At 44.8% G+C, this 57671-nt stretch carries 48 protein-coding genes and 1 other annotated feature; of the genes, 18 read left to right on the top strand and 30 right to left on the bottom strand.

Annotated features, from left to right (window positions below; translation table 11 throughout):
• Nucleotides 1–772: 772 nt before the first annotated feature.
• Nucleotides 773–1792 (bottom strand): DUF2955 domain-containing protein, encoded by a 1020-nt coding sequence (locus tag R7P69_RS11940; protein ID WP_238952029.1) that lies wholly within the window; start codon nucleotides 1790–1792, stop codon nucleotides 773–775.
• A 9-nt stretch (nucleotides 1793–1801) separates the two neighbouring features.
• The gene (locus tag R7P69_RS11935) at nucleotides 1802–2866 is read right to left on the bottom strand and encodes an HlyD family secretion protein (protein WP_054574775.1); all 1065 of its coding nucleotides are present in this window, start codon (nucleotides 2864–2866) and stop codon (nucleotides 1802–1804) included.
• A 99-nt stretch (nucleotides 2867–2965) separates the two neighbouring features.
• Between R7P69_RS11935 and R7P69_RS11930 the strand changes: the two genes are divergently transcribed.
• Both R7P69_RS11930 and R7P69_RS11925 read left to right on the top strand, forming a co-directional pair.
• Nucleotides 2966–3826, top strand: coding sequence for a LysR family transcriptional regulator (locus tag R7P69_RS11930; protein ID WP_054574774.1), 861 nt, complete (start codon nucleotides 2966–2968; stop codon nucleotides 3824–3826).
• 150 nt (nucleotides 3827–3976) lie between these two features.
• Nucleotides 3977–4519, top strand: coding sequence for a hydrolase (locus R7P69_RS11925; RefSeq protein WP_054574773.1), 543 nt, complete (start codon nucleotides 3977–3979; stop codon nucleotides 4517–4519).
• A gap of 48 nt (nucleotides 4520–4567) precedes the next feature.
• On the opposite strand, the gene R7P69_RS11920 is transcribed toward R7P69_RS11925, so the two are convergent.
• Nucleotides 4568–5464 (bottom strand): 1-aminocyclopropane-1-carboxylate deaminase/D-cysteine desulfhydrase, encoded by an 897-nt coding sequence (locus tag R7P69_RS11920; protein WP_031810409.1) that lies wholly within the window; start codon nucleotides 5462–5464, stop codon nucleotides 4568–4570.
• Between the two features lie 280 nt (nucleotides 5465–5744).
• Between R7P69_RS11920 and R7P69_RS11915 the strand changes: the two genes are divergently transcribed.
• Entirely contained in the window at nucleotides 5745–6983 is a 1239-nt protein-coding gene (locus R7P69_RS11915; RefSeq protein WP_054574772.1) for a leucine-rich repeat-containing protein kinase family protein, read from the top strand.
• A gap of 96 nt (nucleotides 6984–7079) precedes the next feature.
• Here R7P69_RS11915 and R7P69_RS11910 read toward each other — a convergent pair whose 3' ends face one another.
• Together R7P69_RS11910 and R7P69_RS11905 are read right to left on the bottom strand one after the other, a co-directional pair.
• Complete coding sequence (locus tag R7P69_RS11910) at nucleotides 7080–8378, bottom strand: sensor histidine kinase (protein ID WP_054574771.1); 1299 nt, start codon at nucleotides 8376–8378, stop codon at nucleotides 7080–7082.
• On the bottom strand, nucleotides 8375–9052 hold the full coding sequence (locus R7P69_RS11905; protein WP_054574770.1) for a response regulator transcription factor: 678 nt from the start codon (nucleotides 9050–9052) through the stop codon (nucleotides 8375–8377). Before R7P69_RS11905 ends, R7P69_RS11910 begins: the two co-directional genes overlap by 4 nt.
• A gap of 152 nt (nucleotides 9053–9204) precedes the next feature.
• Here R7P69_RS11905 and R7P69_RS11900 point away from each other — a divergent pair, with 152 nt between their 5' ends.
• The 3 genes from R7P69_RS11900 to R7P69_RS11890 are packed head-to-tail and all read left to right on the top strand — an operon-like array spanning nucleotide 9205 to nucleotide 12081.
• Nucleotides 9205–10245 (top strand): glycosyltransferase family 2 protein, encoded by a 1041-nt coding sequence (locus tag R7P69_RS11900; RefSeq protein ID WP_238952028.1) that lies wholly within the window; start codon nucleotides 9205–9207, stop codon nucleotides 10243–10245.
• A 2-nt stretch (nucleotides 10246–10247) separates the two neighbouring features.
• A complete protein-coding gene (locus R7P69_RS11895) occupies nucleotides 10248–11654 on the top strand; it encodes an ArnT family glycosyltransferase (RefSeq protein ID WP_033905700.1) in 1407 nt (468 codons plus the stop codon).
• A gap of 4 nt (nucleotides 11655–11658) precedes the next feature.
• Nucleotides 11659–12081: a GtrA family protein gene (locus tag R7P69_RS11890; RefSeq protein WP_033905699.1), complete on the top strand. Its 423-nt coding sequence runs from the start codon at nucleotides 11659–11661 to the stop codon at nucleotides 12079–12081.
• Between the two features lie 127 nt (nucleotides 12082–12208).
• Here the strand turns inward: R7P69_RS11890 and R7P69_RS11885 are convergent, their stop codons facing one another.
• The 4 genes from R7P69_RS11885 to R7P69_RS11870 form a co-directional block, all read right to left on the bottom strand.
• Entirely contained in the window at nucleotides 12209–13153 is a 945-nt protein-coding gene (locus R7P69_RS11885) for a hypothetical protein (RefSeq protein WP_206953372.1), read from the bottom strand.
• Between the two features lie 3 nt (nucleotides 13154–13156).
• Nucleotides 13157–14104, bottom strand: coding sequence for a hypothetical protein (locus R7P69_RS11880; protein WP_138940436.1), 948 nt, complete (start codon nucleotides 14102–14104; stop codon nucleotides 13157–13159).
• 3 nt (nucleotides 14105–14107) lie between these two features.
• A complete protein-coding gene (locus tag R7P69_RS11875; RefSeq protein ID WP_206970719.1) occupies nucleotides 14108–17614 on the bottom strand; it encodes a T6SS effector BTH_I2691 family protein in 3507 nt (1168 codons plus the stop codon).
• A 262-nt stretch (nucleotides 17615–17876) separates the two neighbouring features.
• Nucleotides 17877–20210 carry a YgiQ family radical SAM protein gene (locus tag R7P69_RS11870; RefSeq protein ID WP_064368606.1) on the bottom strand — a complete coding sequence of 778 codons (2334 nt, stop codon included), beginning with the start codon at nucleotides 20208–20210 and terminating at the stop codon, nucleotides 17877–17879.
• Between the two features lie 425 nt (nucleotides 20211–20635).
• Here R7P69_RS11870 and R7P69_RS11865 point away from each other — a divergent pair, with 425 nt between their 5' ends.
• The 3 genes from R7P69_RS11865 (at nucleotide 20636) to R7P69_RS11855 (ending at nucleotide 24242) form a co-directional block, all read left to right on the top strand.
• Nucleotides 20636–23092, top strand: a complete 2457-nt coding sequence (locus R7P69_RS11865; protein WP_206970718.1) for an EAL domain-containing protein — start codon at nucleotides 20636–20638, stop codon at nucleotides 23090–23092.
• 86 nt (nucleotides 23093–23178) lie between these two features.
• Entirely contained in the window at nucleotides 23179–23889 is a 711-nt protein-coding gene (locus tag R7P69_RS11860; RefSeq protein WP_206970717.1) for a hypothetical protein, read from the top strand.
• 152 nt (nucleotides 23890–24041) lie between these two features.
• On the top strand, nucleotides 24042–24242 hold the full coding sequence (locus tag R7P69_RS11855; protein WP_005376762.1) for a DUF4250 domain-containing protein: 201 nt from the start codon (nucleotides 24042–24044) through the stop codon (nucleotides 24240–24242).
• Nucleotides 24243–24263: 21 nt separating this feature from the next.
• Here R7P69_RS11855 and metR read toward each other — a convergent pair whose 3' ends face one another.
• The gene (metR, locus tag R7P69_RS11850) at nucleotides 24264–25175 is read right to left on the bottom strand and encodes an HTH-type transcriptional regulator MetR (protein WP_065274681.1); all 912 of its coding nucleotides are present in this window, start codon (nucleotides 25173–25175) and stop codon (nucleotides 24264–24266) included.
• Nucleotides 25176–25456: 281 nt separating this feature from the next.
• Here metR and metE point away from each other — a divergent pair, with 281 nt between their 5' ends.
• The gene (gene metE, locus R7P69_RS11845) at nucleotides 25457–27739 is read left to right on the top strand and encodes a 5-methyltetrahydropteroyltriglutamate--homocysteine S-methyltransferase (protein WP_213896695.1); all 2283 of its coding nucleotides are present in this window, start codon (nucleotides 25457–25459) and stop codon (nucleotides 27737–27739) included.
• A 133-nt stretch (nucleotides 27740–27872) separates the two neighbouring features.
• Here the strand turns inward: metE and R7P69_RS11840 are convergent, their stop codons facing one another.
• From R7P69_RS11840 to R7P69_RS11805, 8 genes are all read right to left on the bottom strand, one after another.
• Nucleotides 27873–28265 carry a GspS/AspS pilotin family protein gene (locus tag R7P69_RS11840; RefSeq protein WP_206970715.1) on the bottom strand — a complete coding sequence of 131 codons (393 nt, stop codon included), beginning with the start codon at nucleotides 28263–28265 and terminating at the stop codon, nucleotides 27873–27875.
• A 3-nt stretch (nucleotides 28266–28268) separates the two neighbouring features.
• Nucleotides 28269–28565 (bottom strand): YciI family protein, encoded by a 297-nt coding sequence (locus R7P69_RS11835; protein WP_017634695.1) that lies wholly within the window; start codon nucleotides 28563–28565, stop codon nucleotides 28269–28271.
• Nucleotides 28566–28680: 115 nt separating this feature from the next.
• Nucleotides 28681–29076 carry an acyl-CoA thioester hydrolase YciA gene (gene yciA, locus R7P69_RS11830; RefSeq protein ID WP_005376768.1) on the bottom strand — a complete coding sequence of 132 codons (396 nt, stop codon included), beginning with the start codon at nucleotides 29074–29076 and terminating at the stop codon, nucleotides 28681–28683.
• A gap of 226 nt (nucleotides 29077–29302) precedes the next feature.
• Entirely contained in the window at nucleotides 29303–29866 is a 564-nt protein-coding gene (locus R7P69_RS11825) for a septation protein A (RefSeq protein ID WP_149192439.1), read from the bottom strand.
• Between the two features lie 198 nt (nucleotides 29867–30064).
• A complete protein-coding gene (locus tag R7P69_RS11820) occupies nucleotides 30065–30307 on the bottom strand; it encodes a hypothetical protein (RefSeq protein WP_206970714.1) in 243 nt (80 codons plus the stop codon).
• A gap of 111 nt (nucleotides 30308–30418) precedes the next feature.
• A complete protein-coding gene (locus tag R7P69_RS11815) occupies nucleotides 30419–32959 on the bottom strand; it encodes a hybrid sensor histidine kinase/response regulator (RefSeq protein WP_206970713.1) in 2541 nt (846 codons plus the stop codon).
• The gene (locus R7P69_RS11810; RefSeq protein WP_213896693.1) at nucleotides 32952–34136 is read right to left on the bottom strand and encodes an acyl-homoserine-lactone synthase; all 1185 of its coding nucleotides are present in this window, start codon (nucleotides 34134–34136) and stop codon (nucleotides 32952–32954) included. Before R7P69_RS11810 ends, R7P69_RS11815 begins: the two co-directional genes overlap by 8 nt.
• Before the next feature lie 156 nt (nucleotides 34137–34292).
• On the bottom strand, nucleotides 34293–35552 hold the full coding sequence (locus R7P69_RS11805) for a dicarboxylate/amino acid:cation symporter (protein ID WP_005376774.1): 1260 nt from the start codon (nucleotides 35550–35552) through the stop codon (nucleotides 34293–34295).
• A gap of 543 nt (nucleotides 35553–36095) precedes the next feature.
• Here R7P69_RS11805 and R7P69_RS11800 point away from each other — a divergent pair.
• A complete protein-coding gene (locus R7P69_RS11800) occupies nucleotides 36096–37637 on the top strand; it encodes a long-chain-fatty-acid--CoA ligase (RefSeq protein ID WP_206970711.1) in 1542 nt (513 codons plus the stop codon).
• A 126-nt stretch (nucleotides 37638–37763) separates the two neighbouring features.
• Here R7P69_RS11800 and R7P69_RS11795 read toward each other — a convergent pair whose 3' ends face one another.
• The 8 genes from R7P69_RS11795 to R7P69_RS11760 all read right to left on the bottom strand — a co-directional run bounded on the left by R7P69_RS11795 (nucleotide 37764) and on the right by R7P69_RS11760 (nucleotide 45710).
• Entirely contained in the window at nucleotides 37764–38459 is a 696-nt protein-coding gene (locus R7P69_RS11795; protein ID WP_206970710.1) for a Crp/Fnr family transcriptional regulator, read from the bottom strand.
• A 196-nt stretch (nucleotides 38460–38655) separates the two neighbouring features.
• Nucleotides 38656–39462, bottom strand: coding sequence for a tryptophan synthase subunit alpha (gene trpA, locus R7P69_RS11790; RefSeq protein ID WP_130545111.1), 807 nt, complete (start codon nucleotides 39460–39462; stop codon nucleotides 38656–38658).
• A complete protein-coding gene (trpB, locus tag R7P69_RS11785; RefSeq protein ID WP_206970709.1) occupies nucleotides 39462–40652 on the bottom strand; it encodes a tryptophan synthase subunit beta in 1191 nt (396 codons plus the stop codon). Before trpB ends, trpA begins: the two co-directional genes overlap by 1 nt.
• A 64-nt stretch (nucleotides 40653–40716) precedes the next feature.
• Complete coding sequence (gene trpCF, locus R7P69_RS11780) at nucleotides 40717–42156, bottom strand: bifunctional indole-3-glycerol-phosphate synthase TrpC/phosphoribosylanthranilate isomerase TrpF (protein ID WP_171346203.1); 1440 nt, start codon at nucleotides 42154–42156, stop codon at nucleotides 40717–40719.
• Between the two features lie 13 nt (nucleotides 42157–42169).
• A complete protein-coding gene (gene trpD / locus R7P69_RS11775; RefSeq protein WP_206953364.1) occupies nucleotides 42170–43180 on the bottom strand; it encodes an anthranilate phosphoribosyltransferase in 1011 nt (336 codons plus the stop codon).
• Nucleotides 43181–43217: 37 nt separating this feature from the next.
• Nucleotides 43218–43826: an aminodeoxychorismate/anthranilate synthase component II gene (locus R7P69_RS11770; protein WP_005376785.1), complete on the bottom strand. Its 609-nt coding sequence runs from the start codon at nucleotides 43824–43826 to the stop codon at nucleotides 43218–43220.
• Between the two features lie 16 nt (nucleotides 43827–43842).
• The gene (locus tag R7P69_RS11765; RefSeq protein WP_065274672.1) at nucleotides 43843–45408 is read right to left on the bottom strand and encodes an anthranilate synthase component 1; all 1566 of its coding nucleotides are present in this window, start codon (nucleotides 45406–45408) and stop codon (nucleotides 43843–43845) included.
• Nucleotides 45409–45534: 126 nt separating this feature from the next.
• Nucleotides 45535–45638: a sequence feature (Trp leader region), on the bottom strand.
• Nucleotides 45585–45710 (bottom strand): trp operon leader peptide, encoded by a 126-nt coding sequence (locus tag R7P69_RS11760; RefSeq protein WP_005376787.1) that lies wholly within the window; start codon nucleotides 45708–45710, stop codon nucleotides 45585–45587. (Overlaps the previous feature by 54 nt.)
• 95 nt (nucleotides 45711–45805) lie before the next feature.
• Between R7P69_RS11760 and rnm the strand changes: the two genes are divergently transcribed.
• Both rnm and R7P69_RS11750 read left to right on the top strand, forming a co-directional pair.
• The gene (gene rnm, locus R7P69_RS11755; RefSeq protein ID WP_005386777.1) at nucleotides 45806–46663 is read left to right on the top strand and encodes an RNase RNM; all 858 of its coding nucleotides are present in this window, start codon (nucleotides 45806–45808) and stop codon (nucleotides 46661–46663) included.
• A 59-nt stretch (nucleotides 46664–46722) separates the two neighbouring features.
• The gene (locus R7P69_RS11750; protein WP_005376791.1) at nucleotides 46723–47343 is read left to right on the top strand and encodes an L-threonylcarbamoyladenylate synthase; all 621 of its coding nucleotides are present in this window, start codon (nucleotides 46723–46725) and stop codon (nucleotides 47341–47343) included.
• A 93-nt stretch (nucleotides 47344–47436) separates the two neighbouring features.
• Here R7P69_RS11750 and R7P69_RS11745 read toward each other — a convergent pair whose 3' ends face one another.
• Nucleotides 47437–48147: a calcium-binding protein gene (locus tag R7P69_RS11745; protein WP_005376796.1), complete on the bottom strand. Its 711-nt coding sequence runs from the start codon at nucleotides 48145–48147 to the stop codon at nucleotides 47437–47439.
• Between the two features lie 565 nt (nucleotides 48148–48712).
• Here R7P69_RS11745 and rluB point away from each other — a divergent pair.
• Entirely contained in the window at nucleotides 48713–49651 is a 939-nt protein-coding gene (gene rluB / locus R7P69_RS11740; protein WP_005376798.1) for a 23S rRNA pseudouridine(2605) synthase RluB, read from the top strand.
• A gap of 187 nt (nucleotides 49652–49838) precedes the next feature.
• On the opposite strand, the gene R7P69_RS11735 is transcribed toward rluB, so the two are convergent.
• Nucleotides 49839–50159, bottom strand: a complete 321-nt coding sequence (locus R7P69_RS11735; RefSeq protein WP_005376800.1) for an HI1450 family dsDNA-mimic protein — start codon at nucleotides 50157–50159, stop codon at nucleotides 49839–49841.
• Between the two features lie 2 nt (nucleotides 50160–50161).
• Nucleotides 50162–50728, bottom strand: coding sequence for an elongation factor P-like protein YeiP (gene yeiP, locus R7P69_RS11730; protein WP_005376801.1), 567 nt, complete (start codon nucleotides 50726–50728; stop codon nucleotides 50162–50164).
• A 194-nt stretch (nucleotides 50729–50922) separates the two neighbouring features.
• Here yeiP and R7P69_RS11725 point away from each other — a divergent pair, with 194 nt between their 5' ends.
• A complete protein-coding gene (locus R7P69_RS11725) occupies nucleotides 50923–51690 on the top strand; it encodes a nucleotidyltransferase domain-containing protein (protein ID WP_206946748.1) in 768 nt (255 codons plus the stop codon).
• Here the strand turns inward: R7P69_RS11725 and R7P69_RS11720 are convergent.
• Entirely contained in the window at nucleotides 51687–54050 is a 2364-nt protein-coding gene (locus R7P69_RS11720) for a DNA polymerase II (RefSeq protein WP_238952026.1), read from the bottom strand. The two genes, R7P69_RS11725 and R7P69_RS11720, sit on opposite strands and share 4 nt — an antisense overlap.
• A 427-nt stretch (nucleotides 54051–54477) precedes the next feature.
• Here R7P69_RS11720 and uvrY point away from each other — a divergent pair, with 427 nt between their 5' ends.
• From uvrY to pgsA, 3 genes are read left to right on the top strand one after another with little or no spacing between them, the layout of a single operon-like run.
• Entirely contained in the window at nucleotides 54478–55122 is a 645-nt protein-coding gene (gene uvrY / locus R7P69_RS11715; RefSeq protein WP_005386783.1) for a UvrY/SirA/GacA family response regulator transcription factor, read from the top strand.
• A gap of 1 nt (nucleotide 55123) precedes the next feature.
• Complete coding sequence (uvrC, locus tag R7P69_RS11710) at nucleotides 55124–56956, top strand: excinuclease ABC subunit UvrC (protein ID WP_017820475.1); 1833 nt, start codon at nucleotides 55124–55126, stop codon at nucleotides 56954–56956.
• Nucleotides 56957–57002: 46 nt separating this feature from the next.
• On the top strand, nucleotides 57003–57560 hold the full coding sequence (pgsA, locus tag R7P69_RS11705; protein ID WP_005394805.1) for a CDP-diacylglycerol--glycerol-3-phosphate 3-phosphatidyltransferase: 558 nt from the start codon (nucleotides 57003–57005) through the stop codon (nucleotides 57558–57560).
• Nucleotides 57561–57671 lie beyond the last annotated feature (111 nt).

The following is a 57671-nucleotide window of genomic DNA, read 5'->3' as shown; positions in this document are numbered from 1 at the left end:
TCCAGCGAGTCTAGACGAGACTAGGAATCTGATTACAGCTCGCTAGGAAATGACGATAACTTTCGCACTTCAAAGCACTCGGTGGGTAGCTCCTGAATCACCTCGTCCCTCGTTGTTCAGGATGACGGATGTTGGAAGATATATTGCTCGCCACAACCCTAGTTATTAGAGCAGTTTCAAGATAGCGTCATTCCAGCGAGTTTAAACGAGACTAGGAATCTGATAACAGCTCGCTGGTAAATGACGATAACTTTCGCACTTCAAAGCACGTGATTAGTAGATTCTGAATCACTTCGTCCCTCGCTGTTCAGGATGACGGATGTTGGAAGATATATTGCTCGCCACAACCCTAGGTATTAGAGCAGTTTCAAGATAGGGTCATTCCAGCGAGTTTAGACGAGACTAGGAATCTACTAACAACTCACTGGAAAATGGCGATAACCTTAGAACTTCAAAGCACTCGGTGGGTAGCTCCTGAATCACGCTCGTCCCTCGCTGTTCAGGATGATGGATGTTGGAAGATACATCGCTCGCCACAAAACCGATATGTGAGCAGCTCCAAGATAGGGTCATTCCAGCGAGTTTAAGTGAGACTAGGAATCGGGTTACAGCTCGCTAGGAAATGACGATAACCTTAGAACTTCACAGCACTCGGTGAGTCGATCCTGAACCACGCTCGTTCCTCGATGTTTAGGGTGACCGTTTTAAATAAAAATGCCGCTCACAGTAAAGTGAGCGACATACATTTCCCGTTTCCAGCCTCTGCCAAGGCTTAATTCAACTCCACGTTCTTCATCTCAGGATGCTTTAGCAATATCACACGAATCCAGTGATGCACCACCCACATCACCATCGCGGTGAGCAGAACAGCAACGAAAATCGAGCTGAAACGGTACAAGATCGAAAAGAACGCGTCTTTTTGTTCTGGCACCAATGAGGTCGTCAGCGGAACCGATAGGGCAGACATGGCAGAAAACGCGATAGCCGCTTTAATTTGCCCCTTGGTGAGCCACAAGCAGAATGGCCCCATCGCAATGGTAAAGGCGAGCCAAAAGAGTAGCCCATGCCCATACCAACTGCCCAATATGAGCTGAACAGCCATCCCTGCGATGCAGCCTAGTGCGGTGCCGATGATGCGAATTTTTGCCATGGCGAGCGAGCCCGCTAAAGTCATTGGGGTTAGGATGATCAAAATGGAAGCTTGTGCGGACAGCGAGTCATATAAGTCCGCTACTTGGAATACGATAAATGCCGCCATCGCCACTACCCAACCCATAGCAACTTGGCTGATGTAGTCAATATCGCTTTTTACTGGGGTCGACATCTCAATGTGCTCGGCGGGGGATTTTGGCTCCGGGAACAACCAATACGCGAATGCGCAAACAAAAATATTGCTGAACGCCATCACCCACATGTTGACGTTGAACTCTTCAATATCCATGAAGTTATAGCTGGCAAAATTCAACACAATTGAACCCACCAACAGCCCCATGTAACCAAACAAATAGGTTTTCTGGTTCATCATTGCAATGCACTTGAACAGCATCATGATTCCGACGGCAAAGGTCATTAATGTTGGATGAAACTGCAAGTATTCCAGCAAAAATGTGGCTTGTATGGTTGTCCACACCGCAGAGAAAAACACGATCAATAAAGCCGAAAGATTAAAGTTGTCCATTCTGCCCAATATAAACAGCGGCATCATGATGGCAAAAAATCCGTAAGACCAACCGAAGATCATGCTTAGCGCGAGCCCTAAAGAGCAGCCGAACCAAATTCGTAAGGTTTTCATTGTCGCCGCCTAGTAAATGAAGTGGAACCAGCTTGCGAGGTGAATCTGTGCTTGCGCCATCAACTGCCAGAAAATGCTGTTGTCTGGGTACAAAACAATGGTAGCGCGAGAGCCGACAAACAGTGCTGGTGGTAACTCTTCGCTGCTGGTTAGGTTCACTCGTGTACGCTGCGCATCACGTACCCAGCGGTTGTTCACTTCCACTTTGGTTAGTGCGCCATTAGGCGTTTGTTGTGCGGCTGCTACACCGTAATCGCGGCTAGCTAAATCAAAGTCGTACACCGAACCTGGGTTGGCATCAAATGTGACCAAGGCGTGGAAAGTCTTGTCTACGTTCGCGACGGACTTTTCACGAAAATCAGCGGCTACCCAGAGTGATCCTGTTGGTACAAATGTCAGCAATGGCATGTTGGTGTTTGCCATCGTGCCAACTTCTAGTTGCAGGTTGGTCACGACACCATCACTGGGAGCGAGTACTGCGGTATTTGCCAAATCAAGTTGCGCCTTTTCGATCCCGTTTTTGGCAATTCGAACGGCGGTGCTTTGACCTTTTTGATCGCCTAATTGCGCCTCAATGACTTTTAAGTTTTGTCGTTCCGCTTTAAGCGCTGCGCGTGATACCTGATTTTGGGCAAAGGCATTATCAAGTGTCGATTGAGAGATGACTTTCTGCTTCGATAACGTCAGTAAGCGGTTGTATTCGCGGTGTGCATTATCAAATGTTGCTTGTGCGCGGGCAATATTGGCAAGAGCGGCTTCGCGTTGAGAATACAGCGTTGCTTCTTTTTCATAAGCGGATTGCAGAGACAGCTCCGCCTGGTCAAGCGCTATCTTGTATTTACGATCATCAATCGTAAACAACACATCGCCTTTTTGAACGGACTGGTTATTTTCGATGAGAACGTCGTTCACTTTGCCAGATACCTCGGGTGCGACTTGGACAACGTATCCTTGCACTCGTCCTTCGGTCGTTAAGGGGGCGTGGCGGTCAGCAATGATAATGTACAAAAATAGTACGATGAACAGGACAATCAAAGTTCGCATCCAGTGTTTGAATTTTTGGTCAGCCGTCATTACAAGTTCCGTTAAACATATTGGATAGCGGATTATAGAGAAGTCACTCACAATTCAGTAGAATGATAATACGAACATAAATGACCTAAAAATAGGACAATGAACGTTAGTTTTGATGATATTTACCTATTCACTCAGACGGTGGTTCACGGCGGTATAAGTGCAGCGGCAGAGGCGAATCAACTACAACGCTCAAAAGTGAGCCGTCGCCTGCAAGAATTAGAGAAATCGCTCGGGGTACAGCTTTTGATCCGCACAACACGCAGCATTGAGTTGACGGAGCACGGGAAACGCTTGTTTGAGTTGGTGGGGCAGCCTATTGACTATATTCAGCAAGGTTTAAATGCCATGCATGAATATCAACAAGAACTGACGGGCAAGGTGCGTTTAGCCATTCCTTCCGCATTGATGAGCTCTGCCGCGTTTAACGCGATCATCACCGAGTACACAACGCGGTATCCGGAGATTTCGGTCGAGATTGAAAACCATCAAGAGAGTGTCGATCTCAAGCGTCAATCGTTTGATTTACAGCTTCTTCCGAGCGTGGTCAGAGTCACCGATGACAGCTATGTGCAGTTCAGTCTTTTGCCTTATCGTAGTCACTTTGTTGCGTCAAAAGCCTATCTAGAATCGCATCCGCCAGTAAAAACGGTGGAAGATCTTAAGCAGCATCGCCTTTTAACTAATCGTTACAATGCCGATTTGCTCGATTCAGATCTGCATGTGGCGTTGCGCTCGGACGACCTCAACTTGCTGCGCTCGATGGCGATAGCAGGAAACGGCATCGCGTTTATTCCTCAAATTCATTCCAAGCCTGCACTGAGAGACGGTTTGTTGGTCGAGGTGCAGCCTCAATTTGCGCATCCGAAGCAGCATCTTACTCTGATTTATCCCTCGGCCTTATTTCTGCCCAATAAAGTCAAAGCCTTGATTGAGCTAATTCGAGAGAAATTTAAATAGTCAGTTCAAACCACTCTTAACTAAGAGCAAATGTGTGAGCGAAGGTCATCTTTCTAGGTTTTATTGCTCTAACATGAAAGGATTCTGATACATTAACTATTGCTCAACTTGTTGAGTATGGTTTGTGGTCGCACAAGATAGGAGATGGAAATGTTATCGAAAGGAAACACGGGCCTGATTGTGGTGGATGTTCAGGGCAAACTCGCTACATTAATGCATGAAAGTGACGCTCTGATTGAAAATATCACGAAACTGGTAAAGGGCGCCAAAGCACTAGATTTGCCTATTCTGTGGCTAGAACAGAATCCAGAAAAATTGGGCCCAACCGCGGAGCCGATTCGTGAAGTGCTTGAAAGCACGCATTTACCTATTACCAAGTACACGTTTGATGGTTGCAAAGAGGCGACGTTTAACGTCGCGGTGGAGAACGCGAAAGTTGATACCTGGTTGGTTTGCGGTATTGAATCCCACATTTGCGTCTATCAAACCGCGGTTTCTCTGCGCCAGTCCGGTTATCGCGTTGAATTAGTCACGGATTGTGTATCTTCCCGAACCGCTGCCAATAAGGCGCTCGCTCTTGCGAAGTTAACCGCTAACGGTGTGGTGCTCACTGGGCTAGAAATGTGTTTGTATGAAATGGTCGAAGATTGCCGAGCACCTGAATTCAAAGAAATTCTGGCGCTCATCAAATAGTGGAATCACTGTAATCACTGTAATCAGCAACAACTTTATTTGAACACGCTATTCAAATTCTCGTTGATATCTTGGCAACATCGACTCGTTGCCAAGTAACCCGCCTTGGTGAATATAAATCACCGTTTTATCTGTGTTCTCTTCCAACCAAGGGGTGAGGCATTGCCACATATACGGGTCGTATAACAGGTCAAATTCGAGGTCGGTTTGCTCAAAGAGTGCTTTCCATGTGATGTAATCTTCTTCGTACAAGCGACCAAAATGGTGTTTGTTGCGCACGGTTAAAATGGTTGGGTGGCTGTTTTCACCGAGCTGGTTGAACTGTTCAGTTAAGTAATCTGCATCGCCTACGCAAGGGCAAGTTAGCACTTCTATGCCGTGTGGGCTTAAATGTTTATGAAGATATAAAGCGGTCGTGCCAGTGCCTGATGGCAGGGCGACCGTAAACTGCTCTTTACCTCTCAATCGCGTCCAATCAAGAATTTCTCGTGCTAACTGTTTGATGCCCGCTTCAGCGAGGTGGGAACGTCCACCCTCTGGAATAAGCAATGTCGACTCATCTACTCTTCGTACCTGGTGGATGTATTCACTAGGGTGGAGTTCGCTACCGATGTCTTGCATGGCGGTGATTTTCATACCTAAATCGAGAGCGCCGCGATAGTTTCCGATGGGGGAGCTTTTTAGCCAAGATGGAATGTGATGAACATAAAACTCAAATGCCCAACCTTTAATCTGGGCGAGAGCCGCTAGCGAGTACATGGCATTAGATTGAGCGGAGCCAAAGCTTATTAACGTGGTGATGTCGGGATTTTGCTCTTCCATTAACGTCATAAACTTACGTGCTTTGTTCCCAGAAAAGTGGGAGTGGAGCATGTCGTCACGTTTAAGGAAAAATTTGCGCCCATTAAAGCTATGTTGGGTGATAGGACTTTCTGAGAGTTTCATGTCGATGCTGACGGAATAAACCGTGTCACCTTTGCCATTTATAAAGGGCGCGTAGTGTAACGCCATTAAACCCAGATAAAAAGTCTGGGTTTCAGGACTTCCATTTCGGTTATTCCTGATGTTTTGACTCGCACTCACCGGTGCTGTAATACCATTGCAATGGTTTCACTTCTATCCTTTGGTTGCTTTGATTCCATGCTATTCCACCCCATGTCTCGCCTTTCTCCCTCAAGCCACGTACACTACTCCGCTTATTTCCATTCAATCAGAAGGCTTGGTTTTGCAAACTCTAGAACAATTAAAAACAGGACAATTAGTAGGAACGAAACAACTGAAGTTGGCGGAAGGGCTAACTGAGTTTCCTATGGAAATTTTAGAGCTTGCAGAAACGCTTGAAGTGTTAGATTTATCTGGCAACGCACTGTCAGATTTACCACCAGAACTGGAACAGCTGACCAAGCTAAAAATCATCTTTGCTTCCAACAACCTGTTCACCCATCTGCCAGAGGTGTTGGGCAAGCTGCCAAACCTTGAGATGGTTGGGTTTAAAACCAACAAGATCAAAGTAGTCAGTGAAGCCTCACTACCAACTCAGTTACGTTGGTTGATTCTGACCAACAACGAGATTGAAGTTCTGCCAAACAGCCTGGGTGAAAGACCGCGCCTAAGAAAGCTTGCTTTGGCGGGCAATCGCATCAAACAACTGCCAAACAGCATGGAAAACTTGGTCAATTTAGAATTGATTCGTTTATCTGCAAACCAGTTAGAGCATTTCCCGGATGTGTTGATGAAGCTGCCTAAATTGGCATGGTTTGCATTCGCAGGTAACCCATTCTGTAAACATCCATCTTCGCTAGACAGCGTACCTAAAGTGACCACAAACAGTTACTCACTTAACCATGTTCTTGGCCAAGGTGCGAGTGGCGTGATTTCTCATGCTAACTGGACTGACGCTCAATACGACTTTCCGAGTGAAGTTGCGGTGAAAGTGTTCAAGGGCGAAGTGACCAGTGACGGCTACCCACATGATGAACTGGAAGCATGTTTGCAAGCCGGGCATCACAACAACTTGGTGAAATCCATCGCGCAGGTGGATGACGGTAATGAGCTTGCCTTGGTGATGGAGCTGATCCCAAACAGTTACTACAACTTAGGCTTGCCGCCAACGCTGGAAACTTGCACCCGAGATACATTCCCACAAGGGTTTACGCTGACGGTCGAGCAAGTGTATTACATTGTTGAGCAAATGGTGGACGTATTTAATCACCTGCACGATAACAAGGTGTGCCATGGCGATTTGTATGCGCACAATACTTTGGTGAATGACCAAGGTGAGATGATCTTCGGCGATTTTGGTGCGGCGAGCATTTACGGCTATTTATCGGACGAGCAGCAAGCGGCAATCCGAACCATTGAATCGAGAGCGTTGAAGTGCTTTATCGAAGATATGTTTTCAGTGTGTGAAGCGTCGGAATCGGCATCGCAAGCATTCAATCGACTAGCAGCGCTTGCCGCATAAGATTTCATACAATTGAAATTAGAAAGAGGTATCGAATTGCTCGTTTTAATACTGAGCAAAGTCGATACCTCTCAATTGAATTAGGCGCTGGGGAAGTTACTCTGAGCAAGCCTCTTGATGCTCTGACGTAAGATCAATCACCGCCTCACAACCACCTTCTGGATGTGTACCAATCTTAAATTGCCAGCCATAGCGTTGGCACAAATCGTCCACAATCATCAAACCTAATCCGTGCCCATCAGAATGTGGAATGGTCGAAAAGCCTTCACCTTCATCGCGCACCGAGATGGTGTTTTCATCCATATTGATATGAATTGATCCCGATGGTGTCGCGGCGATGCCGTTTCGAATCAGGTTGCCAAGAATGATGGTCAACACGGCATTGGTCGCGCGCGTTCTTGGGTTGCCGTCTATCTGTACATTAAAGCTGAGTGCTTTCTCATCCGCCTGAGCTTGGCTTTGGAAGATGATTTGGTTGAGTTCTTCTTCGGTGATGCTGCGTACTGGTGAATCATCTGCATTACGCTCGTAACGCACTAAGCCGAGTAGGGCATCCACCATGGTCGACATCTGCTGCGTTGCATCCTGAATTCGGTTCACTTGGCGGTTTTGGAAATCCGTGTTCGCACTTCTCGCCAGTAAGCTGCTTGAGCCTTTCATCACGGTTAACGGTGTACGCAGTTCATGGCTTGCGTATCGTGCAAAGGCTTGCTCGCGCTTGATGACTTGGTTGATTTTGTGGCGGTACTCATTCAACTCATCCGCAAGGGTTTGGAACTCTTTGGCCGAGCCCTCAGGCACACTAAAGGTCTGCGTGGCATCGCCTTGGTGATGATCGAGTTGGGTTTTAAGCGCATTGACGGGTTCAATTAAGCGCTGCGATAAGCGCAGCAGCAGGCTACCAAACAGGAACACCAATACGGCGACAATGGAGAGCACCATAGCGACGACGAGAATGAATTCCTCTGAGGTGATCTCGATTTCATCAATCAAGGAAACCAGAATCACGGGATGTTCAACGCCTTTGTAGGTGTAAGTACTCATGTAAACCATGCGCGAGTATTCACCGTCTTCTACTTCATCAAGAAAGTGCTTTTGACCTATTAGGTATTTTTGGTAGCGCTCGGCAACCAATGAGATGTCGTTGTATGCGGTAGTGAGCAGGTCAAGCTGAATACTGCCTTGCTCTGGATGAGACTGGAAATGTTCAATCGCTTCTTTTTTGTCGACCATAATACGACGCTCGCCCACGCGGTCTTCAGACCAAAGCAGGGAGCCAGTAATCAACAAAAAGCAGAAGATGCCAATCACGACCGACACAAAAGAGAAAAACAGAGCGAGTCGCCCTGTCATACTTTGTGTGCTTTGCGTGCTAGCAAGTAAGCGATTGATCATGCACTTGTCTCCAAGCGGAAGCCAACTTTCGGTACGGTGATCAGCACATGTTGTTCAAATGGCTTATCAAGTTGGTTACGCAGTTGGTAAATGTGGCTTCGCAGAACGTCGTTGTTCGGCTCGTTCTCTTGCCACAGTTGGAAGGCGATTTCTTCACGTGTCACCACGTCTGGCGCGCTTTTCACAAGCATTTCCAGAATGGTGTAAGTGGTAGGGTTTAGCGCCAACAGTTTATCTTGGCGGTAAGCTTTACGCGTTTTTTGGTCGATAGAGACTTCGCCATATTCCAACTTACTCGATGCGACAGTGCCACGGTAACGTCGGATCAGCGCCATCATACGCGCTTCTAGAATATCCAAGTCGAAAGGTTTGGTCAGATAGTCATCGGCGCCGTGTTGGAAGCCTTTGAGCATATCGTCACGGCTATCGAGCGCCGTCAGCATAAGTACCGGTGTGTTGTTGCCCTCGTCGCGAAGTTTATTACACATGGTCAGGCCATCCATGCGTGGCAGCATGAGGTCGAGCAAGATGATGTCGAAGGTGTTTTCCATCGCCAGTTTCAGGCCGAGCTCGCCGTTGTCTGCATAATCGAGTTCCATACCTGCACACTCAAAATAATCGAACAGCATGCCTGCGATTTCTCGATTATCTTCGACTAAAAGTACGCGTTTCATGTATTTCTCTCCAAGTGGGCAGGTGTTCGAAAATAACATTTCGTATTAACCGAACATTATTCACTAAGGACGTGAAAAAGATGTCAATAACATCTCTTTCACATTGATGTTTGTAGACTGGATTCATTCATCGGATTTAGTGGAAGAGTAGCATGTCAACCTTCAACATTCACGCTGTAACCTTTTCAAAGGTGAGCCAACACACTGAGCCTAAAACAGTTTTGTCTGTTGTGGTGCCATTCTTTAACGAGCAAGAAGTCTTGCCTGAATTTCATCGTCGTTTAGCCGCCGTTTTGGATGAAATGCCAGAACGCTGTGAAATCGTCTATGTCGACGACGGCAGCAAAGACGACAGCCTAATGATCGCGCAAAACTTTTCTCAATCTTCTAGCGACGTTCGTTGTATTGCACTAAGCCGTAACTTCGGCAAAGAGTCCGCCATGAGTGCGGGGCTGGAACACTGCCAAGGTGAAGCGGTGATCGTGATTGATGCTGACTTGCAAGACCCGCCGGAGTTAATCCCGCAAATGGTATCAAAATGGCGTGAAGGGTATGACGTGGTGAACATGCAGCGCAGTGAACGCCACGGCGAAACTTGGTTCAAACGCTTCTCGGCCGCTTGCTTTTACAAAGTGCTGAATAGCATGGCGAAATTGGATGTGCCTGAGAATGTGGGCGATTTCCGTCTACTGAGCGCAAAAGTGGTCAAACACATCAATGCGCTGCCAGAACGTAACCGATACATGAAAGGTATTTTTTCTTGGCCGGGTTTCAAGCAAGTGACGGTTCAGTTTGAGCGTGACGCTCGTTTCTGTGGTGAAACCAAATGGAACTACCTCAAGCTGATTGGCCTTGCAATGGACGGCATTACCTCGTTTTCCATTCGTCCTTTGCGTTTAGCGACACTTGCCGGTGCATTGGTGGCGTTCAGTGCCTTTATCTATGGCGCATTCATAGTGATGAAAACTGTTGTATTTGGTGAGCCTGTCACTGGCTACCCATCCATGATGGTCGTCCAACTTGCATTGGGCGGTGTGCAACTGCTGTCGATTGGCCTTTTGGGCGAATACATTGGCCGCATTTTTATCGAGACCAAGCAACGTCCTCTTTATCTTGTTCAGTCTGTTTACGAGCAGCCTGCAAAACATCAATCCATCCAAACCATGAAGTTTAAACTGGGAGAAACCGCGTAATCATGAGTATTAATAAAACCCATCTGTGGTTGTTGTTGGCGTTTGCTCTTTTACTCCGTCTTATTTCACTTGCCGCTTACCCTTTGATGGACACCACCGAAGCCCGCTACGGCGAAATGGCGCGCTTAATGGTGGAAACAGGCAATTGGCTTACCCCACAGTTTGATTATGGCGTGCCTTTTTGGGGGAAGCCACCCCTGTTCACGTGGATGAGTGCTTACGGCATTGAGTTGTTTGGATTGAATGAATTCGCAGTGCGCGCGCCTCATTGGTTGGCGGGTGTCGCGACTATTATTTTTGTTGCAGCCATGGCGCATCGCGCTGGCTTTAACGCAGTCATCGCAGCGTTGGTATTGGCGACGTGTGGCATCTTTTCAATTGCGGCGGGTGCAGTGATGACAGACATGGCACTGACATTGGCAATGACCATGGCGATGGTCGGCTTTTACTACTGCTGGCTTGGCAAAGACAAACACAGCCGATTGTGGGGTTATCTCGGTTTCTTTGGCTTGGCTTGCGGGCTGTTAGCAAAAGGTCCGGTGGCGATCGTGATCATGGGCATCGCAGTGTTTCCTTGGCTTGTGATTCAGCATGGTTTCTTCGGTGCCTTCAAAGCCTTGTGGCAGCGTTTTCCAATTGTGTTGGGGGTGGCGCTCATGCTGGCGATTGCTCTACCTTGGTACATCATGGCTGAAATGGCGACGCCTGGATTTATTGATTACTTTATTGTTGGCGAGCACTTTAAGCGTTTTGTTGTCAGCGGTTGGGAAGGGGACCTGTATGGCTCTGCTCATGATCAACCACGTGGGATGATCTGGGTATTCTGGCTGCAATCGGCTGCGCCTTGGTCAATTGTATTGCCTATCTTGGCATGGAAACGTCGTAAGGTACTCAAAGCCATTGAAACGGATCATCAAGGTCTATTTAGCTTCCTGATGTGTTGGCTGATTTCACCAATGATCTTGTTCACCATGGCTGGGAATATTTTGCCTGCTTACGTGCTACCGGGTGTGCCTGCATTGGGTATCTTGATTGCAATGCTGGTGGATAAACACGATTTCAAATGGCTGACCGGAACGGCAGCGGTGTTGCCAGCCCTGCTTATGATTGCGATGTTGGTTTTGAATATGGGCAAAGCAGATAGCCGCAGCGATCGCATCATCTTCGCGCAAATTAATGACAACGCTCCGGTCTTCTACATTGGTAAGCGCCCGTTCTCAGGTCAGTTCTATAGTCATGGTCAGGCGAAAAAGCTTGAAGATAAGAATGACTTAAACAATCTGAAGAAATTCCACCTGATTGGTAAATCGCAGCAAGTGGATAGCATGATTCATGAAAATGCGTTGAGTTGTACCAATGAGTTCACAGCAAAATCGAAACGCTCACTCTACACTTGTGTGGTTGGGTAACGGAATGCGCAAATTACCAAAATTTGCTTCGCTGGAAAGGTTTGCTTCGTTAACAAGGTTTGCTCTAGTAGGTGGTGTCGGCTTTATGGTCGACACCCTTATCTTTTCTGTGTTGTTCCATTGGTTTGGTCTGGATCTGATGCTGGCTCGTGGGATAGCATTTTTGTTTGCAGCAACCACGACTTGGCTTGGCAATCGCTGGCTGACTTTCTCTCAAGCAGAAAAAACCAACCCTTTCGCTCAATGGCAAAAATTTATGGCGAGTGCCTGTATCAGTGCTTTGCCGAACTTTATTGTGTTCAAAGGCGTAACGCTCGCCCTAGGAACGCAAGGGTTGATGGTCTATTTGGCTTTGAGCTTAGGCATATTGGCAGGCATGGTGAGCAATTATTTGCTCAGTGCAAAATGGGTGTTTAGTAGAGGATAGAAAGGTTCGGGCTTACTCTCCTATCCTCGAGTTAAAAATTCGTTATTTGAACCAATTTTTCTTTTTGTACATCAGAGTAAACCTAAAGCTTTTCATGGGGGATGTAAAAAGGTAAATAAGCCAAGGTTTATACCTTGGCTGCCGTTAGTTCAGATTTTGATTGTTCGATTTCAGATTCCGTTTGCCACTTGCCGTTGTAAAGGTATTCACGCTCAGGAAGTGGGGCATTTGACGCCCTTAAATCAAATACCTCTTCGGTTTGATATTCTCTACTACAAACTGGAATACTAAAGAGCCTTGATTCTGGCTTTGCTTCAAACAGCTTTTTATGATCATCGACCTCTTTACAATCCAGTTTGTAGACCTCTGACAGTTGTGTGACCATGGATTCTAAATCCGCTTCAGTTTTAAAGAAAACATAACAATCTGATCTATCTTGTGAGCGAAAGATAGTCTTATGAGCAGTATCTCGATATCTGCATATGTCATGCTTAAAATAGAACTGGATCACTTTCCTTTTTTTATTGTAGTCCGCAAACAGCCAATCCTCACGCTCTCCGATTCTCACTTCTGTTGGTTCATCTGGTTGGCGTTTAAGCATTTTAAAGGAGACTAATATAAAAGCACCTGCACCTACTAACGCCATCGGGCCAACCATCGCTACCATCACCACACATACCACTGCACCTATCCAGCCAACGGCTTGCGTGGCGGTATTCACCCACTTAGGCATGTTGCGACGTTTCTTCATCACAAAGCCTTTGTCAGAAAAAATATAGTCATAGCGATAGTCGAGGCCAATCGTAAGGTAAAAGGCACCAGACACCATCACCGATAAAATAAAAGAAAAAATAGTTACGCCAACCGTGTCACTCGTGTGTATAAACAAAGTTAATAGGAATGGGGCGATCACAAAGGGAAGCGCAAAAAGTTTAAAGTAATAGCGAAATGGTTCCTCTACATCATACTTGTGCCATGTTCTGACATTATCGCCTGCGAGTATTTCTTGCTCTTGCGCTTCTTGATAAACTGCTAATTCTTCTGGGGTGACGTAAAATGGTGAATATGCCAAGGGTTACTCCTTGGTTGTATTCAGTTCTGCTTTGCGCTGGTCGATTTCCGCTTCGCTTAGCCATAAGTCACCACGCAAGTATTTTAGTTCGGGTAATGTGGCATTCTTATTTCTCAGGCTATCTACTTCGCTTAGTAGATATTTAGTTCCTCTTACTGGAACATCTTGAAGTTTTTCGTACATTAGGTCTGTATTGAAAAGCTGTTTAATATTGTTTTCTTCAGAGCATTCGATGTTCCACTTGTTAACTAACAACTTCAACAAGTAATTCACTTCTGATTCAGTTTTGCAAAATATATAACTTCGACCACGAGTTTGGTTTCGACTGACTTCTTTATGCTCAATGTCAAAGAAATAGCAGTCGTCAAATTTGTGATAAATCACAATGAGTTTTCGCTGTTTGTTGTATTGAGCAAACAATGAATCTTTGCGAAGCCCCACTCGTACTTCAGTTTCTTCTTCAGGTTGGCGCTTCAGCATGCGAAATGAAACTAAAATAAATCCACCAGCACCGACTAGAGCCATTGGTCCTACTGCGATTACCATAAATACGCAGACTACTGCTCCAAACCAACCCATCACTTGCGCTGCTGAGTTCACCCAAGTAGGGAGATCACGTCTCTTTCTCAAGACCATGCCTTGCTCGGATATGGTGTAGTCATAACGATTGTCTAAACCAAATGTAAGATAAGAAACACCGGACATGATTATCGTTAAGCCTGATAATATGTAGGTCAAGAGCATCTGACTACTATCGTGGAGAAAGTAGGTCAGGAAAAATAACGGGCTGACTGCGGCTATAGCAATTGATAAGTATAAGTATCGAAAAGGCTCTTCAATATCGTGCTTGTGCCAGGTTGTGAGCTCTTTCCCTTTTAGAATTTGTTGCTCTTGTTCTTCTTGATAAGCCGAAAACTCGTCTGGCGTGATGTAAAAAGGTAAATAAGCCAAGGGTTACTCCTGTAAGCTAAGTTCACTAGTATCTGAAGTTAATGAACTTCTGATCGTTGCTTGTTTAGTATTGTCTGAAATCGCCGTATAAGTTGCACGCTGTTTTGCATTATTTTGGAACCAGTACTTACGGCTTAATTCGTTTTCATCATCGAGGATGTATTCTATCTCAAATGCTAGATAGTCAGCTGAGTCTTTCATAGGTAAACTCAATTTATACACGCTTTGAGAGTTTGCGGAGTTCATCGGGCTATTCAAGGTTTCTAGATCTACTCCGGTGTACCAAGTTCCTGATATCAATTCTCCCTTAGTTACAGAAGTATTTGTCCGAAGTTTAATTCCATCTCTTGCTATTTTGGTAGGAACTTGGATATGCAACTCAATACCAAACAGCTCCTGCATTGCTGATGGGTATTGCGTTGATGAATTGGGAACAACCCGCATCATTGGCACTTGGTAGATTGATGGTTTATCTATGATGGTTTGTAAATCAAATAGTGCCTTTTGTACTAATGAAGAGTTGTGTTTTTCTCGTTCTAACAGATCTGGAGACTGACTCCATTGTGCTCTGGCGGAATTATATCCCCACGGTAATTTATCTAACCATTTTTGAAAATCGTCTTGTTTGAACTTGCTCATTACATAGTTGCTCAAAAGGTAAATTGCAGTTAGCCCCATAATGACAAACATGATTGGCCCACCGAAAAGAACGTTTGCTGACCATACGCCAGTTATTCCTCCTACAGCTTGAAAGGTCCCTACTGCTGTAAGTCCAACTAAAGAAGAAAAGTTGAAGTATCCCGCAATTTTTGCAGTGCCATTCAAACTATCAAGTTGTTGTAACGACCGGTAAGCTTCTATCCCTGAAGCTAAAGCACCTATTATTCCTGTTACCGCAAGCCATTTGTTGAAAATTTTAAGATCACTCAAAGAAGAAATAGGTATTGTGGTATCACGTTTCGCCATTTCTTTTAGGGCAGATAAAGAACGTGCTCGTAGCGTTTTATCTACTCTTACGTTGTCCCAAAGTTTACCGGTGCGAATACCCGTCCAAGCGTTGACTGTATAAAAAAGCTTTTGTTGGATATCCAAAAATTCATCTGAGGACATTAATCCAGTGTCTTGGATACTGCTCATGGCATCACCAAGCGCGATGCAGTTAAATACTAATGCCAGAAAGCCTAGACCACCGGCATTCTCGAACAGTTTATTCAAATCATTGAGCTTATTCATCACGATCCGCGTTCTAAGCTCGATGGTTCTTTGAGGTAGATCATCAGGTAACTCAATGTACTGCGGGTACTCCAATGTAGCTACAGCGAGAGCCTTCTTAATAGTCTTTTTATTTTTTAAAGCTGTTGTGTATTTAGAGTCAGCTTTGCGGTTATTTTTCTGGAAGTCAGCAATGATTGCATCGTTTTTTTCGAGCTTAATCAGATAATCACTTACGCGTGTTTTCCATTTTTTAAAATCGTGAGCGTAACCTTCTTTTATTGTTACGGGCATATTGTGTGCCATATGTTCTGCAATAACGGCAAATAAATAATAGCTATGACGGTTCAGAGGTTTAGCGAAAACAGGCATCAGCGAAATTGATACTTGTGAGGTCATGCTAACACCAAACTCTACAACGCCTTTTGCAAGCGCACCTATTGCAGATTTAAAAATAATATCCAGCTCTTGGAAACCTTTGGCGATATCTTTGAGAAAGGCTGTTTCCGCAGTGTTTGGGTTGGAAACAAAGTCCATGATCTTAGAGTACATATTCACGCGGTTGCTGGTATCAGATATCTGGTCCATCAACTGATTATCAGGTTCAGGATTGTCTGAGACGATCGACTGTTCATTCTGCGCCTCAGTAATATTCTTCTCCATCACTTTAAATAAACTACGACTAAACCCAGAGGCATAGAGAGCTAGTAAACTGGTTGGTTTCTCCCATTGGCTTTCTGCCCATTGGCGGTCTTCTTCTTGCATCACCAAAGTAAATGACTCAACCGCTTGCTTGTGCAGTTGATACAAGCTGTACTGCGTGTCTTCGCTGTATAGGTCGAAGGTTCTCTCAAGATGATGAGGTGTTAAGGACTCCATTACTGCGATAAAGTCGCGTTTGACCGAAACCACTTGGGCTAGCATGGTTTCTTTTTGTTCTGACAGCTCTTGCATCTCGCTCAGCATTTGCTTCCAGTTGAGCTGCTGACGCCAGCGTTCAGTCGCTATCCATTGTTCGTATTTACCAAAACGGCTCGCAGAAATTCGATATTTGTCCTGTATCGCTTTAGCAATGTCACTTTGGGTATGTTGGTGTGATTCAATCGCTCCAGCGGAAAATTTAGCAGGATAGCCGGACTGAACTGAGCTTTTGTTCTGCTCTGCCAAATCAAGTTGGTGAGAAGAGTCATAATAGTCAGCCATGTCGGTATAAAACGACAGCTCTTCGCCGTTACGCTTAACGCTAGCTGGCATGTCTATCTCGTCACTTGCACCAAACATACACAGTTGCATGGCGGTCTGCATCAAGTTCCACTGGTTTGAAAACTGGTCAGTGAAAAGGCGGTAAGGGCTTGCGGCACCAACAAAATGCAGTGACATATCTTGAATGTCTGCGGCGTAATCTTTTATCGCGACGAAGTAGCCTGATTCTTCTTCTGGAATCGCAGAGGTTAAATCGCTTTTGACTGCGACAGGTTTAAAGACAGAACCATCTTCATCTGCTTTGGTGGCGATGCCAGAATCCGCAAAGCGACCATCATCGACGGCAGAAGATTCAATATCAGCGACTTGGGTTAACTTATCTATTGGTGCAATGTTGTGCTGATTCTCGTTTGAGGACAGAACAATGGTTTGCATGCGATCGATATGATTACTCGGATTGTTAAGTACGCGCATGAACGTGTGCCATGTCCACCGGTGCTCAGAGAAGCAAATCGATAGTACGCTTCCGTTGATGTAAGTAAGGAAGGGTTTTGCATCTTGTGGTGTCCCACGCTGCTCTGATTTTGGGCTTTCTGATTCTCCCAACTTATAGAGCGTGAATTGCGTTCCTTTGATTTCGTATTCGTCTAAGCTTTTGTTGATTGCATCATAGACATACAGCCAACCGTCGCGCAGTTGACGCAGGGTGTAACCAACGGTATTGAGTTTGGCTGGGCCTTGGCCTTTCCATTCTTCAGGCAAACCAAAAGGTTGTGTCTCTTCTGTTTCTAGCTGATCGATGGCATAGCGGACTGGGATAAAGTGCGCAGGTGATGCTTCCGTTGCTTCTTTCTCAGTTTTTAAATTGAGAGGTTCTGGTTCAGACGGCGGTGGCGGATCGATTTTTTTTGTTTCTCCCTCCCAAAACATACTGCGCTCTGGGGGGGAGCCAGCAAGATCATCGGATTCCGTGGTTGGAACGATATTCAGCGATTTCAGTGTACCATCGCTTTCAAATGCCTGAACGGCCTCCTCATAGGTATAGCTGTTGTCATACCAGAACATAGAAGTTTTTGGGGGAAGTGGATTATTCATCGTTAGCCCATGTTTAAGAGTTTTACTCTGTTACGCAAATATCGCACCAAAATAAAGTGATTAAAAATCAATGAGTTAGATTTTTATGGTTTTGCGTCAATCAAATAATTGTTTGTTTTTCCAATAAGTTGGTTGGTGTTTACCATTTTTTGTATTGATTGAATCAAAGTTTGAGTTGTGAGTGATGCCTCAATGAGCCGACAAAACAAAAGGGCTCCAGAGTTACCTCTGGAGCCCTTTCTAGTATTTAAGTGCTAAAGAGTTAGCGACGCTTTGGTTTACGTTGACCAGCTGGTTTGCCTTGTCCTTGTGGGCGACCTTGGCCTTGCGGCTTGCTACCTGCAGGGCGGTTTGCACCGTTGCCGCTAGGACGTTGGCCGTTGCTTGCAGGGCGTTGACCACCTGTAGCTTTACCCGAACCGTTACGGTTGCCAGATGGTTTACCATCTTTTGAACCGCCTTCAGAACGTTTGTTCAAATGACCACCGAAGCCTGGTTGGTTTTTGGTATGTTTGGTTGCAAAGCGGTTTGCCCCGTGACGACCAGATTTACGACGTTGCGCTGGTGTTTGTGCTTCAATGTCTTCTGCAGGAACGAGACAGCCTTGTTTGTCACCGATCAAATGTTTTTTACCCATACTGACTAGGGCTTCACGGATCATTGGCCAGTTTGCTGGATCGTGATAACGCAACAGCGCTTTATGCAGGCGACGTTGACGTTCACCTTTTGCTACAGGTACATCTTCACGTTTTTTGTACTTCACGCGTTTCAGAGGGTTTGTCTCTGAGTAGTACATCGACGTTGCGTTACACATTGGCGAAGGGTAGAAGTTTTGTACTTGGTCACATTCGAAGTTGTTCTTTTTCAGCCACAGAGCAAGGTTCAGCATGTCTTCGTCTTCTGTGCCTGGGTGCGCAGAGATAAAATAAGGGATTAAGTACTGCTTCTTGCCTGCTTCTGCACTGTATTTCTCGAACATCTCTTTAAAGCGATCGTACGTACCCATGCCTGGCTTCATCATCAGATCAAGAGGACCTTTCTCAGTATGTTCCGGTGCAATCTTTAAGTAACCGCCTACGTGGTGAGTCACGAGCTCTTTCACGTATTCTGGTGATTCAATCGCAAGGTCGTAACGTACGCCAGATGCAACCATCACTTTCTTCACGCCTTCAACTTTACGCGCTTCGCGGTATAAATCGATCGTGTGTTTGTGGTCTGTGTTTAGCTTGTTACAGATGCCCGGGAATACACAAGAAGGACGACGACAGTTCGCTTCCGCTTTTGGATCTTTACAGCCCAGGCGGTACATGTTTGCAGTCGGGCCACCAAGATCGGAAATTGTGCCGGTAAAGCCCGGAACTTTGTCGCGAATTTCTTCAATCTCGTTGATGATAGACTCTTTCGAACGGTTTTGAATGATTCGACCTTCATGCTCGGTAATCGAACAGAAAGAACAGCCACCAAAGCAACCACGCATGATGTTCACAGACGTCTTGATCATGTCGTACGCAGGAATTTTTGCTTTGCCGTACATAGGATGAGGAACACGCGCGTAAGGCAGGCCAAACACAAAGTCCATCTCTTCGGTCGTCAATGGAATTGGAGCTTGGTTTACCCAAAGTTCACGATCACCATGGCTTTGAAGTAACGCTCGACCAGAGTACGGGTTCGTTTCTAAATGCAGTACACGGCTTGCATGCGCATAAAGAATGCGATCGTTTCTTAGCTTTTCAAACGAAGGTAAACGGACCGCAGTCGTCGCAGCATCGTGGCGTGATGGGCGAATTGTGATTGGTTGTGCAACTGGCTCGTCTTTTTTAGTTTCACACTGAGTTTCTACTTCGTATGGGTTCTTTGGTACGAACGCTTCTTTACGAGGTTTTTCAATGCGAGAAGAATCAATAACCGTGTAGCCTTCTGGCGCCGCTGGCAAGTTCACGGCAGTACCACGAATATTGGTCATGGTGCTGATGTCTTCGCCGTTTGCGATGCGATGTGCTACTTCGACAAGTGCGCGCTCTGCGTTACCAAAAAGTAGGATGTCTGCTTTTGCATCAAACAGTACAGAACGGCGAACTTTATCTGACCAGTAATCGTAGTGTGCCACACGGCGTAGGCTAGCTTCGATACCACCTAAAACAATAGGTACTTCTTTGTATGCCTCACGACAACGTTGAGAGTAAACCAACGTTGCTCGGTCTGGGCGTTTACCACCTTCGTTATTCGGTGTGTACGCGTCATCGTGACGAAGCTTTTTATCCGCGGTGTAACGGTTGATCATGGAGTCCATGTTACCCGCAGTGATCCCGAAGAACAGATTTGGCTTACCAAGTTGCATGAACGCATCTTTATTTTGCCATTCTGGTTGAGCAATGATACCGACACGGAAACCTTGTGCTTCTAGCAGGCGGCCAATGATAGCCATACCAAAGCTTGGGTGATCCACATAAGCGTCACCGGTTACAATGATAATGTCACAGCTATCCCATCCTAGGGCATCCATTTCTTTGCGACTGGTCGGCAAGAAAGGTGCCGTACCAAAACACTCTGCCCAGTATTTTTTGTACTCATGAATAGGAGTGATGTTATTGGTCATATTTTGCTCTCTGTTCCAGGGAGCGCGAATTATAGCGATTTGATTATCAGGTATCTATAACAAACTCATCTATTCAAGCTTAGTTCATCGAGTTTTATTTGGTTTGTAAAAATATCAATGCTCTATCGGCGATTTTCTGTCTAATTTCACCTTGAAAGCCTCATGGTTATAGATCGGTTCATGAAAAATGTCGCAATCTTAATACAAAGCATAAGCAATGGTGTGCTTATATGGGGTAAAGCCTATAATCAAATTAGTGCATATTAAATGCAAAAGGCTGAGCTGCTCTGGAAATAGTTCTAAGTCGATAGGCTTATCGTTGACACAATCCATCTATAAAGAGGATCGGCAGGTCCCAACTGGAATGTCGCGAATTGACTGTGAATTTTGAGCCTTGGGCTAATTACAAAAAAAGGGGCTAGGGTATGAGTGAATCTACGACAACAGTGCATCCAAAAATGCAAACGACTTCCAGTCTAACTCCTGTTATAGAGTGGTCTTACGATATTGATACTCGCGAGTTCGAATGTGATCAGCAAGGAATGGCAAAGGCATTTGGGATAAGTACGCCAGTAACCAGCCTAAATAACTTGTTTGATCATATGCTGATGGGGCAACAAGAAACGCTAAAACAACGAATTCTAGAAGTGGAACTCTTTGGCGGACGGGGGCGGTTTTCTTGTTGCATGATGCTAAAAAACGTTAACTTAGTGCACGTTACTATTAGTTTTGAAAGGCTCAATAAGCGCATTATCCAAGGCACTATCATTCCGCAATTAACAATCACTGGTTGCGAGGAGTTAGCGAAAATTCTCGAAACGATTTTTGATTTGCCAAATGTAGGCGTTTTAGTTGCCGATGAAGATACGCGCATCTTAGGTTGTAACCGTGCCTTTGAGTTACAAATGGGCTATCAAAACCGAGATCTGGTTGGGCTTAAAACTCATATTTTCAGTACCTCTCACCATAGCCAAGCGTTTTATGATCAGCTGTGGCAGCAAATTAATGATGAAGGATGTTGGTGTGGTAACTTGCTGAGCAAAACAGCAAACGGTAGCAACCAAGCTCATCATCTTTGTATTTACCGACTTACGTTTCATTCTGGACGAATTCTCTATCTCGGATTTTCTACGGATATTTCTGCTTCGTTGTTGTGGATGAAAAATCGTTGTGAACAACAGCATGATTGGGCTGCCTTTTTACCAACGAGGAAAGAATTTGAACTCCAATTAGCGAACTTAGCGAATGAAAGCAGAAATAAAGAACTCAACATTGTTATGACACTCAGACCCAAGTTTTCGGAGAGATACTTGCTTGAACAGCAATTAGGTTTTGCAGATTTTATTATGCGAAGTCGCTACACCAGTATTGCGGGGCAGTTATCTCGGGATGTGTTTGTCGTATGCTTGCAGACCCCTCATTGTCAATGGTTGAGCCCGGTTCGTTTGATCCAAATTGCCATGAAAGGGTTCTTTAATGAGCTTAGAAATGAAATGGGCACAAAAATGCATGCCACTATCGTTAAAGGCCAAACTGGTGTGTCAATCCTTGGCTATGATACGAACCGACCAAGACAAGCGCTAGCACATGCAGCGCAAGCGATGTTGTCCTCTATTTCCGGTGAAGGCAGCTATTTCAACTTTTACGACAGTGAACTTCACTCTGAATTAGTGAAGCGCCAACATCTCGAGGCGTTTTTGGAGGCGCAAATAGAGAGTGGGCTAGTGGACGTTTACTTTCAACCGATTATCGACGTTCAAACCGGAAGAGTGGTTAAGTTCGAGGCTCTCGCACGCTTCTATGATGAAAATGATGCGTATTGTACGCAAAAGATGATCGCTATTATTGAAGATCTAGAACTCATAGCGGCACTTGATGATGTGGTCTGCCAAGCTGCGTTGAAGCACTTTCCGCGCTTACAAGAAATTTATGGCGAGGAAGTGGGCGTGACCATCAATCGCTCCCTCAATACGAAATTGGATTCTCTTCAGATCCTTCAGCGGTCGCATGATTTGATTAAAGCCAGTGGTGTAGACCCTAAGCGAGTAACTATCGAGCTAACAGAAACCGCGTATTTTGAACAAGATGAGGAGCATACTCGAGCTCTAGAGGAAGTGCGGAAAGAGGGCATTGAGATCGCGATTGATGACTTCGGTACTGGGTATTCTTCTTTTTCTTATCTAGAAAAAGGGCAGTTTGATTTACTGAAAATAGACCGAAAATTCATCAAGAACATTCATAAAGGGAGCACCAGCTATAACATTGTGAAAATGGTCACCGAGCTTGCACAGCAAATGAATGTAAAAGTGGTTGCTGAAGGCGTGGAATCTAAGCAAGAACTTCAAGTATTGGCAGAAATCGGTGTCGATTACATGCAGGGCTTTCTATTTTCTGCTGCCGTGCCTGTCGATTTGATGGATAAAGCGGACAGTTATGAGCATCTGTTCTCTGACATCGCGATTGAGCCTAAGCAAAGTGATGTGTTGCAATCTTTGAGCCATGAACAAGTCAGGTCTATGGACCCTGGAGAACCGCTCTCCTTGGCAGTGGAGTACATGAATTTGAATCCAAGCTCGCCTTTAGTTGTTCTCAATGAAAATCGTTGTGTTGGGTTAATTACGAAAGAGACGGTGAATTTACACCTAACACCTTCGATGGGCACAGAGCGAGAAACTGAACGAGAAAGCCGAATTTGGAAACGTCCTGTTAATCAGATAATGAGCACCGAATTTGTGTTGGTTGATGAGGATTTACCTGTCTCTGTTATTCGAGAGTTGGTTAAAACCGGCATTCGTTTCCCTTGGGTATTGTGTAATACCAAAGAAGAGTACCGTGGAGTTTTAACGCAGGAAGACGCGTTGAAGTATCTTGCTTCTCTGTGAATAAAATTGTCTTACCGTTTTAGCTCATTTGGGGGCCGACTTTCGGTGGTTTGGCGATAGTTGATTTGATATTATCGCCCCCCAAAATGACTTTTGAGCGTGCATTCAACATGATTCAACAATTGCTGGTTACTTTCCCTCCGATGCTATTTGGCGCACAAGCGCTACTGACTTTGCTTCTAATCAAGGGCGATATTTGTCCTGGTCAGCGAGGACGTCTTCATAAAATGTTGCCAGCAGTAGCTGTATTGTGGCTCGCTGTTGCGTCACTTCGCATTGAAGCATTTATGATCGTGTTTGCTAGTTTCTACTTCTATTCTCAGGTTCAAACCAAGAAAACGCGTGAAAAAGGGCCACTATGGGCGATGCATTTAGCGAATGGTTTGGCCTTTGCGTATGTAAGTATTCAGGTATTTGAGCAATCAAGCTGGCCAGCATCGATAGCGATGGCGCTAATGATATTTTTCCTTGGGGCGTCATTTTCTCAATTGCTACTTACGATAGCTCGCAGCAGATTACAGGCATTTCACCGCATTTTACCAGTTACTGGCATTGTGTCTGGAATGCTATTAGTCATCGCAACGTTGTTTGCTTCTTACCAGTTAAATGAAGCTGCACTGAACGCTGCAACACAGCCAATCTTGCTGTCTTTAGCTATGCTAATTTCTTCAATTATCGTGTGGTGTTGGCATATTTTTACGCATAAGAAACCAGAAAAGGTGCAACTGAGCGTAGCTTTGTTGCTAGCACTCGCGTCGATGACGAGCCTGCAAGGTTTATTCTCTCTCGCGGCTTGACCTCTACTCTAAAGACAAAGTTAGACGGCTTATATCCAAGTGCTTTCTTGATGCTTGGGTATAAGGTGATCACGTTTTAGATCTCACTCACTTTAAATTCGCGTGATTACTACTACGCTTGTTTATATACCTTGTCGAAGAGGAGAGTCGCGATGGATTTAAGCAATGTAGGTAATCTGGACAGCACTATTTTGCTAGGTATCGTCAACGAAAAGCTACGTTTAGAGTGCGACAGTTTTGACGAGTTAGTATCAGTGTATGAGATGGATGTAGAGTCTGTAGTCGGCAAGCTTGATATGCTCGGTTATCAGTACGATCCATTGACTAACCAATTTAAAGCATATCAACGCTAAGCCTTTCATAACCCAAATCTTTTAAGCCACCTTGATTCCGTCAAGGTGGCTTTTACATTGTAGCCTCGCGGTTGCGAAAAAAGCTTGTAAGTAACGCTTTTCTTTCTCTGAGTGACGCGTTGCAGCAAACAAGCGACGCCATAAGCCTTGGCCGAAAGGTTTACTGGTAATAAGACCTTGGCGAGAAAATTCAGAAATCGCCCAATTGGGTAGTGCCGCCACCCCTAATCCAGCAGAGACCATCTGAACTAACATGAGAGTGTTGTCGGCTTGCTTCCATTTCGCAGGTTCTATTCCTGCTGGCTGAAGAAAGTGTTTTACGACGTCTAGCCTTTGTTTTTGAACCGGATAAGAGAGCATGGTTTGATCTGCGAGATCTTGCGGATCAATAATGTCTTTTTCCGCCAATGGGTGGTTGGTTGCGGTAATTAAACGCATTTCAAAGTCGAATAGAGGCTCGTAGTGGACTTCAGATCGAGGTTGGATATCGGAAGTAATAACGAGATCGAGTTCGCCTGCCAATAGAGCTGGGAGTGGTTCAAAGCCAAAACCAGAGGAAAAGTCCAATGTTACGCTAGGCCAAGCAAGTTGGTACTCCCTAAGTGCAGGCATTAGCCATTGGAAGCAAGAGTGACATTCAATGGCCATATGTAATCGGCCATTGACGTCCTCTTTCAAGCTCGCTAAATCATTTTCTGCTCTTGCGAGTTTCGGAAGGATATCTTCTGCAAGACGCAATAGGATTTCTCCCTCTGAAGTGAACTTCACCGGACGAGTCTTTCTCAGGAACAGTTGCCCTCCAATTCGCGCCTCCAAATCTTTGATCTGATGAGACAGTGCCGACTGAGTGAGATGCAAAGCGGTCGCTGTCGCCGTTAGAGAGCCAGTGTCTCGAAGCGAAGTGAGTGTCCGCAAATGTTTTAGCTCTATCATGAATTCCTTTCATCCTTTGTTGCTCGCTATGAACAGAATAGCAATCGTGTAAATAACTTAACGACAAAAAATGGATATGTAAACGTCTAGACGTCTATTTGTTGTTTTTATTTGCGAATCATGTCGCTTCATGATGAATTTTTTTAATAAACAAGTTGAATAAATGGACGTTGTTCTAATATCAGATGAGAGCGATAGTTTAGCCATCCAGACATCTTATTCTTTACCGAGAGATGCTCTGATCCAAACAAATTGAACAAAATTGAGAAAGGAATAGGGACATGGCGACAACGACTCACATATTAGGTTATCCACGCATTGGTGAAAAAAGAGAATTAAAATTCGCTCAGGAGAAATACTGGCGAGGAGAAATTGATCAAGCTGAGCTTAAAAAGGTTGGGGCAGATCTACGCGCCAAAAACTGGCAAACACAAACGGATGCTGGTCTGAGTTTTGCCACCGCTGGCGACTTCGCTTGGTACGATCATGTACTGACGACCACGTTGCTATTAGGTCATGTGCCAAAGCGTCACGCTGATGGTTTCCCTAACCTGGATACGTTGTTTAAAGTGGGTCGCGGTCAATCTCAGGCGGGTTGCAGCTGTGCGGGCGATGCGGCATCGGATATGACCAAATGGTTCAACACAAACTACCATTACATTGTCCCTGAGTTCAGCAAGGACGATACGTTTGAAGTGAGCTGGCCGCAACTGTTTGAAGAAGTCAACGAAGCGCTTCAAGCTGGCCACCAAGTGAAGCCTGTTTTGCTTGGTCCAGTCAGTTACCTTTACTTGGGCAAAGAGGTCGAAGAAGGGTTTGACCGCTTAACCCTGCTACCACGCTTACTTACTGCTTACCAAGCTATTTTGGCAAAGCTAGCAAGTCAAGGTGTTGAGTGGGTTCAGATTGATGAGCCAATTTTGTCTCTGGAGCTAGAAAGCAAATGGGCTGATGCGTTCAAGCTAGCGTACCAAGTGATTCGAAGCGATGTAAAAGTGCTGCTAACGACGTACTTTGACTCTATAAGCGATACGCTAGACAAAATTGTAAAGCTACCAGTGGATGGTTTACATATCGATTTATCTGCCGCGCCTCAGCAGCTTGACGACGTGGTTGCCAAACTACCGGAGGGGTGGGTGCTGTCTGCTGGCGTGGTCAACGGTCGTAACGTGTGGCGTTCGGATTTAAGTGCCCAACTTGAACGTCTACAGCCAGTAAAAGAAAAACTGGGCGACAACCTTTGGGTTGCGAGCTCATGCTCTTTGCTACATAGCCCGGTTGATCTGGAACAGGAAACAGAACTCAGTGAGGAAGTGAAAAGCTGGTTTGCGTTCGCAAAACAAAAAGTAACAGAAGTCGCCTTGCTTGGCCGCGCACTCGATGGTGATCAAGATGCGATTCTCGCTTGTGATACCTACAGCCAGCCAATCAAAGCACGTAAAACGGCAACGCATGTGAATAAGCCACAAGTTCAAGCACGTTTAAACAGTATTACTGCGTCACTTGCCGAGCGCAGCGCACCTTACGCGGAGCGTGCTGCGCATCAAGCTGAAGTATTGGGCTTGCCTCTGTTGCCAACCACGACAATCGGTTCTTTCCCTCAAACGGGTGAAATTCGTGTTCAGCGCAGTGCTTATCGTACAGGTCAATTATCTGAGTCTGAATATATCCAAGCACTTAAAGGACATATTGCTGACGCAGTAAAACGTCAAGAGGCGCTCGACCTAGATGTGCTTGTTCATGGTGAAGCAGAGCGTAACGACATGGTGGAATACTTCGCTGAGAACTTGGCGGGTTTTCAAACGACCAAATTTGGTTGGGTACAGAGTTATGGCTCTCGCTGTGTGAAACCTGCCATTGTAGTTGCTGACATTGAACGTGAAAAACCGATCACGGTTGAATGGTCGACGTACGCCCAGTCGCTAACCAGCAAACAGATGAAAGGCATGTTGACTGGACCAGTTACGATTTTGTGTTGGACGTTCCCACGTGAAGACATCACACGTCAAGAAATTGCGCAGCAACTTGCTTTGGCACTGCGTGATGAGGTGTCTGACCTGCAAGATGCAGGCATCAATATCATTCAAATTGATGAGCCAGCCATTCGAGAAGGTTTACCACTCAAAAAACGCGATCACAAAGCGTACTTAGAATGGGCCGTAAATGCCTTTAAGGTCTCTGCGGCAAGTGCAAAACCAGAAACTCAGATTCACACTCATATGTGTTACAGCGAGTTCAATGAAATCATTGATTCGGTTGCGGCACTCGATGCGGACGTCATTACCATTGAAACATCTCGCTCAAATATGGAGCTGCTGAAAGCATTTGAAGAGTTCAATTACCCGAACGAAATTGGCCCTGGTGTTTATGACATTCACTCACCAAACATTCCTACGGAAGAATGGATTGAAGGTTTAATCAAGAAAGCGGCAGAAAAAATTCCGGCTCAACGTTTGTGGGTAAACCCAGATTGTGGTCTGAAAACACGAAACTGGAAGGAGACAGAAGCCGCATTGGCAAATCTGGTTTCAGCGGCGAAGAAGCTCCGTGCTGAGCTGGCGTAACACATCGTTACAGCAAATAAAAACGGAGACTGTGGTCTCCGTTTTTCTATTCTTAATTGTTAACTTTCGTTTTCAGATTATCCAATAATAGCGAATCATCGTCTCATGCCGAAAGCAACAAAAATTACTGTAGCTACTTCACCTGAGTACAAGTCTGTGCGGAAACCAACTCATCTGCCATCAACTGACCGCGAGAATTACGTACCTTAATACGATACATCAAGCCCATATCAATTTGCTTGCGAACTTCTGGGTTGCTGCAGTAGGTATAGATACTGGTATTCAGTACTTGATTTAACGGCTTTGCACCGAGTGCGCTATCGTTATAAATCATCATCATCTCTACAACATTTTTGTTGGATGAGACACGCATTATTTGCAGTGGACCGTACTCTAAAGGGAGGCCCGCAGACAAGACTCCTGCTCGGTTTGATGCCATAAGCTCAAGTTGGCGCTGATTATCATCGGTTGATGAACAGCCAGCCAGAGCACCAACTACCAAGAAAAGACACAGTAATTTTTTCATAAATTAAAACACTTTTTTGAACGGTTTCACGATTACATGATCGTAAACACCAGCCGCTACATAAGGATCGGCTTCTGCCCACGCTTTAGCATCCTCTAGAGAGGCGAATTCAGCGATGACAGTTGAGCCCGTAAATCCAGCTTCACCAGGATTGTCAGAATCTATCGCAGGCATCGGACCAGCTGTAAGAAGGCGACCTTCGTCTTGTAGCTTTTGTAAGCGACCCAAGTGTTGTGGGCGAACGCTCATGCGTTTTTCCAACGAGTTCTCAACGTCCTGTGAAAAGATGACATACCACATAGCATAGTTCCTTAATTGGTAGGGTAAAGTGTTAATTTAACGCCTTTTTTGTGTCTCTCACAAGTGAACAACAGAAAATGTGAGGTCCTTTCTAACTGTTAGCGTTGTAGGTTGACTAATTCTGAACCGGACGTGGTTTACCTTCACTGTCAATGGCTACGTAGTTGAAGGTCGCATCACAAACCATGAAGCGTTCGCCAACACCGTGAGCTTTGACGGGTTTGACCCATACTTCCAAATCGACACTCATGGATGTGCGGCCGATCTTAGTGCATTCGCCGTAGCAGCATACGACATCGCCCACACCAACAGGTTTTTTGAACGTAATGCTTGATACCGAAACGGTGACAACGCGACCACAAGAGATCTCTTTTGCCAGAATCGCGCCCGCTAAGTCGAGCTGAGACATTATCCAACCGCCAAAAATATCGCCATTGGCGTTTGTATCTGCAGGCATTGCAAGGGTACGAAGCAGCATTTGACCTTTCGGAGAGCTAATTTCTTGACTCATTGTGACATCCTAAATCTTAAAGACGCTCAAACTAAGCGCCAACATAGTAAATACCTAGAACCAAAGGTCCTTAAAAAAACCGCAGATACCGGACCAGAGAAAGTTGGTTTACAGCAGCAAGAATGGTCTGAAAACGGTACATTGTTTGAGCGGTTTACTGATACATGGAGCAAAACAGCGACCCTAAGGTCGCTGTGAAGTCGCGGATTATAGCAAAACTGAGTTTTTAATCATCAGTGGACACATCGGATGAGTTATTTTTTTGTTCTTTTGGCATGTGTTTATAAATGTAAAAGCCAGTCACAATCATGTAGGCAAATGTCGCGATCAACATTCCAAATACTTTGAAGTTAACCCAAACATCCAACGGCAATTCGTAAGCAATATAAATATTTAGGCCAGCGAAGAATGAGAAGAAGCCAACCCAAGCCCAGTTAATCTTTGCCCAAACAGCGTCAGGTAACGTAATTTCCTTGCCTAGCATACCTTTGATGGCTGATTTTCCCAATGCGTGGCTCACTGCTAAGCCAATCGCCAGAATCGCGTAAATGATGGTGACTTTCCACTTTATAAAATTGTCGTCGTGGAAGAAAAGGGTCATGCCACCGAAGATAGTGACGATAACAAATGTTATTAGTTGCATCTTTTCGACTTTCTTATACAGCGCGTAGGTGACGACAAGCTGAATGGCTGTTGCTACGATCAGTGCACCTGTCGCCACGTAGATGTCGTACAGCTTGTATAAAGCGAAGAAAATGATGAGTGGTATAAAGTCTAGGATCTGCTTCATGATGGCAAAATCTACCTAATTATTGAATTGAAGACAGTCTAACGGAATCTGACAAGATGTGAATACTGAGGAAGTTAAGGTAAGAATAGTAACGCTTAGTATATCGTATAGACCGCAAGCTTCTTCCACGTCGAAACAGCAAATGGAAGGAATAAAAATTGCCGCGTGAAGCGGCAATAGAGTTGAGAGTTTTAAACCTTAAGCCACACGTTGATATTGGGAAATAAGCGTTTTTACATCTTCTAAATAGCCTTCCCGCAGTAAGTTATCGACCGTTGCTTCTAGCTCTTCGAGAGACATCGTGAAGCAAGTGGATTTACCAGTCATCAGGGTCAGATATTGATGATACTCTTCTTCTGTATAGTGGCCTAAGCGATCAATTAACAGTGTTTTGATTCCATGATGAATCAAGCCGTAGTATGTATGTCGATGAAGTAACATGGCGATCTCCTTATCAAGCTCATACGCTACTCATTTGCAGCCTGCTTGACCTTCTGGATAATTCGATTTACTCCAATAATGCACATCTAGTGCCAATTCTATATTTGCAAATTAAAAAGTGTTGGAAGGTGCAAAATTCTCGTTCTGTAACCATCTTTGGATGACGACTTGAAGTGCATTTAACGTGGTGGGCTTTTCGAGCCTGTCATCCATGAGTGTCGAAATTAGCTCCAACTCTCTAGCTCCAGACTCACCAGATAAGGCAATGATTGGAACGGAGGATGTGATTTGCTTAATCCGTTGGCTTGCGTCAAATCCATTCATTACCGGCATTTGGACATCCATAAGAACGAGATCAATCTTGTGAGAGTGGAATAGTTCTACCGCAGAGGCTCCATTATTTGCTTGTAAGCTGTTGACTCCCAATCTTTTTAAATACATCTGTACCAAGGTGCGTTGCACCTCTTTGTCATCTACAATGAGCACTGTTGGTGCATCTTTACATACTTGTACGTGTTGAGCTGAATGATTTTCAGAATGTGATGCAGTTGCTTTCCAGCTATCAAAGTCCGGTGCTCTTAATGTCTCTGGTTTTGGTGCGTTTGGTACGACTGGGAAATACAAGTAGAATTCTGTGAACTCGTTCAATTCAGACTGGCACTCTATTCGTCCTCCGAAGGAGCGCATAACACGTTGGCAATAGCCCAAACCTAAGCCACTGCCTCCGCTTTTTTGATACGAGAAAAAGTCATCAAATATCTTGTGTAAGATACTGCTATCTATACCTGGCCCACTATCTCGGAAGATCAGAATGTTTTCGTAAGCCCCCGTCTGGGTACGAATCTCAATTTGACTGTCGGGATAAGAATCAAAATAGTAGATAGCGTTACGAATCAAATTGAAAATGACAAAGTTAAACAGGGTCTCATTTAACTTCGCGACAAAATCGTGTGCCTGTGGCGGGTTAATTCTCTCTATTATTTGATCGTTTTCAAAACCATAACGGCTTACTGCTTGGTCGATGGCTTTATGTATGGAAGTGAGAGCTAAAGGCTCATGCTCTGGTGAACTGTCGCTAACTTCTCGTAAAATAATATCGATAAGTTGTCGACCGCGTTGTATAGCGGCTTCACCTTTATCAATTTCTCTTTTTAGCGTATCCAGTGAGGCGTTTGACTCTATATGCTGTTTTAAAGCTTCAAATTGTAATTGTACTTGAGCGAGAGGGTTACGCATTTCATGTGCAATGGAGTTAGCCAGCGCACGGCTTTGGCGTACCTTTCTATCGGCTTCAATGGTGCTCTGGATGCGAACTAATAACGTTTGCAGAGCTGAGATTTCTTCATTAGAAAACAGCTTATTATCTATTTTATGTGAAGAAATCAGCAAGTGAGTAACAGATTTTCCACGACCGAAGAGAGGCATAACGAGCGCAGTATTGCTTGAGCGCATACGCTCGTAGAGCTTTCTCATCGACCCTTTAGAAGAGGAGGCATAATCAATTTCTTCAGACAACTCATCAAGCACGAGAACTGACTTGCTTGACGGCAGGTACTCTTCGTAAAACGTTTCTGTGTAATTGCTAGTGACTAGCTGTAGCTTGTTGTTTGGTATGTTAAGTAACGATGCCAACTGACGCATAGCATCATCTATTGAGCGTTTAAACTCTTCCTCTAACCCAAGGATTTGCTGAACGGGAGTGTGTCGTTTCCCATAAATAAAATACGAAGCGTAACGACTGACTCGCTTAAAAAGCAAGTGCCAAGTGATACCGATAAGCGCACATAAAGGTACCGCAACAAGCCATTGGTTATCTTCAGAGATAGGAATAAATATCGCCCCTAGCGGTAGAACAAAAATGGCGCAGACTAAGAGCGCGCTTACCGTTAAGTACGTGAGATATTTAGCGCTGTAGAAGCGAGAGGTAAGTAGGGCATAGCCCACAAACAACATTTCGCTGATTGAAAGTGCTGGTGGTAACCAAGTTAGGGAGAAGTCGCCAAGGAAATACGTCATTCCAAGGTGTATCACTGCCGTAGATAACATGAATACCAAAATGCCAGCGATCATATAGTTGCTTTTTGCTAGCGTGAGCTTGCTGCTGTTAGCGCGCATGGCAATCAAGTTAAGCAGCGTTAGTACCACGAAAGCTAGCAAACTAATGAAAAAATATGAGGTATGTGGGCCAAATTCAATGACGAACTGGCTTGGACCACTAATGGTGACATTTTCGACAGTAAGATTCGGCACTAAGTTGATGTACAGTGAATACGTTGCTAGTGCGACAAAGACGACTTTTTGCCAGACTTTGACCGCTGTTTTTTTAACATCTGCGGTTAACTGGCAAGAAAAATAGAATGCAAACGCAAAGGCGAAAAAAGACGCTAAGTTCGCTAACTTAGCCATAAAAATGCCACCAACAGAGCCTAATTCTGGCAATAAATCGGTATGGAAATAGGCGTTGCTGCTTATCCAAACAATGATACAGCTGGAATAAGCGATGTAAGGCGCGTGATGCGAGCCTAAGATTGATTCACTCTTCTGTTTTAGGCGATAGCAGTAATACAGTAGCCAAGCGAATACTATTAGTACAGTCGCGTACAATGCCATTGCTTTTGGGTAAAAGAGACCGTGCAAATGAACATCAAGCATGCTCATTCACCTTTTTATCCATTCTTTTTGTTCGTACGCAATGTTTGTAGTCGCGAAATTGTATGTCTTGAAATGCTTCAACCATCATACCTAAATTCCAGAAACCGCGGTATGTCTTGGTACCGTCACCGTTAATGTCGCGGTATCCTGAGTGAAAGTAGGCACTTAAATCAATAGATTGATAGAAATTTAACATAAATACTTGCTCAATAATGGTAAAGCCGAGCTTATAGCCTGCTTTATAGAGCTCGCTCATCATAGTTTTTTGCGCCAGATACAAAAAATACAGCTTTTGTTGAATGTTGCCTCCCACCGTAAGACGCAGTACTTCGCAAACCGCTTCACTGTTCTTTACACGAGATTGAAACTGAGCATCAAACTCAATAAGAGTGTGCTCATGAGTTAGAGCACGACACTTCAAAATACCCAGTTGATTGAGAACACTGTACCCATGATTAGGAAAGCAAAACTGCCATTGTTCGTTACTAAACTGTGGTGAGTAACTGAGCCAGTTATTTCGTTGATGCCAGCTTTGCACTAAAGCGGAGGAGACCATGATTGGTGAAGATGACGATTTGAGCAAGAGGGCAAAGTGCTGCCCTTTTTGCGAGAGTGATAAAAGAGGCAAGATTTCAAACCATTGTTCAGTTTGGACGAAAAGCTCAAGATTACTCAGTGTGATCGCTTCGGAAATCGGCATTAACGCTGCATGATTTGGCAGCATTACCTCAAGATCGCAATCTGCGATATCTTCAATTAACACGCTAGTATAGCTGTGGTCGTCAAACGGAAGCGGAGTAGGAATCGCAGCTTCGTTTGAAGGATATTTTTGCTTGATTGCTTCGATCTCGCATTGACACCAGAAAACCATCCAATGCGGGTAACAATCTGCGGCAAGTTGTTCAAGTAAACGAATCTCTTTGGAGAAACCTGTCGGATACTGTTGCACTAAATCTCGATAATCCATTAACTCAAATAGTGCAGAAAGACTTTTTGATGCGTGTTTAGGAAAGAGAGATTTAAGCAGTTTTATTCGATACAGAGCAACCTGTTGAAAAAGAGCATCTCGTTTTTGTTTCGTTAGGGTAAGAATAACTGAGTCAACCAGGGCCTGCTGCTTTGATTCGATCGGCAAATTTATTTTGGTGAGATATTCCAAAGATTGCTCAAGACTCATGATATAACCTAGCTCTAACGTTTTGTTATATTTTGTAATGGTTTATATCATTTTGAAAAATTTATGCCATCGGTTTCTATTTGTATAGTTACGTAATGCAAGAAAAGACAAAAAAACCGCTCATTATGAGCGGTTTTTGGTCTATTCAAGAAAGGGTTAGGCTTCTTGCTTTTTTAGCTCAGCTTCTGCCGTTTCTTCTTCAATTAGCGCATCAACGATAACTGCACATGCAGCATCACCTGTGATGTTCAGTGCTGTACGAATCATATCGAAAATACGGTCAAGAGCGAATAGCAGCGGTAGACCTTCAATTGGAATGCCAGCGGCAAGAAGCACGGCAACCACTAGGAAAGAAGGGCCAGGAACACCCGCTTGACCAACCGCACCCAATGTAGACGTTACGATAATTGCAATGTAAGCGCCCATGCCTAGATCGATATTGAACAGTTGAGCAAAGAAGATAGCAACCAAGCCATAGTAAATCGCATTACCTGACATGTTGATCGTTGCGCCTAGAGGCAGAACAAATGATGCAGTTGAATTTTTTACGCCCAGCTCTTTTTCACAGGTGTCCATTGTAACAGGCAGTGTTGCCATAGAAGACGCTGTTGAAAGCGCAACTGCTTGCGGTTTCTTCATTGAAGACAGGAATTTCTTCGCAGATGTCTTCGTGAAAACATGCACCATTGCTGGGTAAACAACGAAACCGAAGATTAGGATGGCGGCAACGTAAACAACGAACAGTTTAAACACCACCATTAGCGCACCAAAACCGAACGTACCGACGGCTTCTGCCATCAGACCAAATACACCGATAGGTGCAATGATCATTACTTTGTTGATCATCCAAACCATTGCGTCAACGATGCAGTTAACACCATTGATGATTGGTTCACGACGCTCTTTTGCTTGCTTAGAAATCGCAATACCAAAGAACATACAGAAAACGAGGATCTGTAGGATGTTTGCTTCATTTAGTGATTGGAAAACGTTGGTTGGGATCATACCAGTGATGGTTGCCCAGAAAGTCGGTAGTTCACCTTTTGAAGCGTATTCTGCTGAGAACATGCCTTCAACGCCAGAGACGTCGATACCCATGCCTGGTTGGAATACTTCACCCATAAATAGTGCAAGCGCAACGGCTAGGGCGGATGTTAAACCAAAATAACCTAGAGTGACGATACCAACTTTACCTGCTGACTGGCTGTTCCCAAGACCAGCGGCGCCAGAAATCAAGGCTACAGCAACCAAAGGAATAACCAACATTTTGATTAAGTTGATAAAGATAGCACCTAAAGGAGCGAACACTGTCGCATCATGACCCATCATGGCACCAACGGCTGTGCCCACGATCATGGCGATTACGACTTGTACGCCAATGTTGTTTAGCAAACTCTTTTCTTTTAACACTTCCATAACCTCTGTGCTAATAAAATGTAAAATCCTAAAATTACCCACTAACCATAAATGGATTTACGGATAATTATCTCGCCTTGCTTTTTACACTTATCGTTTACAATTGGCAATATGCAGCAAGGTATTATTGATGGATTAATCGATATTTTATTGACGAACGATAAAGTTTTGTTCAATAGCAAACGTTTGCTATTGATTTTTCTTATAAGGGTTACGCTTGGGATTGTTCAAGTTTATTTTTCTTTATTTGTTTTCTTTTTGTTAATTTTAACCGCTTTTGTATTTGCTATTGCAGTCAGAGTTTTTAGTGACTTGGGGTGATATTTATAACAATTCATCTCTTTCAAGCTCACACTTTTATTAATTTGCCTTCTGAAATGTTAATTGCTTTACATTCTTAGTCCTGATTGCGTTGTAAACATAATGTTAAATGGTAATGACTGGTGAGAATCAAATGCTGACGATCCAGTGTTAAGGATAACTTGCTTAGTTAATGCTCCTGAGCTGATTAGACGAGAAAGACAAGTAAGAGGTGAAGAGACTATGATGAATCTTGCTGCTGCGTTACAAAGAAATGCTGCGAGTAAACCAGATAAAACGGCGTTGATATGTGGCACTGAAAAGATAAATTATGCGCAGTTTGATGCGATCGCCGGCAAGATCGCAGCGTCTTTAATCAATAAAGGCGTAAAGCCAGGTGACCGCGTTGCGATTTCATGCCCAAACATTCCTTTTTTCGCGTTTGTTTATTATGCAATACAAAAAGCTGGCGCGGTTGCAGTCCCATTAAATGTGCTTTTGAAAGCGCGAGAAATTAAGTATCACTTAGAAGATTCAAAAGCGAAGTTTTATTTCTGCTTTGAAGGGACGAAAGAACTGCCAATGGCAAAAGAGGGTGTCAAAGCCTTTGAACAAGTCGATACATGCGAAGGCATAGTCGTATTGACTCAATCTCAAGATGAAAGCTATTGGAATGGTGTAATAACTCTCAATGCGTTTATAGCCGATGTCCAACCGTTGCCGGATTATATACCGCGTAATGCGGATGATACATGTGTGATTTTGTATACATCAGGGACGACAGGCTTACCAAAAGGCGCTGAACTGACTCAGCAGAACATCATAATGAACGCTCTGGTGGCACAAAACATTATGGGCAGCCAGGCCGATGATATTCACTTAGTAACTTTGCCTTTATTTCATACATTTGGTCAAACCGTCCACTTAAATGCTAGTGTTTTGGGCGGTGCAGCATTGGTGTTAGTGCCTAGGTTTGAGCCTAAACATGTTCTTGAGCTGGTGGAAAAACATAGGGTGACGATATTTGCTGGTGTGCCAACGATGTACATCGGTCTGCTTCATGTGCAGCATCAATTTGATACCTCGTCATTGCGTGTTGCAGTAAGCGGTGGTGCGCCATTACCAACCGAAATCTTTCGAACCTTTGAAGAAACATTTAATGTGCCGATCTTAGAAGGATACGGGTTGTCGGAGACAAGTCCTATTGCATGTTTTAATCATTTAGATCAGGAGCGAATACCAGGCTCGGTAGGTCAACCGGTTCAAGGCGTCGAAGTAAGAGTTATCGACATTGAAGGCAATGCACTACCGATAGGCGAAGAAGGTGAGATTGTTGTGCGTGGTCATAATGTTATGAAGGGATATCTTGACCGCCCAGAAGTTACTGAATCTGCGCTACAAAATGGTTGGTTCCATACTGGTGATGTGGGCCGCTTTGACAGTTCAGGTAATTTATTTATTGTCGATAGAATGAAAGATCTGATCATTCGAGGTGGATTTAATGTTTATCCCAGAGAAATTGAAGAAGTTTTCATGACTCATCCTGCCGTTTCAATGGTCGCGGTGATAGGGATTCCAAATGAAGAGTATGGCGAAGAGATAAAAGCCTACGTTGTACTTAAACCAAAAGAATACATTGACGCCGATTCATTACAAAAGTGGGGTAAAGAGCAATTAGCCTCGTTTAAATATCCTCGTTATGTCGAAATTCGTGAACACCTCCCGATGAGTGCGACAGGAAAGATTTTGAAACGTGAGTTGAAATCTGAATTGAATATAGCTTAGTCAATTCAATGGTTTTTGTGTCGCAGCGCCACTTGCCTAAGTGCAAATGGTGTTGTGCTCTTGACCAATTAGATGCATAAGGTTTTTAGCTATCGTTAGACAATACTTACCGTTTGTTGAATGGATCTATTGCTCGAGTTCTTTAAAGTATTCTTCTAAGCGTTTCGGATTGGTAATGGTTACTGAGCCATAGTTTAGCTCTAGCATCCCAATACTTTCTAATCGTTTTAGTATCTTGTGTACGCTCTGACGAGTTAGCCCCATCATGTTAGCGATATGTTCTCTTGTTACCCTGACAACGCATGGTCGAGTATCGATCGCTTGATTAAGTTGGTATTCAGCAAGTAGCAGCAACCTTTTGGCGACTCGTTCTTCAATTCCTCTAATCGCGTCATCTTCGATAACAGAAATAGCAGACCACAAGCGGCGGCTAAGTAAGTCGAGTATAGTGGGGTAACTTTGAGGGTATTTGGCGAGTAATTGGCGAAATTTATCTCCAGGAAGCTCCATTACAGTCACGTCCGAATGCGCGGTCGCACCAAAAATACGAGGCATGCCGGGAGAAAAAACATTGTCTCCAAACCAGCCACCAGCTTCGAAAATCATCAGTGTGACTTCTTTGCCTTTTGAACTAATTGAGTTCACTCTCACTGCACCTTGAGCTATGACCATAAGAGAAGATTGAAGCGCACCTTTATTGCAAATCAGTGCTTTTTCGTCGAAGCTGCGAACCTTAGTCATTTGCGCTGCTTCACTAAGCCCTTTATCTGGCAGCCCTGATAGTACAGGACATTTGGCTAGCAGTGTTTTGACTTCTTCCATGTAGCAACCTTACTGCACATTGCTTTATTGAGTTAGTTAAGTTACCCAAGCTTAACACTCTTTGAGTGCTCTGCTTGAGATAGATTTGGAAAGTGCGGGCGTTGAACAAAAAATGACGTGGTATAAACGCGATAGTAAGAAAACGCCCACTAAACATAATGTTAAGCGGGCGTTGTTGTGTCATATCAAACTGAAATTATTTTTGAGTGGCAGCTTTCATTGCAGAAACGAATTCACCTAGCTTGTCGAGCATAATTTGTGGCTGCTCAACGTTCGCTTCAATGATTTTGACCACGGCTGAACCAGAAATTGCACCAGCGGCGCCAGATTCTAGTGCTTGTTTCACCTGTGCTGGCTCAGAGATGCCAAAACCAAGTAGCGCTGGTGGTGCATCAAATTGGTTCAGTCTATCCAGCATATGACCTACAGGCATGTTTGCTTTGGTTTCTGCGCCAGTAACACCTGCACGAGAGAGTAGGTAAGTGTAGCCGCCACCTAACTCTGATACTTGCTTCAGTGTTTCATCACTTGCGGTTGGTGGTGCGATGAAGATTGGGTGAATACCAAACTTTTCTGCAGCAGCAACAAATTCGGCACTTTCATTAGTTGGCACATCTGCAATCAAAACAGAATCGATGCCTGCTTTTGCACAACGCTCATAGAAGTTCTCGATACCACGAGAGTAAACAAGGTTCGCGTACATCAGAAGGCCAATAGGTAGCTCTGGGTACTTAGCTCGGATCTTACCAATTTGTTCGAAGCAGATATCCGGTGTTGCGCCTGAATCTAGAGCACGAATGTTCGCACCTTGGATAGTCGGGCCATCCGCAAGAGGATCTGAAAATGGAATACCGAGTTCAAGGGCATCTGCGCCAGACTCGACCAGTGTTTCCATGATTTTGTAAGACTGCTCGGCGTTTGGATCGCAAACCGTTACGAACGGTACAAATGCGCCTTGGTTCTTTTCGTTTAGGCGCGTAAACATCTTCTCATAACGGCTCATTAGATTGCTCCTTTTTCTTCTAAGATGGTGTGTACGGTGAAGATGTCTTTGTCACCACGACCTGATAGGTTAACGACTAATAATTGTTCTTTCTCTGGGTTCTCTCGAGCCATACGTAGTGCGTGTGCCACGGCGTGAGAAGATTCAAGAGCAGGGATGATGCCTTCGTGACGCGCAATCTCTTGGAATGCTTCTAGCGCCTCATCATCTGTTACGTTGTCGTATTCAGCACGGCCGATTGCGTTTAGGTGGGCGTGTTGTGGACCAACTGAAGGGAAATCAAGACCAGCAGATACTGAGTAAGACTCTTCAACTTGGCCGTTTGGATCTTGCATCAATGGCGCTTTCATACCGAAGAAGATGCCTGTTTTACCATGCTTAAGTGGTGCACCGTGCTGGTCAGTATCGATACCTTTACCTGCTGGCTCAACACCAATTAGGCGAACGCTTTCTTCTTCGATGAAGTCAGCAAACATGCCGATAGCGTTTGAACCACCGCCCACACATGCGATAACCGCATCAGGAAGACGGCCTTCACGTGCCAAAATCTGATTCTTCGTTTCTTCACCAATCATGCGTTGGAAGTCACGCACGATGGTTGGGAATGGGTGAGGACCTGCCGCTGTACCTAGTAGGTAGTGCGCGTCTTCATAAGTTGCAGACCAGTCGCGTAGCGCTTCGTTACATGCGTCTTTAAGCGTTGCTGAACCCGAGTGGACAGGAATAACTTCTGCGCCCATTAGCTTCATACGGAATACGTTCGGGCTTTGACGCTCAACGTCTTTTGCACCCATGTAAACGCGACACTTAAGGCCAAGCAGCGCACACGCTAGTGCAGTTGCTACACCGTGTTGGCCTGCGCCTGTTTCTGCGATGATTTCGTTTTTACCCATGCGTTTTGCAAGCAGAGCTTGACCTAACACTTGGTTGGTCTTGTGCGCGCCCCCGTGAAGTAGGTCTTCACGTTTTAGGTACAGTTTGGTTTTCGTACCTTTGGTTAGGTTACGAGTTAGAGTCAAAGCCGTTGGACGGCCCGCATACTCTTGGAGAAGCGTCATGAATTCGCTGCGGAATTCTGGATCTTCTTGCGCGTCGATAAACGCTTGCTCTAGTTGCTCCAGTGCTGGAACTAGAATTTGCGGAACGTACTGACCGCCGTATTCGCCAAAGTAGGCATTCAGTTTTGCCATCGTTATATTCCTTCTCGTATTTTTCGCTACGAATAGCTTTAAATTTTTTAGCTGATATCCAGCTTTAGTAGCTGCGAATGGCGGTGAAGGCCGCGAGCAACTTCTGTGAATCTTTTTTGCCTGGTGCGCTTTCTACACCAGAGTTTAAATCTAATCCCAAGCAACCTAGTGTCGCTGCTTGTTGAGCATTTTCTGGCGACAGTCCGCCCGCTAGCATAATTTGACTTGGGTCGCCGATCAGTGACCAGTCGAACACTTGACCAGTTCCGCCAGTTTGAGTGCCAACTTGCGCATCTAATAAATGGCGATCAATGTTGTCTGCTAGCAGTTCTGGCTTGGCATCAGTCACGCCGTAAGCTTTCCAAATTTCTACCGCTGCTGGCAGTTCGGCTTTGAGTTGGTTTACGTAAGCTTGGTCTTCTTGACCGTGCAGTTGCACCGCTTTTAAACCCAAAGAGGTCACGACAGAAGCAACAAAATCGATATCGTGATTTTGGAACACGCCTACATAGTTCAGTGGAGCACCGCTCATGGTTAAGCGCGCACCTTCAAGGTCGACCGCACGCTTCGACTTCTCGACAAAAATCAGGCCACCAAATACTGCGCCTGCTTGATATGCTTTTGCTGCGTCATCTGGATGCGTTAAGCCACACACTTTATTTTCGCCTAACGTCACTTTACGTACAGCAAGTTCTAGGTTGTCTTCCGCCATCAGTGAACTACCAATCAAGAAGCCGTCTGCGTATTCCGCTAAATCACGAACTTGTTGATGCGTATAAATGCCAGATTCTGAGATTACTGTTGCGTTAGGAGCCAGTTCGCGAATGGTCGGTGCCAGTTCTTTAGTACGATTCAAATCAGTACTTAGGTCGCGAAGGTTACGGTTATTAATGCCGATAACGCGTGCGCCAAGCTTAACGGCACGATGAAGCTCTTCTTCGTTGCTGACTTCGGTCAAGATACCCATGTTCAGGCTGTGCGCTGCTTCCTCTAGCGCTTTGTACTCTTCGTCATTCAGGACAGAAAGCATCAGTAGCACGGCATCAGCACTGTAATGACGCGCTAGGTAAACTTGGTAGGTATCTACCATGAAGTCTTTGCACAGAACCGGTTGTTTGACTTGGCCACGCACTTGAGGAAGAAAGTCAAAGTTACCTTGGAAGTACTTCTCGTCTGTTAGGACTGAAATCGCATCAGCATGGTTGTTGTAAACCGATGCAATGTAATCCAAGTCGAAGTGATCACGAATCAAACCTTTAGAAGGAGATGCCTTCTTACATTCGGTGATGAAGGCCGTCTTTTCGCCACTCAGAGCATCGTAGAAGCTGCGGTCCGATGGCAGTAAATCAGACTGAAATGTGCTTAGCGGCTGAGACACCTTACGGTCTGCTACCCACTGATATTTGTCGCGGACAATTTTCGCCAGTACTTCTGCCATTTCTGCTTCTTTCTTAGAAACGTGTTCAGACAGGTTGTCAGCTTGCTGAGTGTTGAAGTCAGTCATCTTCTTCAATTCCTTAAGCGTGTGCGGCAAGTTGTTGTACCAAATGGTACGCCTTGCCTGAGTTCATTGCCTCAATCGCTTGTTGCGTGTTGGCTTTTAAATCTTCGTGGCCGAATAGACGCATTAGCAGAGCAACGTTCACTGCCACTGCGCCCAATTGTGCGTCTGTACCTTTACCCGTCAGAATGTTGGTAATGATCGCTTTGTTTTCTTCAGGATCGCCACCTTTGATTGCTTCTAGTGGGTGCGCGTCTAGACCGAAGTCTGCAGGCGTTAATTTGTATTCTGTGATCTCACCGTCTTTGATTTCGGCAACGGTTGTTTCACCGTGAATTGCTACTTCGTCCAAGCCACTGCCGTGTACTACAGCAGCGCGCTTCATACCCATTTGTAGCATGGTTTCTGCGATAGGACGAACCAGTTCTTTACTGTAAACGCCCATCAATTCGATGTTAGGACGAGCAGGGTTAATCAGTGGGCCAAGAATGTTAAAGATGGTGCGTGTTTTCATGGTTTGACGCACTGGCATCGCATGGCGTACACCACCGTGGTACTGAGGTGCAAATAGGAAAGCAACACCAATATCGTCTACCGCTTTGCGCGTATCTTCTGCGCTCATAGCTAGGTTGATACCAAATGAATCAAGAAGGTCAGAAGAACCAGATTTGCTTGAAACGCTGCGGTTACCGTGTTTCGCTACTTTTAGACCACATGCTGCAGCAACAAACGCCGCAGTGGTTGAAATGTTGATGGTGTTGTGACCGTCGCCGCCAGTACCTACGATATCTGCGAAATCGTAATCTGGGCGAGGGAATGGGTTTGCATTTGCCAGCAGCGCTTTTGCCGCACCTGCTATTTCATCCGGCGTTTCGCCTTTGATTTTTAGTGCAGTTAGTGCTGACGCCATCAAAATTGGGTCTAGTTCCCCACGGATAATGATGTCGAATAGCTGTTGGCTCTCTTCCTGAGTAAGCGATTCTTGCTCGTACAGTTTGGTAATAATAGGGTTGATGATTGCTTCCATATTTCCTCTCCTAAATTTCTTATGTGCCAAGTGCTTTTTAAGCAGTGAGTGGGTTCGCTGAAGTTTGTTCTTCAAGTGCCCATTCGATGGCATTGGCCAACAGTGTTGCTCCGTAGGTCGTCATAATAGATTCCGGGTGGAACTGGAACCCGCAAACTTTATCTTCTTCATGTACAACAGACATTACCAAGTTATCCACTTCTGCTGTGATGGTTAGGCTCTCAGGAACCTTGGTCGCAACCAGCGAGTGGTAACGTGCAATTGCAAGTGGTGATGGTAGGTTTTGGTAAATCGCATGGTTTTGGTGCTCCATCATAGAGACCTTACCGTGAATGATTTCGCCCGCGCCAGCAACGGTGCCGCCGTATGCTTCAACAATCGCTTGGTGACCAAGACAAATACCAATCATTGGCACTTTGCCTTTCATACGTTGGATAAGCTCTGGCATTGAGCCTGCCTCTGACGGTGCGCCAGGACCTGGTGATAGCAGAACCACTGGGTTTTCAAGCTCGTTTACCGCTTGTTCGATGGTTTCTGCTGGGATGTTGTTTCGGTAAATCTTGACTGAGTAACCTAGCGAGCGGAACTGATCCACAAGGTTGTAGGTGAACGAGTCAAAGTTATCGATAAAAATGATATTAGCCATCTCTGAACCCTATTCCTTATTGTGACTTATGCGCTGCTTGGATAGCAGAGATTACCGCTTGTGCTTTGCCGCGCGTTTCGTCTGCTTCCGCTTGTGGATCAGAGTCGAACACCACGCCAGCACCAGCTTGAACTTGAGCAATGCCGTTCTCAACGTACGCTGAGCGGATCACGATACAGGTGTCGAGTGTGCCTTCACCAGTGAGGTAGCCAACAGCGCCGCCGTAGCTACCGCGTCGTGCGCCTTCTACATCGCGAATCAACTGCATGGCACGAATCTTAGGTGCGCCGGTGAGCGTACCCATGTTCATACATGCTTGGTATGCGTGCAGGGCGTCTAGGTCTTCACGCAGTTGACCAACCACACGAGACACCAAGTGCATTACGTGGCTGTAGCGGTCGACTTTTAGAAGGTCTGCTACGTGGCGAGTACCAGCTTGAGCAATACGAGCGACGTCGTTACGTGCCAAGTCAACCAACATCATGTGTTCTGCGTTTTCTTTCATGTCTGTGCGCAGTTCAAGTTCGATGCGGCTATCTAGGTCGAAATCAATCTCTCCATTCGGGCGTTTACCACGGCGACGTGTGCCTGCGATTGGGTAGATTTCAATTTGGTTGGTATCGGTTTCATACTTAAGCGCGCTTTCTGGTGATGCGCCAAACAGAGTGAACAGCTCATCTTGCATGTAGAACATGTAAGGGCTTGGGTTACTTTGTTTCAGTTCTTTATAAGCCGCCAGTGGAGAAGGACAAGGTAGAGTGAATCTACGAGACGGTACAACTTGGAATACATCGCCTTTCACTACGAACTCTTTTAAGTCTCGAACGGTTTGGCAGAAGTCTGCATCAGACACGCTAGGTTCTACCGTTACATCTGTTATTTGCTCTGCACTCGGCAACAGTTTTGGCGCTGCACACTGGGCGCTAATTTCTGCAATACGAGTCTCCAACGTTGTTTTCTCTGAACCATCAACAAACAACGTCGCTTGAAGCTGGCAAGATTCCGTTTGATGGTCGACAACAAGTAGTGTTTCCGCGACGTAGAAAACGTAATCTGGACACTGATTTGTTGCTTCGGCATTACCAAGCGGCTCAAAGTTTGCGACTAAGTCGTAGGCAAACAGACCACCAAGGAAAATTGCGTGTTTGTCTTGCTGTGAAATATCAAAACTATGCTGAACCAAACGCAGCGCATCGAAAGAAGAGGCTTCACGTAGGCGAGAGTCTTCATCTAACGTGTCGCATGGCTGGTTAAACTGCAAAGTTAGCGTTTCGCCATCGAACTTGCTCTCAACGTCACCACGGATGTTCTGGTTTAGGTGAGACAGTAGGTTTTTACCGTTATTGGTCAAGGCGTGCATGCTAACGGTATGGCCGAAGCAAACAATGCGAACCGCTGAATCTACGATCAGCAGGGATTTTAAATTTTGCTTTGAATCGATCTCAGCAGATTCCAGCAATAGGCTGTCAGTTTTGTTCTCACATAGTGTGTGGAACAAGCGAGTCGGGTCTTGAGTATAAGGGACGGAAGCCGTTAGCGCTTCAAGCTGTCCAAGTTTCTTAATTTCAATGGCCTTGTTCACAAGACCTCCTTGTAGCTGTTTAAATCTTCCTGCCGTACATAGTCGCATAAAGCAAACGTTCTCCCAATCTAGAGTTGGCTATATTCGATTAATGTTTAGGCAGTTGAATGTGAAATGAGCAACAAAACAAAAAAGCCCGCTTAAGTAGCGGGCTTTACAACGTTTGGTTCTATAAACTAGAAGTATACGTTTGCCCACCAAGAACTAGTCCAAGTGCGCCACCAAGCAAGATCTGATGAGTTTGCCTTATTAAGACAAACCGCAACTTTCGCTTTTTGGTTTTGGTTAAATTCTTGTAACATGGTGAACCTTAAATTACGTACTTTGTATTTGTGTACTAGTTAACTAGTGCGAGAGTAAAAAGTCAACCCCAAAACGGCATTAAAACGATAAAAATATGAGAATTGATTTACATAGTCACACCACTGCATCGGACGGTCGGTTAGAGCCTAAAGATTTAGTGGAAAGGGCGCTGAGTTTTGATATCGAGGTTTTGGCGATCACTGATCACGATACGGTTGACGGTTTGGCGTTAGCTAAGCAATACGTTCAAGATAATAATTTGCCGATAAAAATCATCAATGGCATTGAGATATCGACCGTCTGGCAAAACAAAGACATTCATATTGTCGGCCTGAATATCGATCCGGAAAATGAACAATTATCTGCCCTCATAGAACAGCAGAAGCAGCATCGCATAACACGATCTGAGTTAATTGCAGAGCGACTACAAAAAGCAACTCGAGTAGGTGTGCTTGAAGAGGTAAGGCAAATCGCCGGTGATGCTCCAGTGACAAGAGCGCATTTCGCGAAATGGTTGGTAGATAATGGTTACGCAAAAACCATGCAAATGGTGTTTAAAAAATACCTAACGCGTAATAACCCAGGTTATGTACCACCGAATTGGTGTTCGATGAAGGATGCGGTTGATGCTATCCATGCGGCTGGTGGAATGGCGGTATTAGCGCATCCTGGTAGATATAAGTTGACAGCGAAGTGGATTAAGCGTCTTCTAGCAGCGTTTGTCGAAGCGGGTGGTGATGCGATGGAAGTTGCACAGCCACAGCAAGCGCAACAAGAAAGGCGCAACTTGGCTGATTATGCTATACAATACAAACTATTAGCCTCTCAAGGCAGTGATTTTCACTACCCATCACCGTGGATGGAGCTAGGAAGGAACCTATGGTTGCCTGCTGGCGTCGAACCAGTTTGGAAAGATTGGGGAATAGATCCTTCGTTGAATAATACTCAGTAATACGAAGTCGAGAACCCATAAAAATATAGAGCCGAGAGGCTCGATAATGAGGAATTACAATGAGCCAGTTTTTTTACGTTCACCCAGAAAACCCACAGGCTCGCTTGATTAATCAAGCAGTAGCAATCATTCGTAACGGCGGCGTTGTGGTTTACCCTACTGATTCAGGGTACGCACTTGGCTGTCAGTTGGAGAACAAACAGGCATTGGAACGAATCTGTCAGATTCGTCGTCTGGATGATAAGCATAACTTTACTTTACTGTGTCGTGATTTGTCGGAGCTTTCTCTCTATGCGCGAGTGGATAACTCTGCATTCCGACTGCTGAAAAATAACACACCAGGTCCTTACACCTTCATCTTCAAAGGCACAAAAGAGGTGCCGCGTCGTTTGATGAATGCAAAACGTAAGACCATCGGTATCCGTGTTCCAGACAATCAAATTGCCTTGGACTTGTTGGAAGCATTAGGTGAGCCGATGATGTCTACGTCGTTGATTCTACCTGGCAGTGACGTAACAGAATCTGATCCAGAGGATATTCGCGATAAACTAGAACATGCGGTTGATGTGATTCTTAATGGCGGTTACCTAGGTGAACAACCTACGACTGTAATTGACTTTAGCGAAGGTGAACCTGTTGTGGTTCGTTTGGGATCTGGTGACCCTGCACCATTCGAATAGTAGACGCACACCACCGTCAAACAAAATAGGAGGTATCGCGCCTCCTATTTTTGTTATCATATCGAATATCTCATTGAACTTAACTGATTGAGGTTAAGCGAAATCGAAAATGTCGATACCATTTTGTTCTGCATAGTTGATGTATGCAGAGCTCACACCGTTTAGTGTCACTTCAACATTGTATTCATCACTTGAGAATACTGCCCAGCCACATTCATTGTAAGATAAAGTCAGATCATCCGCTGAATCCAAGAACGTATCTCGAATGCCATCGTTATCAGTGTCTCGGCCCATATCAAAGACAAGTTTGTCATGGAAAATATTAAAATCGACAATGTCGGCTTTAACATCAATATCGTTGGAAGACACTGGCTGATCAGGTACACCAATAGCCAGGCGGTTTGTAAGCACGAAGGTGTCGTCTCCACAGCCACCGCTCAGTACTGATTCACCATCACCAACAACGAGCGTGTCGTTACCCCAGCCACCACTCAAGTAGTTGTTGCCTGAATAATCAAAAATTGTGTCGTCGCCGCAGCCACCAAAGAGTTTGTCGTTTCCTAATCCGCCGGATAGGAAATCGTTTCCAAAGCCGCCAGAAACAAAGTCGTTACCTCGGCCACCAAGCAAGGTATCATCTCCCCAGCCACCGAAGACAATATCATTACCTCCGTATCCTACAAACTTATCATCACCACAGAAGCCGAAGAAAATATCGGTTGTTTCAGAGCCTTTTGTGCCTGTCATATCGTCATCTTGAGATGTCCCAAAAATCCAATTTAGGTCGAGATTTAGCATAGACATTGTTCTATTCCTTTTTGTCTGATTTATGCCAATCGCCGAGAGTGCAGAGCGAACCTAGTGAGTCAGAGTACACGATAGCATTAGTGTTATTTTTGATGTGAACTAATGACTTAAAGACAATTTTTGTCTTGTTACCCACGACCTTGCTTTGCTATGAGCGCTCATTGTCTGCGGTGATTGGTATTACTTAGCAGCAAACAGGGACGGCTTATTCTTCGTTGCTTTCTAGCAATACGAACAGTAAACACACCCCAAGTGGTTATTGTTGTAACCCTGACAATTTTATCAGGTACCGCGTGGTTAAAGTGGTTCAGGAAGACCGATATTAGTGGGATTCTCGTTGAGCAATGCCTGCTTTAAGTAGTAAAAAAGTTGCAGAATAGGACAAATATTTCGGTCATTTTTGAAGTGAATTTTGGTGTGGAGAATGGCGCCGATTTAGCTTACATTAACTAAGAAAGTTACGTATAATGTCCGACCGAAAAATCCCACTGAAATGGGTAAATAGCAAAATACAGACCAATCCTGGTCTAGACGTCTGTGAAGACGACACATAGGTAGATAAATGAGCGAAAAGTTACAAAAAGTATTAGCACGTGCTGGTCACGGTTCTCGTCGTGAGATTGAATCGTTAATTAAATCTGGTCGCGTTAGCGTGAACGGTGTAGTCGCTAAGCTTGGTGAAAGACTTGAAGACGAGAGCAGCGTAGTTCGTATCGATGGTCACATTGTCTCTGCAAAGATTCAAGAAGAAGTGATTTGTCGTGTACTTGCGTACTACAAACCTGAGGGTGAACTGTGTACTCGTCACGATCCAGAAGGTCGTCGTACTGTTTTTGATCGTCTGCCAAAAATTCGTGGCTCTCGTTGGATTTCAGTTGGTCGTCTGGATGCGAACACTTCTGGTCTTCTACTTTTCACAACGGATGGTGAACTGGCGAACCGCTTAATGCACCCAAGCCGCCAAGTTGAACGTGAATACCTAGTACGTGTGTTCGGTGAAGTAACTGAACAGAAAGTTCGTAATCTAGTAAAAGGTGTTGAACTGGAAGACGGTTTAGCTCGCTTTGAAGATGTTGTTTACGCGGGTGGTGAAGGCATGAACCACACGTTTTACGTTGTTATCAACGAAGGTCGTAACCGCGAAGTTCGTCGACTATGGGAATCGCAAGAGTGTACCGTTAGCCGTCTGAAACGTGTTCGTTACGGCGACATCTTCTTAGACAAGAAACTGCCTCGTGGCGGTTGGATGGAGCTTGACCTGAAAGAAGTAAACTACTTGCGTGAGCTTGTAGAGCTTCGTCCAGAGAAAGAAACCATGCTTGATCTGAACAAAGACAACACGTCACGCAAACGTGAGCGTGCACGCAGCCAAAAAATTCGTCGCGCAGTTAAGCGCCATGAAGAGCGTGTTAACACACCAAAAGGTCGCAGCAACAACCCTTCTCGTCGTAAGCCGAAGAAGACTGCTGGTGACCAAGGCGCACGCAACAAGCATCGTTAATCGATAGCAAAACATCAGAAAGGCTTGCCAATTCGGCAAGCCTTTTTCTTATCTGTTACATAACAAAAGGATCTAAAGCCGATATAGAGCAGGGTGTTTTGGATAAACAAATATCTCAGCTAAACAAAAACAGCAGATAAAAAAATACCAGCACTAGGCTGGTATCTTTGTTCATGATGAAGAAACGTTAATCGCGTTTCCAAAGCATATGGCAGAACTTATGTTCAGGGTCTCGGCTGATTAGCATACGAGCAAATACGTCATCAAGAACGTCATTTTCCTCATTTACTAGGCCGATACGAACCTCTGCATATACTTCTTTGTCGATCTCGAAGCCAACATGTTCAACCCAGTCATCACCGGTTTCAACAAGTTCTGCGGCACCACGATCTTCAAATTGCGCAGTAAACAGAATCACGTCAGCAGGCTCTAGGTTATCTGGAGCCATCTCAAGGAAAATGTCGTACGCTGCGTCGATGACGTCGTCGTAAGAAATCAAATCAGACATGCTTATGCTCGGCTCATGTATTTACGTTCAGCTGTGTTAATGATAACACGGTCACCAGTTGCAATGTACTCAGGAACCTGGATGACAAGACCTGAAGCGAAGCGTGCTGGTTTAGTACGAGCAGATGCAGAAGCACCTTTGATTGAAGGGTCAGTTTCTTCAATCACTAGCTCAACAGAAGATGGTAGTTCAATACCCACTGCAGCACCGTTAACAAGGATAATGTGGATACCTTGTGTATCTTCGTTGATGAACAGCATGTCGTCTTCAACTTCATTGTGCTTGAATGTGTATTGTGAGTAGTCTTCGTTATCCATGAAGATGTGCTCATCGCCGTCAGCGTATGAGTACACAACTGCACGTTTGTTCATTTCTACCGTTTCAACAACGTCATCAGACTTGTAACGCTCATCTACACGTGCGCCCGTGTTTAGATCTGTACAACGCATTTTGTAGATTTTAGCGCCGCCACGACCGCCTGGAGTCGTTACTTCGATGTCTTTAACTAGAAGAGTTTTACCATTAGACTCGATTGCGAAGCCTTTTTTGATTTCACTTGCCTTTGGCATTGTATATTCCTATTCATACTTATTAAGCAAAACTCGGTGATTATAGCGCTAAGTTAGCCGCCTAGCATTAAAATTCATTGCAGAAATTTGTTGTTACTCCCATGACTAAACACCTGAATGGACTTGATTCAGTGAGTCGGCTAAGAGAACATATAGTCCAACTTCTTGAACCATCTGAGAACACGTTTTAAGTCATGTCTCTGCCTGTTATCGATCCTAAACAACCATTTCAACCAGAGTTTGCGCCTTTAATTAGGGAAGTCATCGCTTGTCTCAAAGGTGGATTGGGGCAAAACTTACACAGCGTTTATGTATACGGTAGTGTTGCTCGTAAAACAGCGATCGTTGGGAAGTCGAACTTAGACCTGGTTGTCGTTACTCAATCATCCTTTGAGCACAATCGCGCGACTTTGCTCAACACAATTAAGTGGCGTGCGCAGCAGAGTTACCCTCACGTTAATGGTGTATCGGTCCGTACAGCCTTAGTGAGTGAAGTAGCTCATTTAGACAGTATTTTCACTTGGGGCTTTATGCTTAAGCATTGCTGTGTCTGTGTTTATGGTGATGATCTAGCAGACTGTTTTGGTGATTACGTCCCAAGTTGGGAAATTGCTAAGCACTGGAATATGGATGTGGAAGATTGGATTGCGGTGTATCGCAAAAAAATCGTACAAGCGAAGACGATAGAAGAGCAGGTAGTCGCCCAGCGCGTGATTGCTAAAAAGTTACTAAGAGCGTCATACTCTTTGGTGATGTATCGAGATAAACGTTGGTTTGATGACCCCGTAGAGTGTGGCAAGGTATTCTTAACTTATCATCCTGAAAAGCAGCTTGAGATCGAGCGGCTAGAAATTTTACTTTCTGGCCGGGGTATTCCCAAGCGTTCTGTTATCGGGCTAATTGATGCGTTTGGTGATTGGTTAGTCAAACAGTACCAGAAAACAGAGTTTCGTATCGGCTAAAACAGCCCCATTTGTGGCGCTGAAAGCCTGTCAAAATCCGTCCCTATGAAAGGGAGAATCGCATCTGCAACGGGTTTGAGTTGTTTATCAATGTAATGTTGATAATCAATCGGACTATTGAGGTACTCATAAGGTTCAGGACCGTTCACGGTAATAATGTATTCAATTCGTCCTTTGTTTTGATACTGTAATGGGCGGCCAAGCTTGGCATTTATCTCATCGGCTAAACGAGCTGCACGCACTTGTGGCGGGACGTTCTTCTGATACTCATGCAGTTTTCTGCGCAGTCGCTTTTGATACACTAACTGTTCATCAAATTCACCGTTGTTAGTTTTCTCAACCATCTCTCGGACATAGTCGCTTGGATCTTCACCATGGAAAATCATGCTATAGAGTGTATTTTGAAATTTCTGTGCTAACGAGGTCCAGTCAGTACGGGCACTTTCTAACCCTTTAAATACAATCCGTTCTTGCTTTCCTTCACCGATTAAACCCGCATAGCGCTTTTTCGATCCAGTTTCTGCGCCACGAATCGTTGGCATAAGGAATCTGCGATAATGGGTTTCATACTCGATTTCCAACATAGATGTTAGGTTGTACTCAGAACGCAGGTGTTCTTGCCACCAAGAGTTGATGTAATCAACTAATTGATTTCCAACAGTGTCAGCTTCTACTTGACTGTATGGTCGATTCAAAGACACGAATGTGGAATCCGTATCGCCGTAAATCACTTGATATCCTTGCTCCTCAATCAGCACCTTAGTTTGCTTCATGATTTCATGTCCGCGCATGGTAATACTAGAAGCTAACCGAGTATCAAAGAAACGACATCCCGATGAGCCCAGTACGCCATAAAAGGAGTTCATGATGATTTTGATTGCCTGAGAAAAAGCTTTTTCATTGTTCTTCTTTGCAACATCACGTGCTGCCCAAAGCTTTTCAATCATTTCTGGTAAAAAGTGTTTCGTACGATGGAACTGCCCACCGCGAAAGCCAGGTACAGCCTGATTTTCTTCTTTTCCAATATCGAGCAATAACCCCTCAACTAAACCCATAGGATCAATCAAGAAAGAGCGAATAATCGATGGATATAGACTCTTAAAATCCAATACTAAAACAGAATCATATAGGTTAGGGATGGAGTCCATCACGTAACCGCCGGGGCTCGCAATCCAATTTTCAGGGTGTAGGTTTGGGGCAACGTAGCCTGCTCGGTGTATCTGAGGCATGTATAGGTTTGTGAATGCTGCAACCGAACCGCCGACACGATCCAGTTCGACACCAGTGAGACGAGAGCGCTCTATTGCAAAGTCAAGCAGGTGAGTGTGATTGAAAATCTTGTTCACCAACACGCAGTCTTGTAAGTTATATTTAGCCAGCGATGGTTTGTCGGAGCGGTACATACGATTGATTTCATCCATACGGTCATGAACGTTGTGGATTTCTTTCCCTTCCCCCAAGAGTTCTTGAGATACAGACTCTAATGACCAAGACCGAAAGTGATAAGTCGCCGTTTTTAACGTATCGATACCGTCCATTACAACTCGCCCGGGAATGGAAATAAACCCTTGTTGGCTTTGAGATGAACTTCTGAAAAAGCTGACTTGGTCTGCTCTGCCAAGCATTAGCTTCATGTTGTGCCATTCTGCTCGTTTGTGTAGCAGGCGAAAGTCAAAATCAATGACGTTCCAACCGACAATGACATCGGGGTCGAATTGTTTAAACCAATCGATGAGTGCTTCTAGAAGCGCCTTTTCATCCTGGACCCATTGTATCGGTGTATCCGAAGGTTCTGGTTCTCCGATCATGATAACGCGGGAATCCATGACGCTGTCTAATCCGATGGAGTAAAGAATGCCTTTCTCAGAGCATTCTAGATCTAACGAGACAACGTTTAACTTCGGCTCATATTGCCCCGTACGGCATTTTGCGTTCTGGACGCGTTGGTAGCCATTGGTGCGAGTCACATTGCCTGTAAACTCGATACTGCCTTTGATAAAACGCTCCATTAGGTAGCGATCGGCGAGGCGAATATCACTTTCATACGTAGTGATATCTTTTTGAGCGAATGTGTCTTTGAGTGCGAGAGCGTCTCTGGTTACATTGGTATAGCAGGCAGCAAGAGGCGTATGTTCAAACGTTTTGAGATCCAAAAGGCGGATGTCGACGAATATGTTTTTTTCTCGTGCGAGTGTCTTTGCTTGTTCTGAGTGTTTCTGAGCGATGAAAAATACTGGCTTCTCACCATTAATAAGTAACTGAGTAGGACCTGCTTCTGTCGAAAGCCACAGCTCGATTTGAGTTTGACCTTTGATGTCTCGTGCCTGTCGAGTTAGCAGGAAGCCTTGTTGAATATTCAAATGTGAGAAACCTTAGAAAACTTGAAGAACGTTAGTTTAACACTAAGAACTGTAAAAATAACCAGTAAAGAAAGCGTCTCAAATTTTTGCTGGAATTAGTGATTACAAGTTAGTCTTTGGTGCAAGAGGGACAGTGTCATTTTAAGTTATAGCGTGTTTCTCTGGGCAATATGAAACCTAGTTACTTGATTTATTGTACTTAATGTTGTTAATTGTCTTTTCTTAGATTTCGGTTCTGCTCATCACGCTCTAAAATAATAGAGTGGTTTATGAATAAGTTCTTGCTAAAGTTTGCGTTTCAGCACATATTCATAGAAAGCAATTTTTTGTCGATTACGTTAGTATATAGGCAGTCATACTGATATCCACATTTAACAAATAATGGTTATGTGGGTGCAGAACCAATACAAAGTGTGGAGATACAAGTTTGATAAATGTTTTCCTTGTAGATGATCACGAGCTGGTTCGCACAGGGATACGACGTATTATTGAAGACGTCCGTGGAATGAACGTAGCAGGAGAAGCTGACAGCGGTGAAGATGCAGTAAAATGGTGTCGCAGTAATCATGCTGACGTCGTTTTAATGGACATGAACATGCCAGGAATTGGTGGCTTGGAAGCCACTAAAAAAATTCTTCGCGTGAATCCTGATGTGAAAATCATCGTACTTACCGTTCATACAGAAAACCCGTTTCCAACCAAGGTGATGCAGGCAGGTGCGTCTGGTTATTTAACCAAAGGTGCTGGCCCTGACGAAATGGTGAATGCGATTCGTGTAGTTAATAGTGGTCAGCGTTACATCTCACCAGAGATTGCGCAGCAGATGGCATTGAGTCAATTTTCTCCAGCCTCTGAGAACCCTTTTAAAGACTTATCCGAACGTGAATTGCAGATCATGCTTATGATCACCAAAGGCCAAAAGGTAACGGATATTTCTGAGCAACTTAATTTAAGTCCAAAGACAGTCAACAGCTATCGCTACCGACTCTTTAGTAAATTGGACATTAATGGTGACGTTGAGTTAACTCACTTAGCGATTCGCCACGGAATGCTGGACACCGAGACCCTTTAGCGTGAATCCTCCTTTCGATTCGGCTTCCTTTCTCAAGACAGTAACTCATCAGCCCGGCGTTTACAGAATGTACAACGCCGAAGCTGTTGTAATCTACGTAGGTAAAGCCAAAGACCTTAAAAAGCGCCTTTCAAGCTACTTTCGAAAAAAAGTAGACAGTGAGAAAACTCGCGCGCTTGTCAGTAATATCGCCAAAATAGACGTCACGGTGACTCACACTGAGACAGAAGCGTTGATCTTAGAGCATAACTACATCAAGCAGTATTTGCCGAAATACAATGTGTTGCTGCGAGATGATAAGTCTTACCCTTATATCTTTATTAGCGGTCATAAGCACCCACGGCTTTCTATCCACCGTGGCGCCAAGAAGCGCAAAGGTGAATATTTTGGCCCCTACCCAGATTCTGGTGCAGTAAGAGAAACATTGCATTTGCTGCAAAAGATATTTCCTGTGCGCCAGTGTGAAGACACTGTCTATTCCAACCGAACGCGCCCATGTTTGATGTACCAAATTGGTCGCTGTGCAGGACCATGCGTTAATACCATCATTTCTGATGAAGAATATGCAGAGTTGGTTGGCTTTGTGCGCATGTTTTTGCAAGGCAAAGATCAGCAAGTACTCAAACAACTGATCGAGAAAATGGAAGTTGCCAGTCAGCAATTGCGCTTTGAAGATGCCGCTAAATTTCGCGATCAAATCCAAGCGATTAGGCGTGTTCAAGAGCAGCAGTACGTCTCAGAAGACAGCATGGATGATATGGATGTACTCGGGTTTGCTCAGGAGAATGGTATCGCGTGTATCCATATCCTGATGATACGTCAAGGCAAAGTGCTTGGTAGCCGTAGTCATTTTCCGAAAATCCCACAAAATACAAGCCAGCAGGAAGTGTTCGATAGTTTTCTGACTCAATACTATTTGAGCCATAACGAAGCACGTACAATTCCTTCTCGTATTATTTTGAATCAAGAGTTGGCAGAAGATATTGCGCCAATACAGAAAGCGTTAAGTGAAGTGGCAGGCCGTAAGGTTCATTTTCATACGTCGCCAACTGGCTCTCGAGCAAGGTATCTCAAGCTTTCGAACACGAATGCACTAACGGCGATTACCACCAAAATCAATCACAAAATGACGATTAATCAGCGTTTTCATGCGCTTCGCGAAACATTGAATTTGGAGTCTATAGCTCGAATGGAATGTTTTGATATCTCCCATACGATGGGGGAAAGCACGATTGCGTCATGTGTGGTGTTCAACAATGAAGGCCCCGTTAAGCAAGAGTATCGTCGCTACAACATTACTGGGATTACCGGTGGTGATGACTACGCAGCAATGGGACAAGCGTTGGAGCGCCGTTATTCGAAGCAATTGGACGTAGAGAAAATTCCCGACATCATCTTTATCGATGGCGGTAAAGGTCAGTTAAATCGTGCGCATGACATCATTTCGCAGTACTGGGGGGATTGGCCAAAGCGTCCTATCATGATTGGTATTGCAAAAGGCGTTACTCGCAAACCAGGTTTAGAAACGCTGATTACAGTCGATGGGGACGAGTTTCATTTACCAAGCGATGCTCCTGCGCTGCATCTTATCCAACATATTCGTGATGAAAGCCATAACCATGCTATAGCGGGGCACCGTGCTAAGCGAGGTAAAACCAGACGTACGAGTGCACTCGAAGGGATTGAGGGAATCGGCCCTAAACGACGTCAGGCGTTACTCAAGTACATGGGTGGGTTACAAGAACTTAAACGTGCAAGTGTCGAAGAAATCGCCAAAGTACCGGGAATAAGTCACTCTTTAGCAGAAATTATTTTCCAAGCATTGAAACAATAAGGAAAATCGCGCAACATTAAGCCGCAATGTGTAAGAGAATAATAAAATGCGTTTGAATATCCCGAACATTCTGTCTCTTCTTAGACTGTTCCTAATCCCTGTTTTTGTGGTTGTCTTTTATCTACCTTATTCATGGGCACCGTTTGCAGCAGCAATGGTGTTTTGGGTAGCGGGTTTTACTGACTGGCTTGACGGCATGTTGGCCCGTAAACTTGGCCAAACTTCTCGTTTTGGCGCGTTTATTGATCCTGTCGCTGATAAAGTGCTAGTGGCAACGGCATTGATTCTAATCACGGAACATTATCATTCAATTTGGGTGACCATTCCTGCGGTAACGATGATTGCGCGAGAAATCATTATCTCAGCATTGCGAGAATGGATGGCTGAAATCGGTAAGCGAGCGAGTGTTGCGGTATCTTGGGTTGGCAAAGTAAAAACTGTTTCGCAAATGTTCGCCTTATGGGTGTTGATATGGCGTTACGATGAATGGATGGTTTGGCTAGGCTTTGCGGCCTTGTATGTGGCAACTTTCTTGACATATTGGTCAATGATTCAATATTTGGCTGCTGCGAAAGACGATCTGTTGAATGAAGAGCACCATTAAATTCTGATGTTAGAAAGCAGGCTTAATAGCCTGCTTTTTTGTTTTCAGCCCTAAACCACCTACTTCAGTAGGTGGTTATCATCCGTTTCGGCTTTGCCTGTAAAACTACTC

It is taken from the genome of Vibrio sp. 661, from assembly GCF_033339315.1.
In the GTDB taxonomy this organism is placed as follows: domain Bacteria; phylum Pseudomonadota; class Gammaproteobacteria; order Enterobacterales; family Vibrionaceae; genus Vibrio; species Vibrio alginolyticus.
The sequence above is the reverse complement of the archived record's forward strand: the minus strand, read 5'-3'. Positions and strand labels throughout refer to the sequence as shown.

Coding starts and splice junctions, on each gene's coding strand:
- R7P69_RS11940 (WP_238952029.1), bottom strand. CDS start 1,792: ATGAAAACCTTACGAATTTGGTTCGGCTGCTCTTTAGGGCTCGCGCTA.
- R7P69_RS11935 (WP_054574775.1), bottom strand. CDS start 2,866: ATGACGGCTGACCAAAAATTCAAACACTGGATGCGAACTTTGATTGTC.
- R7P69_RS11930 (WP_054574774.1), top strand. CDS start 2,966: ATGAACGTTAGTTTTGATGATATTTACCTATTCACTCAGACGGTGGTT.
- R7P69_RS11925 (WP_054574773.1), top strand. CDS start 3,977: ATGTTATCGAAAGGAAACACGGGCCTGATTGTGGTGGATGTTCAGGGC.
- R7P69_RS11920 (WP_031810409.1), bottom strand. CDS start 5,464: ATGAAACTCTCAGAAAGTCCTATCACCCAACATAGCTTTAATGGGCGC.
- R7P69_RS11910 (WP_054574771.1), bottom strand. CDS start 8,378: ATGATCAATCGCTTACTTGCTAGCACGCAAAGCACACAAAGTATGACA.
- R7P69_RS11905 (WP_054574770.1), bottom strand. CDS start 9,052: ATGAAACGCGTACTTTTAGTCGAAGATAATCGAGAAATCGCAGGCATG.
- R7P69_RS11900 (WP_238952028.1), top strand. CDS start 9,205: ATGTCAACCTTCAACATTCACGCTGTAACCTTTTCAAAGGTGAGCCAA.
- R7P69_RS11895 (WP_033905700.1), top strand. CDS start 10,248: ATGAGTATTAATAAAACCCATCTGTGGTTGTTGTTGGCGTTTGCTCTT.
- R7P69_RS11890 (WP_033905699.1), top strand. CDS start 11,659: ATGCGCAAATTACCAAAATTTGCTTCGCTGGAAAGGTTTGCTTCGTTA.
- R7P69_RS11875 (WP_206970719.1), bottom strand. CDS start 17,614: ATGAATAATCCACTTCCCCCAAAAACTTCTATGTTCTGGTATGACAAC.
- R7P69_RS11870 (WP_064368606.1), bottom strand. CDS start 20,210: ATGACCAATAACATCACTCCTATTCATGAGTACAAAAAATACTGGGCA.
- R7P69_RS11865 (WP_206970718.1), top strand. CDS start 20,636: ATGAGTGAATCTACGACAACAGTGCATCCAAAAATGCAAACGACTTCC.
- R7P69_RS11860 (WP_206970717.1), top strand. CDS start 23,179: ATGACTTTTGAGCGTGCATTCAACATGATTCAACAATTGCTGGTTACT.
- R7P69_RS11855 (WP_005376762.1), top strand. CDS start 24,042: ATGGATTTAAGCAATGTAGGTAATCTGGACAGCACTATTTTGCTAGGT.
- metR (WP_065274681.1), bottom strand. CDS start 25,175: ATGATAGAGCTAAAACATTTGCGGACACTCACTTCGCTTCGAGACACT.
- metE (WP_213896695.1), top strand. CDS start 25,457: ATGGCGACAACGACTCACATATTAGGTTATCCACGCATTGGTGAAAAA.
- R7P69_RS11840 (WP_206970715.1), bottom strand. CDS start 28,265: ATGAAAAAATTACTGTGTCTTTTCTTGGTAGTTGGTGCTCTGGCTGGC.
- R7P69_RS11835 (WP_017634695.1), bottom strand. CDS start 28,565: ATGTGGTATGTCATCTTTTCACAGGACGTTGAGAACTCGTTGGAAAAA.
- yciA (WP_005376768.1), bottom strand. CDS start 29,076: ATGAGTCAAGAAATTAGCTCTCCGAAAGGTCAAATGCTGCTTCGTACC.
- R7P69_RS11825 (WP_149192439.1), bottom strand. CDS start 29,866: ATGAAGCAGATCCTAGACTTTATACCACTCATCATTTTCTTCGCTTTA.
- R7P69_RS11820 (WP_206970714.1), bottom strand. CDS start 30,307: ATGTTACTTCATCGACATACATACTACGGCTTGATTCATCATGGAATC.
- R7P69_RS11815 (WP_206970713.1), bottom strand. CDS start 32,959: ATGCTTGATGTTCATTTGCACGGTCTCTTTTACCCAAAAGCAATGGCA.
- R7P69_RS11810 (WP_213896693.1), bottom strand. CDS start 34,136: ATGAGTCTTGAGCAATCTTTGGAATATCTCACCAAAATAAATTTGCCG.
- R7P69_RS11805 (WP_005376774.1), bottom strand. CDS start 35,552: ATGGAAGTGTTAAAAGAAAAGAGTTTGCTAAACAACATTGGCGTACAA.
- R7P69_RS11800 (WP_206970711.1), top strand. CDS start 36,096: ATGATGAATCTTGCTGCTGCGTTACAAAGAAATGCTGCGAGTAAACCA.
- R7P69_RS11795 (WP_206970710.1), bottom strand. CDS start 38,459: ATGGAAGAAGTCAAAACACTGCTAGCCAAATGTCCTGTACTATCAGGG.
- trpA (WP_130545111.1), bottom strand. CDS start 39,462: ATGAGCCGTTATGAGAAGATGTTTACGCGCCTAAACGAAAAGAACCAA.
- trpB (WP_206970709.1), bottom strand. CDS start 40,652: ATGGCAAAACTGAATGCCTACTTTGGCGAATACGGCGGTCAGTACGTT.
- trpCF (WP_171346203.1), bottom strand. CDS start 42,156: ATGACTGACTTCAACACTCAGCAAGCTGACAACCTGTCTGAACACGTT.
- trpD (WP_206953364.1), bottom strand. CDS start 43,180: ATGGAAGCAATCATCAACCCTATTATTACCAAACTGTACGAGCAAGAA.
- R7P69_RS11770 (WP_005376785.1), bottom strand. CDS start 43,826: ATGGCTAATATCATTTTTATCGATAACTTTGACTCGTTCACCTACAAC.
- R7P69_RS11760 (WP_005376787.1), bottom strand. CDS start 45,710: ATGTTACAAGAATTTAACCAAAACCAAAAAGCGAAAGTTGCGGTTTGT.
- rnm (WP_005386777.1), top strand. CDS start 45,806: ATGAGAATTGATTTACATAGTCACACCACTGCATCGGACGGTCGGTTA.
- R7P69_RS11750 (WP_005376791.1), top strand. CDS start 46,723: ATGAGCCAGTTTTTTTACGTTCACCCAGAAAACCCACAGGCTCGCTTG.
- R7P69_RS11745 (WP_005376796.1), bottom strand. CDS start 48,147: ATGTCTATGCTAAATCTCGACCTAAATTGGATTTTTGGGACATCTCAA.
- rluB (WP_005376798.1), top strand. CDS start 48,713: ATGAGCGAAAAGTTACAAAAAGTATTAGCACGTGCTGGTCACGGTTCT.
- R7P69_RS11735 (WP_005376800.1), bottom strand. CDS start 50,159: ATGTCTGATTTGATTTCTTACGACGACGTCATCGACGCAGCGTACGAC.
- yeiP (WP_005376801.1), bottom strand. CDS start 50,728: ATGCCAAAGGCAAGTGAAATCAAAAAAGGCTTCGCAATCGAGTCTAAT.
- R7P69_RS11725 (WP_206946748.1), top strand. CDS start 50,923: ATGTCTCTGCCTGTTATCGATCCTAAACAACCATTTCAACCAGAGTTT.
- pgsA (WP_005394805.1), top strand. CDS start 57,003: ATGCGTTTGAATATCCCGAACATTCTGTCTCTTCTTAGACTGTTCCTA.